Origin of the sequence: Agrobacterium sp. MCAB5 (assembly GCF_052114365.1) — a bacterium.
In the GTDB taxonomy this organism is placed as follows: domain Bacteria; phylum Pseudomonadota; class Alphaproteobacteria; order Rhizobiales; family Rhizobiaceae; genus Agrobacterium; species Agrobacterium tumefaciens.
Window position 1 is genome coordinate 1 of record NZ_JBFREP010000010.1, and the last position, 57671, is coordinate 57671.

Consider the following 57671-nt stretch of genomic DNA (forward strand, 5'->3'; position numbering starts at 1 on the left):
TGTAGCCGCAAAGTTAAAGTGTCCTGTTTCTGCAAAGTTGGAATGTCACACTCCCCGGGTCTGATTGACGTCTGGGAGATTGCAGATGGGATTGATTACGATGAGCGAGCGCGATCTGCAGCGGATCGAGGTTTTGTCGAAAGTCATGGCCGGCCGAATGACGATGGTATCAGCGGCACATGTTCTCGATCTGAGCGAGCGCCAGGTCCGCCGCCTCCTGGACCGAATGCGCACTGACGGTGCAGCCTCGATCCGGCACAAGGCGATCGGTCGACCATCGAACAACCGGATTGCGGATAGCGTTCGGGATTACGCCGTAGCTCTTGTTCGCGAGCGTTATGCGGACTTCGGTCCGACCCTGGCGACCGAGAAGCTTTTCGAACGTGATGGCCTGCATGTATCACGCGAGACGGTTCGTACCTGGATGGTCGATGCCGGCTTATGGCTGTCGCGCAAGCAACGACGAACGTTTCATCAGCCGCGACTGCGACGCGAGGCTTATGGTGAGTTGGTGCAGATCGATGGTTCGGAGCATCGCTGGTTCGAAGACCGTGGGCCAGCATGTTCATTGCTGGTGTTCGTTGACGATGCGACCGGCAAGCTGATGCAGTTGCGCTTTGTGCGTTCAGAAAGTGCCTTCACCTACTTCGAGGCACTGGCGCTTTATCTTGAGCAGCACGGTGCACCGATTGCCTTTTATTCCGACAAGCATTCAGTGTTCCGGGTGGCAAAGAAGGATGCCAAAGGCGGCCAGGGCATGACCCAGTTCGGGCGAGCGCTTTGTGAGCTAAATATCGAGATTCTCTGCGCAAATTCGAGCCAGGCCAAGGGTCGGGTCGAGCGAATGAATCGGACGCTGCAGGACCGTCTGGTCAAGGAACTGCGATTGGCCGGCATCGACAGTATGGAGGCTGGCAATGCGTTCGTACCCGGTTTCATCGATGACTATAATGCACGGTTTGCGGTTTGCCCTGCCCGATCCGATGACCTGCATCGGTCAATGAACCTGGCGCCGGATCGATTGCGAGAGATCCTGTGCAAGCGAGAACAGCGGTATGTCGGATCGCAGCTGACATTTTCCTATGAGCGCCGGCGGATCATGCTGGACGAGAACGACGTCACGCGCGGCCTGGTTGGCAAATATGTCGAGACCTATGCCTACGCCGATGGTCGCCTCGACGTGCGCTGGAAGGGACATTCCCTGCCCTACACGGTGTTCGACAAGGATCAGCGCGTGACGCATGCGGCGATCACCGAGAACAAGCGGCTTGGCGATGTCCTTGCGTATATCAAGGAGCGCCAGGACGAGCAGGAAAAGCCGACGGTGAAGAGCAACAGCGACAAGAACGGCTACACGCCGCGCGCTCGCAAGCCCGGCCGACGGAAGGACTTCATGAACGATGCGAAGGTTATTGCGCGTCGTCACCAGCGATTATCGTTGCCGCCTGCGGCGGAGTGAAAGTCGCTCCGTCAATGCACGCCGATATCGGTTTGCGTGTCAGATTCCAATTGCAAACACGCGGCCCAGAGTGGTGTTTTGTGGAAGGGTCCATCCTGAAAGAGCTTTAACCCTTCTTTCGCCTCATAGAGCACCCCCAGCCAACACAAGCGACGAATGACGCCGTAGCGGATCCCAGATTTCAAGGTCCATGCCTCGATTGTCATCTCGGCGTCCGACAGATGTGCCACGCTTGGGTACAGGATTTTCACGACCTCGTTCAGTGAGCAACCTGACCTCGCCTTGATGTTGAGCAGATTGAGGAACATGCGCCACCAGCGTAGCCGGTCACGCACTTCCTTTTCCGTTTCCGCGTCGTGGACGTAGGAATAGAGATAATCCGTGGCGACCAGATCGAAGAAGGCCTGTGGTCTTGCCAGAAACTCCTTGCCCCGTTTGGTCGGCAACAGCACGTCTTTCTTGCGACGAAGCAGTTTGAGATGACGGATCATGTCGCGCACCACCCAAAGCGGTGGCACGTCGTCTTCATTGAGGACCTTATTGACGCTATAGAGATCGGTGACTGTGTAGTCGGGCCATTCAAAATGGGTGGCAGCCCAGTGCACGAACTTACGGTTCATGGCACCTGTAGCAGTCAGGCCTATGCCTCCTTGCGTCGCGGCATAGGACAGGCTCAAGGTTATACCCCGTATGAGCGGCGACAGAGCGATGACATCGACCTCGCCTGTGAGTTCAATTTGCGGAAGCATCCTCTGACCTTGTCCCCGACCTCATCGATTCACCGAAGAGTATCAACCGTCAACGAAACAATTGCTACTGAGGAAGCTAAAGCCGAATGGGTGTGTTCATCACCCGCCCCCGCCCTCTCCTTGCAACCGGAGAGCCGGGTCGGCCGGGGGCTGATCGGAGGAGCAAGTGTCGCATGTCTAAATGGCCAGGACACGGAAACCGGACATTTCTACTTTGCAAATCGGCGGACATTCCAACTCCTCCGCCACATAGACAGTACCTTTCCGATTTCAGCGCCCTTCGGCGGCGTATCGACAGCGACTTGATTTCAACATAGCAATGACGCCTGATCCAATTTCGAGATAGCTTGTTTAATGCGTGACAGCGACAAAACACTACGGCGGCGTCTCGTCGATGCCCTTCGCCCGCTGGCCGAGCGCGACACGCGCTTGATGCTCGAAAACGAAGATCCACCGTCCATCTCGGCCTTCGTCGCCCGTCACAGGGAAACCATTTCCGAGCTCAGCATGCCCGCAGCCGGCCTCGTCATCGTCATCGAAGGCCGCAAAGAAGTGCTGTGGGGCGCGAAACGCGATATCTACCACGCCGGCGACGCCTTCGTGCTGCCGGCCGGTGCGGAGGTTGATGTTGTCAATGAACCAGATGCCGACACTGGCGTGTATCGCGCCCTCTTCGTCCGCTTCTCTCGCACCCTGGTCATTGAGGCGGCACGCCTTTGGCCGCAACTCACCAAGCGCGACATACCCCTCGGCTCGCCCATCACGATCAGTCCGACGCTCTGCTCGGCAATCATCCATAGTGGCGAGGCGCTGGCGGGTGCGCTCGACCTTTCCCGGCGCGTCGTAGATCACCGTGTTCTCGAGGTTCTGCTTATCCTGGCCGAACAGGGTGCGCTGCCATTGATGCCCAAATATGTCGACCGCTCAGTCACAGAGGCAGTGCGCCTCCTGATCCGCCACCGGCTCGATCACGCGTGGTCAACCGCCGCGGTCGCCGCGTCCCTGTCGATGTCAGAGGCCACCCTGCGGCGGCGACTACGGGACGAAAACCACTCACTACGCGCGCTGCTGCTCACCGAAAGAATGCATGCCGCTTACCTCATACTCTCGGATCGGGATGCCGATGTCGCCGACGCAATAGCCGCTACCGGCTACGCATCGCGTTCACACTTCTCGCGGCACTTCCAGGATTCCTTCGGACAGGCTCCTTCGACCGTTCGCAGGGCACGTAAAAAACCATTAGCCTGACCGCTTCAGGCTCATTGCTGATCAGATCGGGCCCACCCGCACTGGCATCGTTCCCTATGCTCGACTGAAATCAAACAGGCGAGACGAGATGAACAGGAATAAAAGAAGCATATGCGCCGCCATTGTGGCCGCCGCATTTTCGGCGACAGCGCCCATGGCCGCGGACTCCACGCTGTCCGTAAAGATCGAAGGGCTTGACGGTTCTGGCCGGTTTTCAGATTCCGCCGCCTTCTGCCCGCCCGGAAAAGGGGCGAAGGACGTGAGCCCGGGGGTCTCATGGTCGGCAGGCCCAGAGGGCACCAGATCTTATGTGTTACTGATGACCGATCCGGACGTACCACTCGATTTTAGCCTCATCAGTAAACCTGGCACCACGATTCCAGACGACGCGCCGCGGATCAACGTTTTCCACTGGGTTTTGGCCGATATTCCCGCCGGCATCATGTCCATCGGCGAAGGTACGGAAAGCGATGGTCTCGTGCTGGGCGGCAAGCCGGTCGGATTGACACCACACGGACTGCGCGGCGCCAATGTCTATACGAGTTTTCTGGCCAAAACTGATGGCATGGCAGGCACCTATGGTGGTTACGACGGCCCCTGCCCGCCCATAAACGATCAGCGCGTTCACCGCTACATCCTTGAAGTGGTCGCGCTCGACGTTGTGACACTGGGCCTTGCGGGGCCGTTCACTGGCGAAGACGTGGAAAAAGCCATGGCTGGCCACATCCTTGCAAGCGGCAAGGCGACAGCGACATATTCATTGAACCCGAGCCTGATCCCCGCCGCCACGGCGAAGTAGATTACAATCCCAAAAGGTTCAGACACACCATGGCACCGATAAATGTTTCGTCCTTACCCGTCTTCAATCGGGATGCATCCGGCTACGACGCCCTTCGGCGCGGCCTTATTCCCTGTTTCGATACGTTTTACGGGACAGCGCTCGACTTGATCGACGACTGGCGGGACGCCGAGAAACTGCGTGTGCTCGATCTTGGCGCTGGCACTGGCCTTTTCACGGCAATGCTGCTGGCCCGCCACCCCGATGCCCAGATCCACCTCGTCGATGCCTCCGAAAAGATGCTCGAGCAGGCCCGGCAACGCTTCGATGGCAATCCGGCCATTACCTATGCCGTGGCCGACATGTCAGATACCGAACTCGGCGGTCCGTGGGATCTCATCATCTCAGCGCTGGCGATCCATCATCTGGAAGACGCCGCGAAAAAGCATCTCTTCGGTGAAATTCGGAGCGCCTTGTCGGAGGGGGGCCTGTTCGTCAACGCCGAGCAGGTCCTCGGCCATGATTGCGAGGTTGAGGCCCGTTACGCCCGTATCTGGATGCAACAGGTCAGGAGGCTGGGCGTACCCGAAGAGGAAATCACCAAAGCGCTCGAGCGGATGTCCCACGATCGTTGCTCCCCTATCGAGAACCAGTTGCAATGGATGCACGATACGGGATTTTCCGAGGTGGACTGCAGCTTCAAAGCATGGCGTTTCGCGGTGCTTAGTGGCCGGCGTCAGGGCGAGCCGCCAGGCACTACGAACTTTTGAGATAGCAGCAAGACCTGGCATCAGCGGTTTATGAAATCTGCATGGATTCTATAATGGGCCCTTGGCAGTTTACAGTTCCAATGATGACTTATGGTGGGCTCTGCAGTGCAGTTGCATCTTCCAGAGGGTAAAGCGGCACGGAAGGGGCTGTGCCGAGCGCAATTGGCGCTGTCATGATGCATCATCTGAGAAAACGCAGTCACACTCATTGATAACCTGCGCACCATCGGCAACCACCGATCGTCCTCTTCGGCCGAGTGTTGGCAAGGCAGCCAAAGGCCGCCTTGCCAAGGCTTGTCACTTACCGGATCTCATCGCAAGGGCAAATAACCTAGCCTGCCGATCGGCGAACGCGCGCGGGTTGGCTGGTTTGTCCCCGTCAAGGATGCGGGCTTCGTCAAGCAAAAGCCACGCAGCATCCTCGCGAAACGCCTGATCGTCCATTGAAGCAATGTTTTTCACAAGTTCGCTCTGCCCATTGATCTCCAGGATCGGCTTCGACGTAGTTTGCAATCGCCCGGCGCCTTTCAGGAGTTTTTCGAGTTGGCGGTCGGGGCCATAATCCGACGCCACAAGGCAGACCGCACTTTCGGTCAACCGATCAGAAATACGCACGTCAGCGACCTCCTCACCAAGGGCGCTTCGCGCGAAATCGATGAAGGCTCCAACCTCGGGAGAAGCTTGCCGACCAGCCTCATCAGCGCCTCCCTCCCCGGCAACAGTGTTCAGATCGGCAAGACCTTGGGTGACAGATTTAAATGGCTTGCCTTCAAAATCTGGCACATTGGTCGGCCAAAAGTTATCGACACCATCTGTAAGCAGGAGGACTTCGATCCCTTTGGCCCGGAAACCCTCAAGGTGCGGCGACGATTTCAGCTGGTCCAAAGTGGAGCCGCTAATATAGTAGATCGCCGATTGTCCTTCCTTCATCGTGGCCAGGTAGTCAGCCAGGCTGCGTGTCGCCTCGCCCGATGCGGTGCTGCGGAAGCGTGCCAGCTTCAGCAACTGTGAGCGCCGTTCGAAGTCCTCGTAGATGCCTTCCTTGAGAATAGCCCCGAACATATCCCAGAACTTGGCAAAGGTCTCGCCGTCGTGCTCGGCCATCTTCTCCAGCGCGGAAAGGATCCGGCTCGTCACGCCCTTTTTGATGGCCGCGAGGACCGGACTTTCCTGGATCATCTCGCGGGAGATGTTGAGCGGCAGATCCGAAGTATCAACGATGCCACGGACGAAGCGCAGATAGCGCGGTAGCAGTTCGGCATCATCGGTTATGAAGACGCGCTTCACATAGAGCTTCATCCGACCATGTCGGTCCGGATCAAACACATCGAATGGCTGAGAACCGGGTATAAAGGCAAGAGTCGTATATTCGTGTCGGCCCTCAGCGCGGAAATGGACGTTACTCAGCGGCTCGTCGTACTGGCCTGAAACGCTCCGATAGAAATCGACATAATCCTGCTTGGATATTTCGTTCTTCTGCTTGACCCAGAGCGCTGCACCATCGGATACCTGTGAGGGCTCGGCACCCTCCTTCTCGACCAGACGGATAGGTACGGGGACGTGGCCGGACTGGTTTCGAATGATCTCCTCCACCGTCCATTTGCTCGTATATTTCTTTGCATCTTCCAAGAGATGTAACACGACGCGAGTACCGCGTGTCGGTGCTTGTCCCGGATCGACCGCAGCAATGTCATAGCTTCCTTTGCCGTCGGATGACCATTTCCAGGCCTCGTCCTTGCCGGCGCGGCGCGAGATTACTTCGACCCGGTGAGCAACCATGAACGATGAATAGAAGCCGACGCCAAACTGGCCGATCAGTTGCGCTTTTTCTCCAGCTTTGGCCGCCTCAAGCCGATCCATGAATGCTTTTGTCCCCGAGCGCGCGATCGTACCGAGCGCGTCGATCATCTCGTCGCGGTCCATGCCAATGCCGCTGTCTTCGACAACGAGTGTCTGCGCCTCTTCATTGAGCCTCACGAGAATTCCCGGCTGGATCCCATCGGCCGAGAGTTGCGGCTTGGAAATCGACTCATACCGCAGCTTTTCGCAAGCATCCGCCGCGTTCGAGATCAATTCGCGCAGGAATACATCTTTGTCCGAGTAGACCGAATGCACCATCATGTGCAGAAGTCGGCTGACATCGGCTTCGAATACGTGTTGCTCGGGCTGGCGCTCTTGTACGGTCGTCATTGATACCTCCATTGCACATAAATCGCCGGTCAAATGGTTTTTCCAGAGTCATATTTCAAGCGTTATCTAGCGCTTGCGCCAGCGTTCCTGGATCGTCTTTCGACTAGATTGTTTCCGATTTTCAGTTTCCGTGAGCCTTTAAGATTGCGCCAACAACCTCCGCGCAAATAGTGCTGCGAAAAAGATGACATTCTGTAGCTTTTTACCGGTAAGTCAGCAGAGATATAACCGTTACCGACCGAAACTCCGGCGCAATGATGACGGGAGACTCACGCGGTCCATAAATTCCCCCTCAACTTGTGAAGTCTTGACCGCTTCATCGCCCAGCAACTCGATACAAAGTTGTTTGCTGTTGTCCTCGTTGAAATGGCGAACAGCACCGATAACCTCGCCGTCCCGGAGAACGGGTGTCTGCCCCATCCTATCGGTCCACATTGCAGATGCGGTAAAGCTAGATATCGCTGCGCGCAGAGCCGTTGGGCCGCAAATTCGTCTTTAAGCCCTGCCCGGCCATTGTCTGACAGCCTCAGAAATCGAAGCGCGGGAGGCGGCTCCCAGACACTCGATGCCTGACGCATTGCCGACATGTCACCAACCGCGATCTTTCCACCACTGCGAGCCTTAGAAATATCGAAACTGCCGCTTATCCTTCAGCGCCCGCGCCCAGAACGCGCGCGCCCTCCCGATAAGCCCGCTGTTCCGCAGCCATGGAGATTGAAGGCACCATAGCAGGTCAGACCGGTCATTGCGCTGACCTGGCGGCGCGTGGCGGGAATAAAGATCCCCGCCATATGCCGCCCTGATGATCCATCAGAAAACTTTCGTCAATGAAACGGCGAATGTGCGTCCGCGTCCCTTGTAGTCGAACACGGCTTCATTGGCCAAAGCACCATAAAGCGCGTTGGCGCGCGCGCCCCATATGGTTGTGTAATCCTTGTCGAACAGGTTCATCACGCCGAAGCGAAGCGTTGTGTCCTGCGCTTCGAAGCGATAGGCACCCGTTAGATCGAACAGGGTGTAACCATCAATCTTCCGGCTGTCGTCGTCGCTGAGATTGAAGGCATGTTGCCCGGCCAGCTTGATGTTGAAGTTATCTTTCGTCCAGCCAATATAACTGCCGAGCTTGGAAACACTGGCGGTACCGATGCTTTCCTTCTCCCAGTTACCGTCAGACTTGATTTCCGACTTCACCCAGTGACCGGATGCGCCAACATCAAACCCGTAATCCAGTGTCGCGCTGGCGCTGGCCTCCAGACCATAGACACGTCGCTCACGATCAACAACATCAACAGCCAGGGTCGTGCGGTTCAACTCGATGGATCGGTTGGAGAGCGAGTAATATGCCGCGGTCTGGAAGCTGAAGCTATCGTCATTGAAACGATAACCGACTTCAAAAGAGTTGGTCTTGATCGCCTGGAGTGCGGAGTCGGCAACATTGACGCTATCCAGGAGGACGTAACGGCCTCCGACAAGCCTATAGCTCCCGATCCCGTAATATTTTGCCGGGTCAGGAAGCTCGAAACCCTGGCCGAAATTGGCATAGATTTGCTGCGTATCGGTCAGCTCATAGGTCGCGCCGGCGTTAAACAGAGCCGCATCGTAGCTGACTTCCCCGCCGGGAATGGGATCCACAGAGGAGCCGACCCGGTTGAGAACGGCGACCTGCTGTGCCGCGCCGGCGAAGCTCGATACGTCGGTGGTGACATATTGATAACGCACACCACCATTGACCGTCAGCCGGTCCGTCGCCTCATAAGATCCCTGGATGAAACCGGCCAGGGTCGAGACATCGATGTCGGGATAAAGCCCGGTAATGCCGCGTGTCCTGAAGTCCATCGCACCGGTCGTCGCGACTGTCAGGAAATCGAACACGTTCTGTTTGGAACTCAGCGAATCCCGGTCGGCGTCGATGCCATATGTCACCTTAAGCCCGTCCAGCGGCTCCGAGATCATCGCTGCCTTCAGGCTATAGTAATCGGTATCCTGCGAGCTGCCACCGAAATAGACGAAGGGCGAGAAAATCGCACTACCGGGAAACGGGTGGAACCGGATTTCTTCCCGCCGGAAACTGCCCTGCAGAAGCAGTGCCTGCCCCAGGAAATCATTGTCGGTGTAAGTCGCGTTTACCATGGAACGGCGCGTGCGGGGGTCGAAATCCGATCGGTATCCGTCCCGCGTTTCAACCAGGTTGGAATTGCGGATCCCGGCAAGGCCTGCGCCAAGATAAAGCCCGAACGGCGAATCCTGGGCGCTGTCATAAAACTGGCCGGACACCTCAAGGCGCCTGTCGTCATCGATCTGCAAACCGACAGTTCCCATGAAATCGATGCGCTTGTTGAATGCTGTGGAAGTCTGGGTAATATCGGGGGTGAGCATCGTGCCGGAGCCGTCGTAAAAGGCTCCCGTCTGGTTGCCAGCGATGGAGAAACGCGCATCCCAGTTTTCGCTGTTATAGGTCACGGCACCTGCACCGTTGCGGTCAAGGTCACGGGTACGGCCAAAGCCACTGCCAAGGCCCGCCGTCACTTCACCGCGCAAACCGTCCGGCGCATCTTTCCCCTTCTTCGTGATGATGTTGATGACACCACCTGTTGCATTGCCGCCATAGATTGCCGTCGCGCCAGACAGAACCTCGACACGCTCGACATTGAAGGGATCGATTGCATCGAACTGGCGGCTCAGGGAGCGTGCCGAGTTCATCGAAACACCATCGATGAGAATGAGGGCCGTGCGTCCCCGCAGGTTCTGGCCATAGGCTGTGCGCGCACCTTCGCTGGCGGGATCGAAACTTGGAACTCTCTCAGCAAGAATCTGCTGAAGCGACTTGCCTGAACGGGCTTCGGCCTCGATGGCCTGTGCATCAACGACATAAATCGTTCGCGCCGTCCGCGAGATTTGCTGGGGTATACGGTTGCCACTTACAACGATCGGCTCCAGCACCGTAGAACCATTGTCTGACTGCGCGTTCTGAGACGTATCCTGCGCCTGAACGGCGTTGTTGCCGCTCCCGATTGCGACGACGATAGCCACAAGACTAACGCCGACATTCCATTTTCCGATCATGTCGCCCCCAATGCGCAAAAAATATCTTCCAAGTCGTGCCCCGGAAAATACAAGACTGTTTTGATCATGTTTTATGCGCTATGAAACCGCCGGGCTTGGATGGGAACGAACCCGATTTGGATAGATGCGAACATCAACAGCAAAGACAGGTTTGATTTTTCATGGAAGTTGTCCGCCCCCTGAAACTTGGAACCCTCTCGCTACCTGATCCAGAAAGCAGACTGGTCTGCCGCACAATCCTTCTGGACATGTTGGGAGAAGCAACAATCACCGTTGAAGACGGTGATCTGGCGGGCGTCACCGGCCTTGTCTGGAAACACGAAAACCTTTCTCTCGCAACCGTTTACCTGCCCAAAACACCCTTGCGGCTGACAGCTCATGGGATCGGCAGGCCCGATATCGCGATGTTGCGTGCAACTGACGGAACCTTGATTGTCCATCATCGCAAGCACACTTTCGAACTGGAACCCCGTGATGTCATCATCCTTCCTACGGATATGGCATCGGAAATTATTTTGCCGGAAGGCGGGCGCCTCGACTGCGCCCATCTTCCCCATGCCGCCCTCACCCTTGCTCGAAAGTCGATCGACCGGATCTTGTTGCGGCCCTTTTCAGCAGAATGCCTGCCATTGCAGTTGTTGACCCACTATGCAGGATATCTTCTTCAACAGGACCATCAGGACAAAGAGCATGCCACCATGATGGTGGCGCACTTCTACTCCCTGCTTCCCGTTCTCGCCCGATATGGGAACGAGGTTGCGCCTTCGGCAGTTCCGCAAAACCGCATTGAAGCGATCAAGGCGATGGTTGAGGAAAATCTTGCCGACGGTGCGTTTTCGATAGCTGATGTGGCACGCACCGAAGGCATCACACCGCGCGCGATCCAGAAACTTTTCAGTCGGACAGGCACGACCTTTTCGCGCTACGTGCTGGAGCGGCGGCTGGTGCTCGCCAAGAGCCTGATTCTTGCCGAGAACACCGCAACTCCGATCAGCCAGATCGTCTACAGCGTCGGTTTCAACGACCTGTCATATTTCAATCGCACCTTCCGCAGTCGCTACGGAATACGCCCTACAGACCTGCGCCGCATGACGGCGCCTGACGAGGCAAAAAACCTGTGAGGAATTAAGCCGTCTCGTGACACCGCTGGAATGCGTCACTCCGGCCGCTTGTGATCATCGCCGTAGCGACGCGCCTGAACCGCGTCCAATCCTTCCAAGGAACCAGACGGAAAGTCCCATTCCGACAAGCGAAAGAACTGTTGCCGTCGAAAACAGCGCCGAATAACCCATCCGGTCGGCAACCAGGCCGGCTGCGGATGCACCAACCATGTAGACGACCAGTTCGGCACAGGTGAGAATGGTAAAATCCGTTCCTGGCTGATCGTCCGAAGAGTTCTTCATGAAGAATGAATAGATGGCTACCAGCTCCATGTAGCGGATCAGCGTCTGGAATGCCGAGGCCGACATCGCCACCCACATGCCGGGCCAGACGCCGGACGCATTCAGCGTGAAGGCGAGGAAGCACAAGCTTCTGAGGCCACCCAGCAGGACGAGCGTTGTCGTCAGGCCAACCTTGCGGATAATGGAGGCAGCGATACCCACGCCGATCAGGCCCGCAGTTGCCGCCGCTCCGCCAGAGAGGTAACCGATCCAGTCAGCCGGGACCTTGCTGTCAACCAGATAGGTGCCTTCCATCCCGCGCACGAGACCTTCGCTCGCCCGGTATGTCAGCGCAAATCCGAGGATCAGCCAGGCACTCGGACGGCGGAAGAAACCAGCAAGGCTTGCGCGCTTTTTTTCTTTGCCAACCGTGGGCGCTTCCGGCTGCATCGCCAGGGCTGCAAGAAGGGGCAGCAACGACAGCGCGGCTACCAGCAGTATCATCGTGCGCCATCCAGCGACATGAAACACCACCAGTGCCGCCGTCCCGCCAACGATTACGCCCAGCGCTACGGCACCCGCCTGCACGGCATTACCCAGCGAGCGCGTCTTGTCGGTCAGGCATCTTACGGCGTAGCCGTCGGTTGCAATATCCTGGATTGAGGAGACAAGCGTGATCGATATGCAGATTGCAAAAAGGACCGTGGCATCGCTCGGATCCACCAGCGTCATGGAAGCGATACCGGCGCTGACGAGAAGCTGGGTCGGCACAACCCAGCCGCGGCGATGGCCAAGCTTGGGTAACGGAGACCATCGATCCACCAACGGTGCGACCGCAAATTTCAGGATGAGCGGCAGCATCAGCAACGAAAACAGCCCGATAGACGTGCGCGATGCCCCACTCTCGCGCATGATCGGCGGCAGGGCCACCAAAAGCAGATACGTCGGTATCCCCTGAGCGAGGTAAAGACCGCCCAGCACATACATCAACCGCCGCTCGAACGTCGAAGTCGAAACGGTGTCGCTAGGAATCGCGTCGTCGATTTGGGCCATTGCAAGAACCGAATTCATGAGCCCGGAACACCACAGACCCAGGTAAGGTTTTCAGCGCTTCAAACGCCGGTCTGTCCCGGAGCGTAAACAGGAGTATTTTTTAATCGTCTTTATCTCACCGGCAAGCAAATGCTTGGATATGGGCGAACCCGAATAGGACAATTGCGAACAGCCGCTCGATGCGACAGAGCTGAAGCAACAAATGCAGCGGCCGGCTGCCACCCCCCTCGCAAGACTGGTTCAGGGAAATGGAGATGCCAGTTTTGTTGTGAGCGAAGAGGCCGACATATCGAAGCGGCGGTGATACGATAAAAACCGATTGCAGCCCCAGGGATCGATGATATCTCGGCGCGACCACCATTAAATGGACTTAACCGGCACTCCTCCAATGACAGACTTGGCTCTTATGCGCGCGGCCTTTCGGTAGGCCCGGGGCGTGAGTCCCATCTCCATCCGGAAATAGCGATTGAAGTTCGACAGGTTGTTGAAGCCCGCCTCGAAACAGATATCGGTGATCGATATTTCGGTCTCCGCGAGAAGGGTTCTTGCTCGCCAGACGCGGACGGATCGGCTGTAGTCAGAAAAGTTCATGCCGGTTAGGCGCCGAAAGGCACGCGAGAAGGCGGACGGCTCGAAACCAACCATCGCAGCCACTTCATGCATCTGCGCACCAGGATCCGATTGCAGGATCTGGATTGCCTGGTCGATCCGTCGGTGCCTGCGGTCCGACACCTGGTTATAGACCGCTATGAAGTGTTCGCTGGCGAGCAACCTCTTTTCGGTGGCCGCTTCGATTGCCTCCAGTATCTCTAAAAACAGCCCGAGCCCACCACGGTGTCCCACCGCGTGAAGCTCGAGAATCTTCGCTCCAATCAAGAGCGCGTCGGCGCCCAGAACCTCGATCCCCCGTTGGGCCAGAGGCTTCAGCCGGTGGAGCACTTCGAACTCAGGGCATACTGCGCGAATACCGATCAGGGCATCCGCGTCGAATTGCAGGACCATGTCTCGGCCTGGCAAAGCCGGTGCACCGGGTGTGATCCAGTTGTGCGGCAGATTTGTCCCGGTTAGCACCAGATGCCCAGGCCGAAACGGGCCGATATAGTCCCCCACATAAGCAAATCCTGAAGCGTCAGGGATGAAGTGAATCTCCCATTCGGGATGATAGTTCCAGATGCAGATCGGATTGGGATAGTCGTCCCTCCGGATCAGATAGGAAGCGCCTCCGGGTAAGACGATCTGCTCGCGCGTGGCGGTGAAAGTCTCAGAGACTGTTTGAGGAAAGTCTGATGCAATAGGCATTCAATTGCTCATGTTACAGCGCACAAATGTCAATATAATACCAGTTCTGTGACGGAGGCAAACTAGTACGCGCCCGTCGCTTGCGTAAATGTGGGCTGGTCGATGGCAAGGGAGTTGCCATTCAGGGAGGACATCATGACACTCAACGCTCTCCGCGCCGGTTGCGCGGTTATCGCCATATTTGCCGCATCCAGCGCTTTTGCCGCCGCACAATGCACCAGCGACGTGCGTGTCCTGGCGCAGCCGCGCGATGGACTGACCCTTCTCGAGAAATATGTCGATGAGTTCGAAGAGCTCTCCGGCGCAGGCTTCGAGATCAGTTATCTCAACGAGAACGATCGCCGCGCGAAGTCGCAGGCCGACGCCTCGACGGTCGGAAGCTTCAACGTGTATTATGTTGATGAAGCCAATCTGGCGCTTTTTGCCTCGTCTGGCTGGATCGTCCCGCTTGATGGCTTTTATCCATCCGAATACGACTACAAAGACTTTGACGCCGGTATGCGCGCAGCTGCGACCTATGACGGCAAAGAATGGTTTGCACCGGTGCAGGGTGGCGGCGACCTGATGGTCTACCGTACCGACCTCCTGGAAAAGGCAGGCATCGCGCGGCCGAAGACCTGGGACGAATATTTCGCAGCCGTGCAGAAGCTGCATGATCCGGCCAACGGCGTCTACGGCACTGCGCTTCGCGGACAGCGCGGTTCAGGCGCCAACGTCTGGCGCTGGATGCCGTTCTTCAAAGCAAACGGCGGCGAGTGGTTCAAGGACGGCAAGCCGGCCTTCAATTCGGATGCCGCGGTAAAGGCGACAGAGACCTATCTCGAGCTCTTCAAATATTCGGCGCCGGGCACTCAGACCGGCTCTTGGGACGAGTCCACCGGCGCCTTCCGCTCCGGCAAGGTGGCGATCATCATCGAATCCGCACCCCTTGGCGGCATGTCCGTCGACAAGGCACAGAGCCAGGTTGCAGACAAGGTTGCGTTCTCCGTTCCGCCGTCGCCGCTGCCGGGGGCCGGTTACGCCCATGGTTTTGCAATCGCGTCCAAGGCCAACAAGACAGATGAGGAAAAGGCCTGCGCTGGTCTCTTTGTTGCCTGGGCAACATCCAAGGAACAGGAAGCCCGCCGCCTCGCCGCCGGCCAGCCGGGCGAGTTGACGCGCACAAGCACCTATCAGAGCCCGGAATACGCCAAGACCTTTGGCCAGAACCTTGCCGACGCCATGGCGGCGACCGGTCAAAAGACCACAGTCACCTTCTGGCAGGATCCGCGCTGGCAGGAATTGGGCAACCAGTGGGGCATCATGCTGGAAGAGCTGATCACCGGTAGCCGCACTGACATCAAGGCGACGCTGAACGACCTAGAAGCCTTCGCAGCCAAACTCTGACGCCTCCCAAGCCGTCTGACGGGCGCGTCTGATGACGCGCCCCCTTTTCCCAATCCGAGGATCTGCCATGCGCCGAGGCCGCTCGCTGCCTTACGTCTTTCTTGGGCCCAGTTTGGGTATCCTGATCATTCTGGCGCTCGTGCCGACGATCTACGCTATCAATATATCCCTGCAGAACCGGACCCTTTCGGCACCCGATGCAGACTATGTCTGGTTAGCCAATTATCTGGCGCTGTTTTCGGATGCCCGTTTCCTGAACGCGCTCTGGGTATCTTTCAAGTGGGAGGTTATCAGCGTCTCGTTGACCGTGGTGACGGGGGTTGCGCTCGGGATTGCCATGTTCGAGGCAGCGAGCCCCCGTATGCGCAACGTCCTTTGCGTGCTCTTCATCATTCCCGTTCTCCTGCCACGCGTGTGCGCCGCTTTTGTGTGGAAATTCGCCTTTCATCCGCTCTACGGCGCGCTGACCTGGCCGGTCAGGGAGCTCACCGGCATCACGCCCGACATTCTGTCGACGCCGCTCGGCGCCCTGCTTGCTGTTGCTTTCGTCGACGTCTGGCAATGGGGCTTGTTCTTTTCAGTGATCATCTTGAAGCTTCTCGAATCCCTGCCGCCTCAGCCGCTGGAAGCCGCACGCATAGATCGGGCGACCCGCTTCGAAATCCATCGTTTCGTGACCCTGCCGATGCTGAAAGCACCCTTGATCAGTCTGCTGCTGGTCAAGGTGATCGAGAGTCTTCGCTCCTTCGACCTCGTTTACGTCATGACGCGCGGCGGTCCCGGCATCTCAACCGAGACGCTTGACATGTATGCCTATTCCCAAGGCTTCATAGAAGCCGGCAAGATCTCCTATGCGTCCTCCATGGCCGTTATCATGATGGTCCTGACCATCGTCACCTTTACCTTTACCTGGAAGAGGCTGAACCGATGAAGATCTCCACCTTTCTGCTCAGGCTTTTGTTGGTTCTTGCCGCTGCACTTGTCGTGCTGCCACTCCTATGGACCCTGCTAAACGCCTTCAAGACCAATGCCGATCTGCTGGTGTCAACGCCAAAGCTTATCTTCCAGCCTGTCTTCGACAATATGAGTTATGTGCTCAATCGCCGCTCGGTGGCGCGCGCACTTACCAATTCGTTGATCATCTGCTCGAGTGCGGTCGTGCTTGGCGCCGTACTTGGTGTACCGGCGGCCTATGTGATTGCCCGGTTCAAGAACAGGATCACGGCGGAGGCGCAGTTCTTCGTTCTGTCGCTGCGCTTTCTGCCGCCCGTCGCGATCGCTATTCCCATGCTGGTCATCTGGCTCGGTCTTGATCTCTATGACACCCGGCTGTCGCTGATCGTGACCTATCTCATTGTGACAGCGTCGATCACCATCTGGCTTTCCGTGCCGGCTTTCGAGCGTGTCAGCCTTCACGTTGAAGAAGCTGCCCGGGTGGATGGGCTTGGCCCATATGCGACCTTCTTCCGCATCGCCCTGCCGATTGCCCGTTTCCAGGTCTTCGGCGCCATTGCCTTCTCCTTCGTCCTTGTCTGGAACGAGTTCCTGCTTGCCATGATGCTCACGACCTCGAAGGCAAAGACCCTGCCGATCATCGCGTCCGAGATGTCACAGCTCGGCATGAATGTGCCCTGGGGAATTCTGAACGCCGCCGTCGTCCTGTTGTCGCTGCCACCGCTGATCCTGCTCGGAGTGCTTGCCGGTGGCCTCAACGCCGCATTTTCCAAGAAAACTGACCAAGGTTGACTGACCCATGAAAGCACTTGTCCTCGAACATGTCGGCGAACTTTCCCTGCGCGATATCGAAATTCCTCAAGAGTTGGGGCCGGATGACGTTCGCATTCGTATCCATACTGTTGGCGTCTGCGGCAGCGACGTGCACTATTACACCCATGGTCGCATCGGTGACTTCGTCGTGAACGCGCCCATGGTTCTGGGCCACGAGGCGGCTGGAACCGTCACCGAGACCGGCGCCAATGTCACCCATCTGAAGCCCGGCGACCGCGTCTGCATGGAACCGGGCATCCCCGATCCGAAATCGCGTGCGTCGCGGCTCGGCCTCTACAATGTTGATCCTGCGGTGACATTCTGGGCAACGCCGCCAGTGCACGGCGTCTTGTGCCCGGAGACAGTCCATCCGGCAAGTTTCACCTACAAGCTGCCTGACAATGTCTCCTTCGCCGAAGGCGCGATGGTTGAACCATTTGCCGTGGGCATGCAGGCGGCGGCGCGGGCGAAGATCACGCCCGGCGATACGGCGGTTGTTACAGGCTGCGGAACCATCGGCATCATGGTGGCACTGGCCGCCCTTGCCGGCGGCTGCTCGCGAGTGCTGATCTCGGACATTTCCGCAACAAAGCTTAAACTGGCCGAAAGTTATGGCGGCATCACTGGTATCAACCTCAAGGAGGTGGATCTCATTGAGACCGTCAACGACGCGACAGAAGGCTGGGGAGCCGATATCGTCTTTGAATGCTCCGGCGCACCGGCCGCGGTCCGTGATCTCTTCAAGGTCGTGCGCCCGGGCGGAACAGTCGTTATCGTCGGTCTGCCGCCCGAACCCGTCGCGGTAGACCTTGCGGCGGCCTGCTTCCGCGAATGCCGTATTGAAACGGTTTTCCGCTACGCCAACGTGTTTGACCGTGCACTGGCGCTGATCGCCGCAGGCAAGGTCGACCTGAAGCCATTGGTTTCCGGCACCTATGCCTTTGATCAATCGATCAAGGCCTTCGAAAGGGCGGCCGAAGGCCGGCCAGAGGACGTAAAGCTGCAGATCGTCGTGGACGGGGAGACGAAGTGATGGCCACTGTTGAGTGCCGGGGGATCAGGAAAGTCTATGGTTCGCTTGAGGTCATGCGGGATTTTGACCTGAAGATCGACAACCACGAATTCGTCGTCTTTCTCGGCCCGTCAGGCTGCGGAAAATCCACCATGCTGCGGATGATTGCCGGGCTTGAAGAGATTTCAGGCGGTGATCTGCTCATCGGCGGCGAGCGGATGAACGATCGCGATCCGGGTGACCGGGGCATCGCCATGGTGTTCCAGAACTACGCGCTTTACCCCCATATGAGTGTGCGGGACAATATCACTTTCGGTCTCGAGAGGGCCGGAATAGGAAAAGCCGCGATCGATCAGCGCCTGGCGCCTGTGGTCGACGCGCTCGGTCTTGGCGTCTATCTTGCGCGCAAGCCGACGGAACTGTCCGGCGGCCAGCAGCAGCGTGTGGCCATCGCCCGCGCCATGATCAAGACCCCGGAGGTCTTCCTGTTTGACGAACCGCTTTCCAACCTTGATGCCAAGCTGCGCGGAAGCCTGCGGGTCGAGATCGCGCGCCTCCACCGCGACCTGAAAACGACAAGCATATATGTCACTCACGACCAACTCGAAGCCATGACGCTTGCCGACCGTATTGTCCTGATGAAGGACGGCCGTATTGAGCAGATGGGCACGCCCGAAGAAATTTATCAGGCGCCTCGGACAGTGTTTGCTGCCGGCTTCATAGGCACACCGAACATGAATTTCCTTCAGTTGCAGATGACGCAGGAGTGGCTGGGCGACAATTTTGTCAGGTTTACAGCTCCGGCAGGCCTCCGTTCCGGTGAGGTTACCGTTGGAATTCGGCCCGGATCATTTCGCATAAACCAGGATGCTCAAGCCTTTCGCGGCACCGTCGAGCGGAACGAGTTCCACGGTGAGACACGTCTGATCTGCCTGAAAAACGACCGCCACGAGATCAATATTTCTGTTCCTGCAGACATAAGACCCGCCATCGGCGAGGTGCTTGGTGTTGAAGTGGCATCGTCCGACCTACATGTGTTTGATCCCGGCACGGGACTGAGGTTGATTTAGACCCACTCAGGTGGGACCTTCAATCACGTCGCGCAGGGCAACTGGACGCCTAAAATCCGCCTGGCCTTTGGCGGATGGCCTGTGACCGGGGCCGCAAAACGTCCTTCGATCCTGGTAGGTCGGTTACCCTGAAGAGACGGGCAGCGCCAGGCTGATATCAGCCGTAAACACGCAATATGCAGGCTGCTATTTATGACCGAACGGTTGCCATACCGAGCGGCCTTACCAGTGAGGTCGGCAAGCATGGCCTAAACCTCTCGGGCGGTGAAAGACAGCCAATTGCCATGGCAAGAGCCTTCTTCTGGTCCTGCTCTTATTTTCCTTACTGAGGCCAGGCCAGCGTGAAACGACGGAACCGACAGCCCCTGCCGGCGACGTCACTATAACCGCGATCACCCATCGTAGAGCATTAATCACTATGAAGGATGAAGTGATCAACTGAGGCGGCAGAGAGATGAGACCGCAGCAAAAATGCGGGCGGGCATGCACGAAATGGATCGGCGGATGTACTGCCCGCTGTTGATCTATTCACGCCATCAAAAGAGCAAACGAAATATTCAGTTGAACTCTCGTGAGAGTTTCAATCCGGCGGCGCTTGCAATCATCGTCGCTGTCCGTTTCGGACACATCCTGACAACGGATCAGCATCCCCCGATTCAACGGCAGAAATGACCCCGTAATTTTAGCGATCCGGCTGGTCGCTTAAATCTTTCTCATTCGACCAATAAATGGTCAAATCCCACAAATTGCATCGAACCAAAAGCGCGATTCTTGCAGGAAATCGAGATTGGCACGCTGTTTGCTTGTGACTGATTTGACCGTTTTGACTGATTTGACGGTTTATTAAAAATAGAAAAGGGGAACTCGATGGGTTCAGAATTCAGTCGTCGTCGCTTCCTGCAAGGATCCGCGGGCGCAGCCGCCGTCGCTGGCTACATGCAGATCAATCCTGACTTCTTCATCTCGCCGGCCTTCGCACAGGCCGGCAAGACCATGACGTTCCTGTCGGCCGAAAACATCACCGGCAACTGGGACCCGACCGCTCATACGACACTTTCTCAGAAGAATATCGAAGGTTTCGTCATGGGCTTTCTTACCCGCACGCCGATGAAACTCGATGATCCAGGCGCGGTGGTTTACGAACTGGCCACCGACATCAAGCTGCTTGACCCGCACCGGCTACAGATCAAGCTGCGCGAAGGCATCGTCTTCCATGATGGCAAGCCGTTCAAGGCAGAAGACGTCAAGGCAACCTTCGAATACGGCTCCAGGGCAGATCGTCCGGCGCAGTGGTATCCCGGCCCGACCGAGACGCTGACGATCGAAACACCTGACGATTACACCGTCATCGTCGACACATCCAAGGGCGGCTATCCGGCCCATCTCTTCATCTTTCTTGCGTCGTTCCTGCCGATCATGTCGGCCAAGGATGTCGCCGGCGGCCCCGGCGGCCCGCTCTCCCAGCGGCTCAACGGCACCGGTCCTTTTAAATTCGTCGAACAGCGCGGCAACGACACCGTGATGCAGGCCTATGACGGCTACTTCAAGGGCAAGCCGGCCATCCCCGGCATCAACTTCACCTTCACCGGCGATTCCACCACCCGTATGTTGTCGCTGATGAACGGCCAGGCTTCGATCGTTGAACGTCTGGAGCCTGAACAGGTTGACACGATCAAGGACAATCCGGCGATTTTCATCAACAAGGTCGTTTCGGTCGAGAACAAGTATCTGTGGTTCCGCTGCTCGAAACCGCCTTTCGACGATCCGCGTATCCGTCTTGCCGCCTGCCATTCGATCGATCGCGACATGATCATGGAACTGATGGGCTCGGCCGGCCATGCCTCGTCGAACTTCGTCTCGCCGGTCAAATTCGGCTATGTCGATCTGGCGAACTACCCGAAATTCGACCCCGAGAAGGCCCAGGCCCTGCTCGCCGAAGCCGGTTTCCCAAACGGCAAGGGCCTGCCGCCACTGGAATACATCACGTCCGTCGGCTTCTATCCAAAGACCAAGGAATATGGCGAGATGCTGACCGCCATGCTGCAGGAGCAGGGATTTAATGTCAGCCTGACCGTGCTTGAACCTGCGGCCTGGAACGAGCAACTGTATCATCGCCCCGGTGGCGGCCCGGGCCATATGGTCGATTGCGGCTGGTCGACAGCGTCTCCGGAGCCGGATCTGGTCCTGCGCACCCATTTCCATTCCACCTCGCACCGCATCTGCGGAATCGAGGACAAGGAGATCGATGCCAGCCTCGACAAGGAACGTTCGGCACCGACGCTGGAAGAGCGCAAGAAGATCCTTCAGGAAGAGACCATGCCTCTCATCACCGCCAAGATGCCGGCACTCTCGCTGTTCACATCCGTGATGATCCACGCAATGCAGAAGGACTTTGAGGGCATGTACATCTATCCCGACGGGTCGATCGACGCGGCCAAACCTGCTGCCTGACCGTGATCAGCCACACGCCGCGATCAGGCGGCGTGTGGACTTGCCCGTGACTTTTCGAGCGGAGTGACTGAATGTTTGCCGTGAACTTCCTGATGCGACGCCTCATGCAGGGCGCCATCATCATATTCCTTGTGTCCTTGCTGATCTTTACCCTCTTGCGGGTGGTGCCGGGTGACCCGGTACGCCTTATGGCGGGCGGCATGGCGCCCGAAGCACTGATCGAAAAGATCGCAACCGACATGGGCCTTCGCGATCCCATATTGGTGCAATTCGGTCGCTACATGGGCGGTGTGGTTCGTGGCGATCTTGGCCAGTCCTTCGTGCGCCCGGCAAACGGCGCCTCGACCGGTGGCGCGACATTCAACGACTCAACTCGCGGCGAACGAGCAAAGGTCTTCGACCTGATTTTCGATGCACTTCCAATGACGCTTCAACTGGCGGCCGTGACGCTGGTGATTGCACTGATCTTCTCGGCAATCATCGGCATTGCCGGCGGGCTTGCGATCGGCAGATGGCCAGACAAGCTTGCCTTCTACATCTCATCGATATTCATCTCGCTGCCAAATTTCTGGCTTGGCATCGTTCTGGCATTGCTTTTCTCGGTGAAGCTCGGATGGCTTCCTGCCATTGGCTATCAGGGCTTTGCCTACACAATCCTGCCGGCAATCGTGCTGGCGGTCGAATTGTCTCCGGTGCTGATCCGCACGCTGGTCAGTTCCGTATCCAGCCAGATGATGGAGCCCTATGTGGCAGTCGGACGCGTTCGTGGCCTGAGCCGTTCGCGGATCATCTCCAACCATGCCCTGCGCAACGCCTCGGTGCCGCTTCTCAACCTGCTCGGTGTGCAATTCTCCAGCCTGCTCGGCGGGGTCATCATCGTCGAATATATCTTCGATTATCCCGGGCTCGGCCTTCTGACCATCAATGCCGTGCTGCAGCGCGACTTTCCGTTGATCCAGGGTATCGCGATCGTCACGAGCGCCATTTTTGTACTGATCAACATTGTCGTCGATCTCGTCGCAACAACCATCGATCCGAGGCTTGAATACTGATGTCCATCACATCCGCACTCGACACCCCGATCATTTCGAAAATGGCAAGCCGCTCGATTGCGCGCCGCATATTCGATCGCGCCGCATCGACGCCCGGTTTTCGCATTGGCCTTGCGATCTTCCTGCTGCTTGCGATTGCCGCCGCACTTTATCCGGAAATCAGTGGCGTCGACCCGACCAAGATGGATGTGAAGGCCCGCCTTCTGCCGCCACTTTTCTTCGGCGACAACTGGAGCTGGGGCCACCCGCTTGGCACCGATCAGATTGGCCGCGACATGCTGGTGAGGTCGCTTGTCGGCCTGCGTTATTCCTTCCTGATCGGGATTGCATCGGTTGCAGTGACACTCATCATCGGCTGTGCCCTCGGCACGATCGCCGGTTACTTCGGCGGTCGTATCGACATGCTGATCATGCGTCTGACCGATGCGCAGCTATCTATCCCGATGATCATTCTGGCGATCGCCGTTCTTGGCGTGTCGCGCCCGACAATTCCGGCCATCGTCCTAGTGCTTGGTCTCTCAAGCTGGCCGGTCTATGCGCGCATCATGCGCAGCATTGTAATGACGGAAAGGCAGCGGGAATATGTGCGCGCTGCCAAACTTGGGGGCTCGACCGATTTCCGCATTATCGTCAGCCTCCTTCTGCCGCTGCTCCTGCCGCCGGTGATCTTCACCTCGGTGCTTGATGTAGCACGCATGATGATCTTTGAATCGACACTCGGCTTCCTCGGCCTGGGTGTCCAGCCACCGACGCCGACCTTCGGCAATATCATTGCCGATGGCCGAAAGTATCTTCTGAACGCCTGGTGGATCGCTACCATGCCCGGCATTTTCCTCGGCCTCACTTTAACCAGCATCAATCTCATAGGCGCTTCGCTGGAACGGGCCCGCAACACCATTCACGGAGGGTCCGAGTGATGATCAAGCCGCTTCTTGAGCTGAATAACCTCACCGTTAATGCCGGTCGCTCGGACAAGGCGAAGATTATTCTGGACAATATCTCCTTCAGCCTCGCGCCGCGAGAGATCGTCGGTGTGGTCGGGGCCAGCGGAGCCGGAAAGACGGTGCTGTCCAAGGCAGTCGTCAACTGGCTGGAACCGCCGCTTTCCGTGCGTTCCGGCAGCGTCCTCTTCGAAGGCAATGATATTTACGGCATCTCCGAGAACGAGATGCGTACCCTGCGCCGCCGGGTCGCCTATGTCGGCGCCAACCCGATGGGTGCACTCGATCCGACGCTGCCGGTCGGCGTCCAGATCGTCGAGAAGCTGCGTGCGGTCGTTCCAGGAACCTCGCGGAAAGAGGCGGAAAAGCGCACGATCGAGCTTCTGGAGGCCGTCCGCATTCCCTCGGCCCGCAGCCGTTTCAGCGACTACCCTTCGCAGTTTTCCGGCGGCATGATGCAGCGCGCACTGATCGTTGATGCGTTGGTAACGAACCCGGCGCTGCTGATTGCAGATAACGTCACCCAGCCGCTCGATGTTACCGTCGCAGCCCAGGTCATCCGTCTGATGAAGGAACTGACAGATGGTTTCAATACCGCTGTGCTGTTCGTCTCCTCCTCCCTTCCCGTTGCCCGCGAAGCCTGCAACCGGATTTTGGTGATGGAGAAAGGTCGCATCGTCGAGGAACAGGAAACCGAAAGGCTGATCGCCGCCCCTGCATATGCCTATACGAAGGAGCTTGTCGAACAGACGCCGAAGATCTGGATCGAAAAGACCGAGATGCCGCGTCTCAACGACAAACGCGACGTTGTCTTGAGCCTGCGCGATGCCTCACAGGTCTACAGGGTAAAGAAGAAGACCGGCTTCGGTGGCTTCAACCATGTGCGTGCGGTTCGCAACGTCACCTTCGATGTCCGGCGCGGCGACAGTTTCGCGATCGTCGGTGAATCCGGTTGTGGCAAGTCGACGCTGATGCGGCTTCTGAGCAGGCTGGAACTGCCGAGCTCCGGCCAGGTTCTATGCGGTGCCGACGATATCGCCATGCTTGGTGGCAAAGACCTTCTGACCTTCCGCAAGAAGCTGCAAATGGTACTGCAGGATCCGTTCGGCTCCCTGCCGCCACGCACATCGGTCGGGAAGATGCTGGAGGGCCCGCTTCGCACGCACGGATGGAAGGACAGTGCCAAAATTCGTGAGCGGGTGCTCAAGGTCATGGGCGAAGTCGGCCTCTCCGCCGATCTCTACGAGGAATTGCCGATCGGCCTGAGTGCCGGCCAGCGCCAGCGCATCAATGTTGCCCGTGCGCTGGTTCTGGAGCCTGAAATACTGATCATGGACGAAACGCTTTCTGCCCTGGACCAGACAGAACAGTTCAAGCTTCTCGATCTTTTCCAGAAGCTGCAGAAGGAATACGACCTCACTTACATCTTCATCTCCCACGACCTTGCGATGGTCCGCAAGGTCTGCAACCGTGTGGCGGTAATGTATCTCGGCGAGGTCTTCGAACTGGCTGATAACGAGCGGTTGTTCTTCGATCCCGGACATCCTTATACAATGGCGTTGCTCAGCGCGATGCCGACACTTGAAGAACGCCGCTACAAGGCGGAAGACTGCCTTCTGGAAGGTGAACCGCCAAGCCCGATCGATATTCCTCCAGGTTGCAGCTTCAAGTCGCGCTGTCCGCGTGCGATGGAGAGATGCGGCAGCCTGCAGCCCGCGCTTACCGCGCGTGGCAGCCAGGATTTCGCCGCCTGTCATCTCATCCAGCCATTGGCTCTCGATGACGCAACCCGTCAAATGGCTTTAGCCTGACCATGGTTGCGGCGCCACAGACGGGGCCGCAACGATCACTAGAATCCAGGGTGCATTCATGAGTTTCACCGAACATCGCCTCAAGCTTATCCTCGACATGCTGAAGCAAACCCAGCGCGTCAATGTGAGGGAGCTTGCCGATTATCTGCAGGTCAGCCAGGAGTCGATCCGGCGCGACCTCAAGGAACTTGAGATGCGCGGTTATGCCCGCCGCGTCTATGGCGGCGCGGTCCTTGACCAGCAGGAAAGCGATCAGCCGTTTACCGACCGACTGCGTGTCAGCTCACGCGAGAAAGCCAAGATCGGCGAGGCCGCAGCGTCGCTGGTTGAGGACGGCATGAAGGTGTTCATCGATACCGGCACCACAACGATTGCCTGCCTGAAACATATCGAGACGCGCAAGGACTTGACCGTTGTCAGCAATTCGCTGGCGGTCGCAGCCCACTTCTTCAATCTGCCGCAGGCAAGTGTGCGGGTTCTTGGCGGTCGCATGCGCCCAGATTATCAGGCGACATACGGCCATGAGACCGTGGCCGCGCTGAAGGAGCATTTCTTCGATCTCGCGATCATCGCCATCAGCGCCATTCACGCCGAACGCGGGTTCATGGATTTCGGCGAGGACGAGGCGATCCTGCGCCGCGTCGCCAAGGCCCAGGCAAAACGTTCGATCATTGTTGCCGACAGTTCCAAGTTTGGGCGCCTCGGCTCCATCCACACATTCGGCCTCAGCGAAATCGACGCGGTGGTGACCAGCGGCGTCATCGCGCGGGAATTTTCAGATCAATTCAATCAATCCAAAGTGGAAATCATACATGCCTGACGTCTCCTCCTCCCCTGTCCCGATCAATGCCGAGCGGCTCCAGATGCTGATGGAGACCCTCTCCACTTTTGGCGGCGGCCCCGATGGCTCGATGACCCGCCTGACGCTTTCCAGGGAAGACGGAATGGCGCGCGACTGGCTGGGGCACTGGTTTGCCGAAAACGGCTTCGAGCAGGCCGTGGACTCGATCGGCAACCAGTTCGGCAAGATGACCTTGGCGGGCGCAAATGCGCCCGTCGTCATGGTCGGCTCCCATATCGACAGCCAGCCGAACGGCGGCCGGTTCGACGGAGCGCTTGGTGTCATCGCCGCCTGCGAGGCGGTTTTGTCCGTCAGCGAACGTCTCAAGGCGGAAGGCAGGTTGTCCGCCTGCAACTTCCAGATCGTCAACTGGACCAATGAGGAAGGCGCCCGTTTCCAGCCGAGCCTGCTCGGCAGCAGCGTGTTTACCGGCGCCATTGACCTGGAATGGGCGCTGGAACGGGCCGACGGTGATGGCATTACGGTGCGCCAGTCGCTGGACGAGATCGGTTATGCTGGCAAGGAAAAGGTGGAAATTCCCGACGCATTGATCGAGCTGCATATAGAAGGTGACACGACGCTCAGCCGCGCCGGGGAGCGGTTCGGTATCTTCACGCGGTTCTGGGGCGCGACAAAATATCGCCTCGCCTTCCATGGACGCCAGGCACATACCGGCGCAACCCCGATGGCAGATCGCAAGGATGCGCTGCTTGCTGCTGCCTATCTGATCGCCGATCTCAAGCAGATATCGACCGAACACGGGCTGGACCTGCATACGTCGGTTGGCCGCCTGGAAGTCTTCCCCAATTCACCCAATGTCGTGCCGGCCGAAGCCGTGCTGTTCATCGAGCTGCGCTCGGGATCGCCAGACGTCCTGACGGAGGCGGAACGCAAGATGAAGATCAAGATCGAGGAAGCGGCGATGAAAGCCGGCGTCACCGCGGAGGTCCGCTCCATCGACCGCCGCAAGGCGGGAAGGTTCGCACCGGGCCTGGTGACGCTTGCGCAAAGTGCTGCGGCGCATCTCGGCCAGAGCGCCCGTCACCTCGATACGATCGGCGGCCATGATGCCGTTGCCGTTTCCGATGTCTGCCCGGCGGTGGTTCTGGCGGTTCAGAGCCGTGACGGCGTCATCCACCACCCGACCGAGTATACCTCGCCTGAAGACCAGGCCCTTGGCACGCAGATAGTGGCGGACATGCTTTACAAGATCGCCTGCGAAGGTTTGAAAGTTGTCGAACTCAGCGAGGCTGCCGAATGAAGAGATCGGGCTCTCCTCAATCACCGATGGAAGCCCGCGCGGAGAAGGCGCTTTCAGTCTTTTCCGCAGTGATTGGCGACACCCCTTCCTATGCGCCGGCGACGGCAGCTGTCGCATCGCCGTCCTATCATGCCGTCGAATCCTGCGGTTTCGTGGTCGCGCCGACAGACGGGGAGGCACGTTATTTCCTGCGTCTCGGTGCCGATGAGGTAACCGATCTCGTGGATGCCGAGACCGCAAATGCTGCGGCACACCGTTTTCACAGCCTTGGTCTTTCGCCAGAGCCGATTGGTTACGATGCCGGGACGGCCAGCATGCTGTTTGCCCGACTTGGCGACGGCTGGCGAGCGGCAAGGATCGACGATCTGATGAAGCCGCAAACTGTTGCCCGCCTGATCGAGATGCAGACGACGATCGCAGGGAGTGTTTCCACTGGCCGAACATGGTCAGTCTTCGACGGCATCGATCAGCTCTGGGCGATCGTGAGTGCCGATGCCACCAGCCTGCCCGGCGATGTCGAATGGATGCTCTCCTGGATGACGCCGATCCGCGAGGCAGTTTCAGCGGCCGGCGTGGACCTGAAACCGGCCCATGGTGATCCGCAGGCTTCGAATGTCATGCTGGGCCCAGACGGGAAAATGCAGCTCGTGGACTTCGACATGGCTGCCGACATCGACCCCTACTACCAGCTCGGCGTTCAGATGAACGAACTCTACCAGTTCGAAAGCCAGATGAGGCCGTTGTTGGAAATGCACGATGGAGGTTTCAGCGAAAGAAACTTCAACCGCTGCCGTGTCTATGCGGCGGCAGACGACCTCTACTGGGCGTTGCGCAGCCTCGTACTGGAGCTTCGTTCGCCGCCGCGGGGTGTCGAATTCCTGAAATATGCCGGCTGGCGGTTCCTGCGTTGCCGAATGCTGCTCGGCCAGCCGGATTTCGAGGCCAGGCTGAGAGCGCTCTAGGCATACGAGAACGATAACGGGCTAGAAACAATAACGGGAACAAGCCTATGAATGAACTGGGAATGGCACGATCCGATGCCGAACGGGCAGTTGAGGCTGCAATCATCCAGGTACCACCTTGGGAAGGACGGCGGCTGCGCTACAGTCCGGTTTCCGGCGGAATCAGCAACACCAATTTCCGCATCGAGGTCGAAGGTGAAGAGCGTGGCTATTTTCTAAAGATTCCCGGCCGCGGCACCGAGATGTTCATCGATCGCAAGGCCGCCGCTGCCGCCAGCAAGCAGGCGGAAGTGATCGGAATCGGCCCGAAGACATTCGACTATCTCGATCACCTCGACATCGAAATCGCCGAGTTCATCGACGGTCGCCGCGCCTCGACACATAGGGATTTTGCAGACCCGGCGATCCGCAACGAAGCGGTGCGCGTCTATCGGCAGTTTCACGATGCCCCTGCCCTGCCCCTGACAAAAACCGTCTTCGACATGATCGAGGAACATTTCGACCAAGTGCGCCAGCTTGACGGCCACTGGCCGCTCGACCACGACTGGCTCTTGCGCAACTACAGACAGGCGCGCGCCGCGCTTGAGGCATCCGGGCTCGATCTGGTTCCCTGTTTCAACGACCCGATGCCGGGCAATTTCCTGATCGGTGAAGACAAGTCGATCAAGCTGATCGATTTCGAATATGCGTCGAACAATGAGAGGCTCTACGATCTCGCGATCTGGAGTGGCGAGATGTTCTATTCCGAGGCGACCGACTGCGAGATAATCGAGGAGTATTTCGGTCGTTACGACAAGGCGCATCACGCTCGCTTCATCGTCCACAAGGCACTCGCCGACATCAAGTGGAGCACCTGGGCGATGGTACAAAACCGGATATCGACCCTCGATTTCGACTTTTACAAGTACGGAATCTGGAAGCATATGCGCGCCCGCTCGATTATCCACGATCCCCGTTGGCCCCTGTTCCTGAAAGCCCTTTGATGCCCGTCACCGATATCAGCCCGCAAGAAGCTGCGACCTATATCACCTTCGCCGCGGAACTTGCCGACGCCGCGCGTCCGCTGGCGCTCTCCTATTTCCGGACCCCGCTCGACGTTATCTCAAAACTCGACGATAGCCCGGTGACAATCGCCGACCGGGCGATCGAAAAACATCTCCGCGAGATGATCGAGGCGCGCTTTCCCGATCACGGCATCCATGGTGAGGAGTTCGGCGTAAAGGAAGGTAACGCCTTTACATGGGTGCTGGACCCGATCGACGGCACCAAGAGCTTCATCACCGGTTTTCCGCTGTTTGGTACGCTTGTCTCACTGACATTTCAGGAAAAGCCATTCTGTGGTCTGATCGATATTCCAGCCACCGGCGAACGCTGGCAGGGCCGGCCGGGAGAGACACTCTTTGCTGGCAAGCCGGCCCACGCCAGCGGCTGCGAAAACCTCTCCAGCGCCCGTTTTTATACGACTTCGCCGGACATGTTCGTGGACAGCGAAGCTGAAAGCTTCGAGCGTCTCTCCCGCAAAGCCAGGCTGCGGCGTTTCGGTGGAGACTGCTACATCTATGGTCTGATCGCTTCCGGCCATTGCGACATCGCTCTCGAGACGGGACTTCAACCTTACGACTACATGGCTCTCGTGCCCGTTGTGACGGGTGCCGGCGGATGCATTACGGACTGGCGGGGCAATGCGCTTTCGATCCATTCCGACGGACGGGTTCTGGCGTCGGCCACCCCGAGACTTCATGACGAAGCCCTGGCCCTCCTCAACCGGTGACGTGAACAAATGCCCTATACGACGACAATCGAGCAGACTGTCTTCCGCTTTGATGATCTGAAAATGCTGCTGGCGAAAGCAACCCCGGAGCGCTCCGGCGACCAGCTGGCCGGCATTGCGGCGCAAGGCCCGGTCGAGCGCTTGGCAGCCCAGATGGCGCTGGCCGATCTCCCCTTGAAGGCATTTCTCGGCGAGGAGCTCATTTCGTCGGAGGATGACGAGGTTTCCCGACTGATCGCGCAACGGCACGATCCGGCAGCCTTTTCCGCAGTTTCCTCGCTTACTGTCGGTGAATTGCGCGAATGGCTGCTCAAGCCCGAGACGTCGCATGAGCGGCTGGAGGCGGTGACCTTTGGACTGACGCCGGAAATGGTCGCGGCCGTGTCGAAGATCATGCGCCTGCAGGACATGATAGCTGTTTCTGCCAAGCGACGTGTCGTGACGCGATTCCGAAACACGATCGGGCTCGCCGGGCGGCTTTCCACCCGCAACCAGCCCAACCACCCGACCGATGACAGCCGCGGCATCATAGCGTCTGCCATCGACGGGCTGCTGATGGGGTCGGGAGATGCCGTGATTGGCGTCAATCCCGCGACCGATGCGACGGATGACTATATCCGCATCGTTTCCTTGCTCGACGAATTGCGGGAAAAGCTTGCGATCCCGACACAGACCTGTTGCCTTGGCCATGTAACGACGGCGATCCAGGCAATCGAACGGGGTGCGCCGGTCGATCTCGTCTTCCAGTCGGTGGCGGGATCGGAAAAGGCCAATCGCGGCTTCGGCATCGATCTGGCGCTTCTGAAGGAGGCACATGAGGCGGGGCGGTCGCTTGGTCGTGGCATGCCGGGCGCAAACGTCATGTATTTCGAGACTGGGCAGGGCGCGGCGCTTTCGGCCGATGCGCATTTCGGCGTCGACCAGCAGACGATGGAGGCACGTGCCTATGCCGTGGCGCGCGAGTTCGATCCACTGCTCGTCAATACGGTCGTCGGTTTCATCGGGCCGGAATACTTGTTCAACGGCAAGCAGATCATCCGTGCCGGCATCGAGGATCATTTCTGCGGCAAGCTCCTTGGCCTGCCGATGGGCGTCGACGTCTGCTACACCAACCATGCCGATGCTGATCAGGAAGATATGGATACGCTGTTGACGCTCCTCTGCGCAGCCAATGTCAATTTCGTCATCACCGTTCCCGGCGCCGACGATATCATGCTGAACTACCAGTCGCTATCGCATCACGATGCCGTCTATTGCCGCGAGACGCTGAAACGGCCACCCGCACCAGAGTTCGAGAAATGGCTTTTCGAAGTCGGCCTGACCGATCCAGATGGCGCGCTGGTCGGCGAGCCTGTCGCGCTTTCCAATTATGTCCGCAACAGCGCATTGATCGGAGCCTGACATGGAAGAGGTGAGAGAACCCACTGCTGCCGGAAAAAACCTCACTATCAAGGATATGACCGATGCGCGTGTTTCGCTCGGCCGTCATGGCGCGGGTCTTCCGACACGCGCTCAACTTGCCTTCCTTCTCGACCACGCGCGGGCACGCGAAGCGGTCTGGACGAGCGTCGACCGGCCCTCGCTGGCAGACAGGCTCGATCGTCTCGGCCTTCCGGCTGTCAATGTCGATAGCATGGCAAGTGACCGCAGCACCTATGTGCGGCGGCCGGATCTTGGCCGGCGGCTTGCGGCGGAATCCGAAAAACGGCTGAAACATGAGAGAACGATCAATGGCTATGATGTCGCAATTATCGTCGCGGATGGCCTGTCGTCCCACGCGATCGATCTCAATGCCGTGCCGTTGATCGAGGCGCTTGTTCCGAAGCTCGCTATCCTGAACCTGACCGCTGCACCAGTTGTGCTGGCGAGCCAGGCGCGCGTCGCGCTCGGCGATCCTGCCGGTGAGGCATTAGGTGCAAAACTGACGATCGTGCTTGTCGGCGAACGTCCGGGACTTTCAGCTGCCGACAGCCTCGGTGCTTACATCACTTACGGTCCCAAGTCGGGAAACCTGGATTCCCGCCGAAATTGTGTCTCCAATATCAGGGATGGTGGTCTGCCGGTCTGCGAAGCTGCCGAGATCATTGCGACGCTGACCAGGGATATGATGAGGACCCGCGTCAGTGGCGTGGCGCTCAAGGCTGCCATGGTGGAGTTTCTCGAAAGACATGACAATTCGCTTCCAGCTAAAGACCTACTGACAATTTGAAGTCTTCGCGGTGCGAAGCCTTCGGGACGTGGCCCATCTGCTTTGGAAGGATTGCGGCCTGTCGTCGAAAGTCCAGTCGACTGCCTTTTGTTGAGTGCGGAGACAACAGTCCCTGCACTCAACATCATCGTTCGCAAGCTGCCGTGCTAGCCGGCAGAGAACTTCTGGACGGCGGTTACGTCGAAATAGTCCCGCCATTCGACAATCTTGTCGCCTTCGAGCTCGAAAATTCCCATGATCATCACGCGCCCGATTTCACTGCCGTCGGCGCGCTCGAACCGGTCAAGCCTTTCGGTGAGAACGCGGGATCCATCGGCGGCAATCGCGAGCATATCGATATGGACTGTCGATATTCCCAGCGATGTTTCCAGTCCGTCGATCATCGCAATGGCCTCGTCGGCGCCCGTCGTGACTGACACGCCTTCATTGACCCAGCGCGTGGCGGGTGTGAACCAGCGGCGCACGGCTGGCCTTCCGCCGTCTTCAACGAACGTGGCGCAAAAAGCCGAAACGGTTTCGATTGGGGTGGGCATGGCAGTTTCTCCTGGGCCATCAGAAGCCCCGTTGGCCTCTGTCTTGCCGCGATAGTAGGATTTCGACCCCAATGCCACGATGCCGAAACTTCCGGCACTCTTGCCTGATCTTCCGGAATACTTGATAGAACTGGGCAATCGACTTAGGGTGACTCCATGAGCGAACTCGACAAAATACGCGCCATCGCCATGCGCCATGCTGGCCGTCCCAGTCTTAAATTGCCGCGACTGTTTGCGTATACTCTCGACCATACGACCGAGGTCGATCCGCTGATCTACGATCCTGCGGCGTCCCTGGTGATCCAGGGTACGCAGCGCATGTTTATCGGCGATAAGATGTTTGAATACGGACCCGGCCAAAGCATGATCGTCGCAGCCGAGATTGCCGCCTTGGGCCAAGTTTGCGAAGCGTCGCCAGACAGACCGTTTGTCGCAATCGGTTTATATCTGGACCCGCCTATGCTGTCCGACCTCGTCCTTGAGATGGCGGCGATGCCGGAGTTGCCGATGGAATCGGGATACGGCGTCAGCACCGCGAGTGCGTCGCTTCTCGGTGCTTGGGGGAGATTGGTAGAACTGCTCGATCGCCCATCCGAAATCCCGGTCATGGCTCAGTCTCTGGAGCATGAGCTTATGTTTCGGCTACTGATGGGGCCGCATGGCGGCCTGCTGCGTCAGATTGCCGGGGCTGACTCGCGTCTGATGCACATCCGAAAGGCAATGGCCTGGATACGCGACCACTACGCCGAACGTCTCGATTTCAAGGCGGTCGCGGCACTTGCCGGCATGAGTGTATCCGTGTTTTACGATCGCTTCAAAGCCGTCGCCGCCGTCAGCCCGCTTCAGTATCAGAAATATATCCGGCTCCACGAGGCCCGCCGACGCATGATCGCGAACCAGGCAGGTGCAGCCGAAGTTGCGTTCGCCGTCGGCTATGAGAGCGCCTCGCAGTTCAGCCGTGAGTACAAGCGCCTCTTCGGAGCGCCCCCGGGTCAAAACACCAAGCGAGCAAAGGCTGGCCTGGGGGGCATCAATCCGCCAAAAGCACCCGGTGCGCGGCCAGAGGTTGCTTGAACCGCTGACCGTAGTCCTGACTGACCGCTGCAACGACACTCGCTCGTAGAGCCAAAGCCTCGCGCCATCGCGTGACGCGCGGGAGACCCTGAGATATCGTTTGCGTTATGGCTGGGTCGATGAAACCGAAGTACCGGAAAAGAGGCGCGAACACCGATCGACCATCTCGAAGATCGCGATGCCAGCGGCATGAGCCGCGCAGGCCTGCATCGCCATTTTCTGGCGATAACAGCGTTCAGTCCTAGTCAGTACCACAAGCATCTCAGATTGCAGGAGGCCCGACTAGCAGCCGGCCATAGCGCCTCGCGATTCACGACTGGAATGCAGGCGCTTTGCCCAGTTGCCAGAGTCAACTCTGTTACAGTCGAAACTACGGCGTTGCCGTCCACGGAAAGCGGACGTATCAGTCGGCATAGATGATGGAAATGTAGCACCACCGGGAACATGCTGTTGGGACGCCAAGAACATGGCAACCAGCTCGCTCTCGATCTTAAATGCCTGATCGGGTGCAATCGTCGGGCACCGCAGCTAACGAAACGTTTGCTCAAGGCGTTAGCCTTATGTGCATATAAAGACAAAAACAGCGGGCTTTCACAGGCGACGGCTCGATGGAACAATGGACGAGCCCATATCTCGGGTGTAAGCTCACAACACACTACACGCATGCGATGAATCTCGAGGGGGACGGGAGGCGGCTATGCAGACGACGGTGTCCACGGCTTCAACTGCAGCACGAGACCCTCCGGGAATAGAGGAAGTCCGGTCGCAACTCGAACGCATCGTCGCGAGCGCGGAGTTTCCCGGCTTGGGGCGAAGTGCCGCATTTCTGCGATATGTTGTCGAGGAAGCCATCGCCGGGCGGGCCGCCCGCATCAAGGGTTACTCCATCGCAATTGAGGTATTCGGCCGCAATGAAAGCTTCACGCAGGAAGATCCGGTCGTGCGGATCGAGGCCGCGCGTCTAAGGCGTTCGCTAGAACGTTATTATCTGGTGGAAGGTCACAAGGACCCGGTCAGGATCGACATACCGAAGGGCGGATATGCCCCGGTGTTCTCATTGAATACTGCGGTCGTTTCCAAGAAGGTCGATAATGGGTCCGTTCCGGCATCACAGCTATCGCCGATGGTCCGATGGTGGAGCGTGAGGCGGCTTTCACTTACTTGCCTTGCCCTGCTTACGGCTGCGTCTGCCTATCAATTCTCAGGTCACTCAAGATTGGCGCCAACAGAAGAGTTAGCCGAAAGCACGGCTCCCGACAGACCCGCCCTAATTGTGGCTCCTTTCGCCAATTTGGGCGATGGACCAAACGCCCAGTTATACAGCCTCGGGCTTACGGAGGAGCTTCTGACTGCCCTGCCCCGCTTCAAGGAGATCAAGGTCTTTGGTCGCGAGACGTCCAAAGCGCTGCCGTCGGACGTCGATGTATCCAAAGTTAGGGAAGAGCTTGGGGCCCGTTATCTTCTGACCGGGGGTGTGCGCACTGCTGGAAACAGCCTGCGCGTGACAGCCCGTCTTCTGGACACCGACGATGGCGAAATAGTCTGGTCCCGGGATTATGACAACGATCTCGGATCGAAAGACCTGTTTTCCATACAGGCGGACGTGGCCAGAAGAGTCGCCACCGCCATTGCGCAGCCATATGGTGTGATGGCACAGGCCGACACCGCAAATCCTCCACCGCAGGATCTTGGTGCATACGAATGCAGCCTGCGCTTTTACGCATATCGTAGCGAGCTCAGCCCCGAAGAGCATGCACACGTTCGCGAATGCCTGGAAACATCCGTTGCGCGGTATCCGACCTTTTCCACTGCCTGGGCGATGCTATCAATCATCTATCTCGATGAAGACCGCTTCAAATTCAATAGGGGCCAAGGTCCAGAAACACCATTGCAGCGGGCGCTTCGCGCGGCGCGGCGGTCGACCCAGCTTGATGCGAGCAACACGCGAGGGCTTCAGGCATTGATGATGGCCCTGTTTTTCAACCGGGAGCTTACCGAGGCGATGCGAGTAGGCGAATTGGCCCTCGCTACCAACCCCAACGACACCGAGTTGATGGGCGAGTTCGGCACCAGACTAGCCCTTGGCGGCCAGTGGCAACGGGGAGCCAACCTGCTTGATCAGGCTATCGCACTCAATCCAGGCGGCAGCGGCTATTATAACGGCACACGCGCTCTTGCAGCCTACATGCTCCACGACAATTCAACCGCCGTCCGCGAGATCACCAAGGCTGATATGCAAAAATTTCCACTGTTTCATGCGGTTGCGGCGGTCATATACGCAGATGCCGGAATGATGGATCAAGCCCGGCACGAGGCAGAGATTTTCGTTCGAATGCGCCCGGACTTCCTGCCAAACGTCGTTGAAGAACTGGCGATGCGGAACGTACAGCCAGGTGATCGTGACCGACTGGTAGAGGGACTTCGCAAAGCCGGAATGCTGCCTCCCAAGGTTAAAGAACCCGCTGCGATAACCATCAGTGCTTCGGATTTGCAGCCGCGCTAGCGCAGAGGCTTAATACGCTGAAAATCGAAATGCCGCCCGCTGCGACGTACCAAACGGGCAGGTAGGAAAGGTGACGCCAATATCTCTTTCCTTCAGGCCTTTTTCGAACGCCCACATCTTACGCGGATACTTCCAGATCCACGCACCGCTGTAGAAATCAGACGAGCTGCGTTTTCATGGGTTTATCCTTCTCAGGTGCGGCCTTCTGGGCCACAGAATGGTGGCGAGCAACAGAGTGTAGGTCAAAGCTAACGCGATATAGACAATGCGGGTGGCGAAGCTTTCCGCAGCACTGCCAGGCAGGGGCGACACACCGAGCCCGAACAGGATAAGGAAAATCGTCAGTGCACCGGCAAACATCGGCGCCTCCCTGGTACGAGCTGCTGCCCGACCTCCCAGAAAGAGGGCAACGACAAGGACAATCAGAAAGATCGAGAACAGGTTGGGGCGAAGCGTGAGGATCGCATAAGCTAAAGATGCGAGGACGCCGCCGAATAGATTGACCATTATAAGCCCAACAGCTGCCCGCGTGCTTGCGGCGACGTCGAGCTGGCCGAGTAAGGATGCAACGGTGATCGGAATGACCGCCGCGGCCGTCAGATTGTCGCTCGTCAGGCAGATCACGACAGATGCCAGCAGGATCAGCGTATTGGCCAATGCTCTCAGCAGAGCCGGCGGCTGGTCGAAGGATGGCGCGGCACTTCCGTCCAGAAATACCGGTTCGGGAAAGATCGCATGGGCGAGCCACATCAAAAGCGTGCCCGACAACACGCCACCAACAAGAATCGAGAGGATGGAATTGGCCAACTCATCGTTCAAAATACCGAGCAGCGGAACGATGATCGCGACCACCAACACCAGAAAGACCGCAGGCCCGCCCTTTCCCGACGCCTGTAAGGCAAAACACAGGAAATAGGTTAGCCCCAGAAGCAGGAGAAAGGGAACAGGACGATTGCCGAGGCTGCTGGTCAAGATCATCATCGCCATTCCCGCGACCAGAATGACGAGCGCCGCGCCAAGTGTCTTGGCAAGCGGCATCGGTCGAGAGCTTCCCAGCAGAAATTGCGCGGCGAAAAGCGGCCCGAGGAACGGAACAAAGGCCCCCCAATACACCGCCAGCACAAAGCCGATCGAAACCGCAAGAGCGACCCGCAATCCCTTTCGTTTCTGCTGGGCGGCGGTGCTGTCAGTTGACATAGGTGAGCACCGACATGATACGGATCCAGAGTGATCCCCAAGCATTGGTGACCGGATTGTTACCGGTATAGATGATGACGGTCGCCTGCGAACCGTAGCGCACGCCGCCCTTGGGTCTTTGAGCTTCATCGATATTGAGACGGACCGGAAACCGCTGCGCTTCCTTGACCCAGCCGCTGTCACTGCGCATGGTTGGCAACCCGGTGCTCGGATCCGTGCTCCCTTGCGAGACACCGAAGCCGACGCTTTCTACCGTGGCAGGGAACAGTCGGCCTGGAAGGGCATCAAAAAGGATTTCCGCCCTGTTGCCGACGACGACATTTTCGAGGCTGTTCTCCTTGAACGCGGCATTGATCCAGATGGTGCCCACATCGATAAAGGTCATGGCCGGTTGGCCGGCTGGCAAGACCTTGCCACTGGTGAGCTGAAGGTTTGTCACGACCCCGGACGAAGGCGCCCGCACTGTGGTATGCATCAGGTCCAGCCTGGCCTTCTCCAATCCCGCAAGAGCTGCGCGCAGTTGCGGATTGTCGTTTCCGGAAGGGCCGAGCTGCTCGCGGGCCTTGGTGAGATCAGCCTGCGCACCGGAAACCGAGGCCTCTGCCTGATCGAAGGCAGATTTGGCAGCGTCGAAACGGGCTTTTGAAAACACGCCGTTTTTGAGGAGTTCGGAGGCCCTGGCATATTGGTCGCGAAGGTTGTCCCTGTCGGCACGGATCTGGACAAGCTTTGCTTGGGCGGCATCCACCGCAGCGGTCGATGCGCCGATTGACTGGCCGACACTGGCCAGACCGGCCTCCGCCTCGTTCACGGCGAGTTGGTAGCGCTGGGGATCAATTCGGAACAGGATCTGGTCGGCCTCCACCCGCGTATTGTCGTTAACGCCCACTTCCACGACGCGACCTGTGACTTCAGGCGCTATACCAACGACATACGCCTGGACCTGCGCTTGAGATGTTGATGGTGTCCGCCGCTCCATGAAGATTGACAGCACGAACAGGACCAGCGCCAGACAAACGACAGCGAAAGCGATCCTCCGCAGGGGATTGCGGGGTGGCGGGGTAGTTACAGGCTCGTGTGATATCTCGGAAGCCACGATCTCGTTCCTTCGAAGTTAACTGCCCATCCGGCGGAATTACACCGGGCGCGGACCAGGTGAGCGATGAAGAGAGACAACGGTGGCTCGGGCGAGAGCATCTTCAATCTCTCTGCCAAGGGCCGCCAACAATTCCCTGTATTCGGCCACACGGTCATCTCGGACTGGATCGGAAGAAGCCGCCTCCCATCTTGCCAACTCCGTCTGGGCTTCGGCAAAATCCTGGCAGATTTCACAGAATATGACGTCCCGCGACGCAAGCTCGTTGATGGCCTGAACTCTTGTGGGAAACCGCAGCCTGACCGCAGCCACACTTTCATCCATTGTCCTCTCCCACCGTCACAGCGTCACGGCGACGCCGAATGTCTCGATGGCATATTCTTTGATGAAGCGCGGCTCGTGCAGTATGTTACCGTAATATACGCTGGTGCGGTCAGCTTACCGGGGTCGGATTGCAGCACCGTCAAGGCCTCGCATGTTTTACCACGCTAGCGAGCGGGCGAGAAAGACGACGGTTACGGGGCCGCGTGTGATTGTCTCTGGCAACTTCCACACTTTCACGCATTCAGATGACGGCATCGTCCGCCGGATGCCCGTAACATACCCGATGTTACGGGAAAACAGCCCGTCATTCGCATAGGTTTTTTGTGCGCCGACGTGGCGAGGACAAAGCTGTGACAAATGGCGGCGGGCGATCTGGTGAACGGCAACGATACAAGGGACCTCCGTAACGGACGCTTTCCATATCGAATGGGAAGGCTCCCTTTTTGTGTGATGTTCGCAGCTCTCGTTGGTTGCGGCGGCCACGCGAAAAACGTTCTTGTCCCTGTTGCCGATAGCGCCCCCACATCCACCAAGGTGGACATGCTGATCACAACAACGCGTAGTCGCTCCGCGAACAAAGGCGAGATGTTTACGGGTGAACGCGCAAGGGATGCGGCCTTCGCGGAGATCACCGTGTCCATCCCTCCGGGAAATGTCCGCAAGATTGGTAATGTTGCCTGGCCGAAAAGGATTCCTCCCAATCCAGCCACTGATTTTGCGACGTTAAAGGCACAGGAAATCAGCCGCGACGATGCCCGGAAATGGCTGAGCGCTTCCGTCAGAAAGAGCCGTGACGGCAGCGTGCTGGTCTTCATTCACGGCTTCAACAATCGATTTGAAGACTCGGTCTATCGCTTTGCCCAAATCGTCCAGGATTCCGGCGTAGCGAGCGCTCCCGTACTGGTCACCTGGCCGTCGCGCGGAAGCCTACTTGCGTACGGCTACGACCGCGAGAGCACCAACTATACGCGCAATGCCCTGGAGTTGCTTTTTCAATATCTGGCCAGGGATAAGCAGGTGAAGGAAGTTTCGATCCTTGCTCATTCCATGGGTAACTGGCTCGCGCTCGAGGCGCTTCGTCAAATGGCCATTCGCAATGGAAGCCTTCCGGCCAAGTTCAAGAATGTGATGCTCGCATCTCCCGACGTCGACGTCGACGTCTTCCGGCAACAGATCGCCGACATGGGCAAAAAGCATCCGAAATTCACTTTATTTGTCTCCCGGGATGATCGGGCATTGGCCGTGTCCCGCCGAGTGTGGGGCAACGTCGCGAGGCTTGGCGCTATCGACCCTGAGCAGCCTCCCTACAAGAGTGAATTGGCCGAAAGCCAGATCTCGGTAATCGACCTCACCATGATCAAAACCGGGGACAGCCTCAACCACGGGAAGTTCGCGGAGTCGCCAGAGATCGTCCGGCTGATTGGAGCCCGGATTTCTGATGGACAGACTTTGACGGACAGCAAGATTGGCCTTGGAGATACGATCCTTGCAGCAACAACCGGCACGGCAGCGGCAGTGGGCAGTACCGCAGGGCTGATCCTTGCCGCTCCGGTTGCCGTCGTCGATGCCGACACCAGAGACAATTATGCCGGGGGCGTTCAGTCCCTTCTTGGTTCAGGTGGCACGACACGGAAATCATCGCACTGCAACACACCGAACACTTCGACTGAAGCATGTCATCACTAGCGGGTCGAGCGTCCTTCGGAAGGGCGCCGAGGTACCACAACAGGGACAGACAATGGTAATGCGCCTGAAATTTTTGCTGATGAAAATATCTCGCACGTCTATTGCGGCGATGCTCATCCTTTTCGTTGGCATCTCAGCCGTAGCAGCGCAAATGCCTGACGCGCCCGCTCCGGCGGAACAACCACCCAATGTCCAGCACTTCATCACCCTAATGTCGGATCCCGATGTTCAGAAATGGTTGCAGCACGTCGCTCGTGGAGCGAATCCTGAAGCGCCGCCTTCGACCAGCGCAGAGGCGGGTCCCTCGTTTGCCGCATCGACAATGCGTTTCCGCGCCCATGCCGCCGCAATGGTCGACGCTGCACATTCTTTTCCGTCCGAAGCAATGCGTGGCGCCGCTTTACTTGAGCAGGACATCAAGACGATTGGCGGGACCCGGCCTATCGTGCTGGTGGTCGCGTTTGTTGTCGCCGGACTTGCCGCTCAATGGGTATTTTGGTGGATCAGTGCTGGCTGGCGGTCATGGATGGCGGAAGCCTCGTTCACGACCGTTTGGCACAGGATTATTGCCATAACCGCCCGGCTGCTCTGGGCGGCTTTTTACGTGCTGTCGTTCGGGCTGGGCAGCATCGGTTTCTTCCTGCTTTTTGAGTGGCCACCGATCGTCAGGGAAATCGTCGTCGGCTTCCTGTTCGCTGTCGTCATTTACCGCCTCGCCAGCGCAGTACTGGATGTGTTTTTGGCGCCACGCTCGAACGAGAGAGGCCATTTCCGCGTGGTTCCGATCTCTGACGAGACGGCAGGTCACTGGGCAAAACGACTGAGCTATCTCGTGGGTTGGTACGCCTTTGGCTGGGTGACCATTCGGCTTCTCGGTACGCTTGGCCTATCGATCCCGGCGCGGCAGCTCGCGGCCTACTTCCTGGGTTTCATTCTTCTCGGCATTGCTATCGAGGCCATATGGCGACGCCCGCCTCATTCCTCCACGTTACAGGGCAGCCGGATTGGATTGAATGGTCGCAACTGGCTTTGGACTGCCTATTTAACCGGTATCTGGTTGCTCTGGGTGGCGGGCGCGACGACGCTTTTCTGGATTATGGTCGTCTGCGCCGCATTGCCAGGCGCGATCGTTCTTACCAAAGCATCGATAAACAACATTCTGCGCCGCTCCGGCGCTGAAGAGGATGGTCATAAACGTGTCACAGTGGTTTCGGTTGTCGTCGAGCGTGGGATAAGGGCAGCCCTGATCGTTGCAGCCATCCTCTTCCTCGCCGATGTCATGGACGTTCGACTGACCGAGATGACGATGCAGGATTCACCCGCGCTACGGCTCTTACGTGGAGTGCTAAGCGCCGGCATCATTCTCCTCGTCGTCGATCTGGCATGGAATGTCGTTAAAGTGCTGATCGATCGGAAAATGGGAGACACGGAAGCCGCGCTTGAGATTGGAAGCGAGCGGGAGCGGCGGCGTACCCGTTTGAGAACTCTTCTACCGATCCTGCGCAACTTCGTCATGATCCTTTTTGCAGCGATTGCGATCATGATGGCCCTGTCTTCACTCGGAATCGAGATCGGACCATTGATCGCCGGTGCTGGCGTCGTAGGCGTCGCCATTGGCTTTGGTGCGCAGACCGTCGTCAAGGACATCATCAGCGGCATGTTCTATCTACTCGACGATGCATTCCGGATTGGTGAATACATTCAGAGCGGCAGTTACAAAGGAACCGTCGAGGCGTTCAGTCTCCGCTCGGTCAAGCTTAGGCACCACAGGGGCCCGATATTCATCGTCCCATTCAGTGAACTGGGTGCCGTCCAGAACATGAGCCGCGACTGGTCAGTGGTCAAATTCCTGCTGTCCGTGTCCTACGAATCCGACGTCGCCCAGGTCAAGGCAATCACCAAAGCCGTGGGCAAAGCCCTGTACGATGACCCCGAATTCCAGCCGTTCATTATTGAGAATCTCAAAATGAAAGGCGTCGAAGAGATCACAGACATTGGAATAAAATTGAGCTTTGGGATGACGTTGAAACCTACCCAACTGCAATCGGCCATCCGTCGCAGAGCTTATGCAATGCTGCGGGAAGCATTCAACGCCCAAGGCATCAAGATCGCCGTTCCGACCGTGCAAGTCGCAGGCGGAAAGGAAGAGGGTCTTGCTGCCGCTGCCCAACAGGCGCTGGCAAAACACAACGCCGTGACCGTGCCCGGGCCAGCTTGATCACGAAGTGAACCAGGCGAAACGCCATCAAAGATCACAAGGAGGATATGAAATGAAAACCTCAAAAATCGTATCACACCTACTCAGCCTGATCGCCGTGCTGATGCTGATCAGCATACCGGTTCTTTTACCCTCGACCGCTGAAGCCCGTCGTGGGGCTGCAGCCTGCGGCCCCCGAGGCTGCGGTGTGGCGGCGTGCGGACCGCGCGGTTGCGCTGCTGCCGGACGTCGTCATGCACCCGCATATCGCCCTGCCCATCGGCCTGCGGCCCCGGCCTACCGGCCAGCGCGGCGCGGCGTTGTCGTTGTTGCTCCCCGCCGCTACTGGCGGCCGGGCGCCGCGATAGCTGCAGGCGCAGCCATTGGCGTCGTCACCGGTGCAGCAGCTGTCGCACTGGCTGGTACACCGCCGCAGCCCGGCCAGTGCTGGTATTACACGTCTCCGGCCAAAACGACCGGCTTCTGGGACGTTTGCCCGCACTGAAACTGCTTGGCTGGGACAATCATGCTGCTCGCGCACGCGCAGATCATCAACGAAGGGGATCTTCCATGGACTTCAACACCATCGACGCCACGCTTGTCGGAAAGCTTCTTCTTTTGCTTTTGATCGGCATGGGTCCAAAAATTGCCCTCGTGCCGTTTCTTGAGAAAACCCATAGTTTCGACACCGCGACCAAAGTGCGCATCGGCCGCCAGATGGTACTGACAGCACTCGTCACAGCACTGATCCTCTTTGCGACCGGCGCGCTTCTGATGCGACTTCTCCACATAACCGGCGGCGCCGTCGCTGTGGCAGGTGGCATCATCCTTGCGCTCATAGCGATCAAGATGGCATCCGGACCGACGGAAAAGCCGCATGACGAGCTTGCCGATCCGATCGATCCGGACAAACTCGCAGTGTTCCCGCTTGCGGTTCCCTATTTGCTCAACCCCGTCGGCATAACCGTCATAATCCTGGCGTCTGGCGAAGTTGTCTCAGTCGCCAGCGCGGTAGTTGTCGCTGTTCTGATCCTGATTGTCGCTGCTTTCGACTATGTCGTTTTTACCAATACCGACAAGCTGTCCAAACACATGAAGCCAGCGAGCATGGTCGTCTCAGAGGTCGTGTTCGGGATTTTGCTGACCGCTGTCGCAGTCCAGCTGATTGTCAGTGGGCTAGGGCGTCTAGGGATCATTGCGCCGGCGGTGGGCCATTGACCCATAGGGCGCAGCCTCTCCAGGCGGCTCGAAGGGAATGCGCATGATGACTGATCGAAGGAAAAATGCTCTCGCTTACGGATCACTCATCGTGCTCCAGTCCCTGGCGGTCGCATTCCTGCTCCGGGTTATCTTCCCGATCTTTTACGCCGTCGTCACCCATCTTGGCGAACGCCAACAAGTGCCCGTGTCGACATTGCTCACAATCCTTGCGGTTGCGCTGCTTTTACAGGCAAGCTACTGGACAAGAATGCGTTGGGTCGAGGTCCGCGCACCGTTCCACTCCATATTCGTATCTCACCTCTTATCGTTTGCCGCACGCCTGGCCTTCCTGTTCGGAGGCGTCCTGTTCTCAACGATCTTCTTTCGACACTTGCCGGAATCCAACACGCTGCCTCCGCTTGGTCACACGGTTCTGCAGGGGGCTTTGATCCTGTTGGTACTGTTCAGTTTTTTTTGCTACTCCGTCGAACTTGAACGCCTTGCGAAGGCGATCGAAGATCCAGCTGAGACATAAATTGCCTCCGGTTACAGCTCAGCAATGTGATGTTGGCCGCCGCTGTCGAAGCCGACTTGGCGGTGGAACCGATGTCCATATCGCGTTCCATCCAGGCTACCGAATAGCGCCGCGCGGATGAAGGGTAGTTAGACATCGCTCGGTGGAGCAAAGAGGGTGTGTGCGTATTCTCGATGCTCAGGCGAACACGCGGAAGAATTTTGATCCCATGATTTTAGATTTGCGAGTGTTTTCAGCTCTCCTCTATGTTGCCACGGGACACGGAAACTGACATCATCGTTTTGCAGGCTTCAACGGGCCGCTGATATTCCATGAGCAGGGTAGCTCTCGACCGGAAACGGGCGGGAGCTTTTTTATTTTTTGGTGGGCGATGATGCATTCAGAAAGCTGGCGGGTCGGTGTGCTGTTCTCCGAGACGGGTGTGACCGGAGCCGTCGAAAAAACCCAGAGGTTCGCGACCTTGCTGGCGATTGACGAAATCAATGCGGCTGGCGGCGTCCTTGGCCGGATGATCGAGCCTGTCGCCTATGACCCTAAATCGACGCCCAATCTCTATAAGGAACTTGCGGTCAAGCTTTGCGACGAGGATCGGGTCCGGGTCGTTTTCGGTTGCCATATGTCTAGCACCCGCAAAGCCGTACTGCCCGTCATCGAAGCTCGAGATGCCCTGCTATTCTATCCGACACTGTATGAGGGGTTTGAATACTCTCGGCACTGCATCTACACCGGGGCCGCACCCAACCAAAACTCCGTGCAGCTGGTCGACTTCCTCACCAAGCATTATGGAAAGCGGGTTTTCCTTGTGGGTTCGAACTACGTCTACCCTTACGAATCCAACCGGACGATCAGCGATCTCTTTCTTCAGCTGGGCGGTCAGGTGCTGGACGAAATATATGTTCCTCTCAACCTAAAACCCGAAGATGTCGCCAAAATCATCCGGCATATTCGCGCGGCACGGCCGGATGTCATCTATTCGACAATCGTCGGCGACGGTATCATTCCCTTCTACACGGCGTTCAAAGAGGCGGGTTTTGATTCAGCGACGATGCCAATCGCCAGTCAGTCGACAAGCGAGGCCGACGTGATCCGGATGCGGCCGGAAGTGGCCGAGGGGCATATCACCGCGGCCCCGTTTTTCGCCTCCCTGGATACGCCTCGCGCGCGTGCCTTCGTCTTGGCTTACCAACAGCGATACGGCCAGCAGATGCTGCCGACCGCGCCGGCCGAAGCGGCCTATTTCCAGGTCTATCTCTATGCGGGAGCTTTGCAGCGGGCCGGTGGCGACGGGCTGGAGCAGCTTCTTCCAGCCCTTTACGAGGTCGAGTACGACGCTCCGCAGGGCGCTGTGAAGATAGACCGGCTGACGAACCACACCCATCTGTGGCCAAGGGTTGCAAAAGTAAATGCGCAAGGCAGCTATGACATCGTCCATGACCCGTCGCTGCGCGTGGCGCCAGATCCCTTCATGCGAGAATATCGCCCGGATCTGACGCAGCCGTTCCCACATCGTGTTCAGGTCTGAGAAGGAGCGACGATGTCTTTCGCCCTTCTCAGAGATTTGCGGGACCTCAAGGTTCTGGTGATTCATCCCCGGACATCCGAAGGAGAGTTTCTCGTTGATCACCTGCGCCGTATCGGTTGTACGGTCAGTTGCCTCTGGCCGGTCCCTGCCGAGTTGCCACACGGCACGGATGTCGTCTTTCTTGCCATGGAAGACGAGGCGCGACCGGAAATCGAACGCCTGCTGAAGTGCCTCCCCAATCCCGCTCCGACCATGCTCGCCATCGTCGGTTACGAAAATCCCTCCACATTGCAGATCGTTCTGGAAAGCGGCGCGCTTGCCATTGTCGAGAGACCGATCAAACCGTTCGGCCTGCTGACAAATCTCGCCATAGCGCGCAGTCTCTGGCTTGAGCGCCAAAGGCTCGTCAAGGAAGCCCGTAAATATAAGCGCAAGGTCTTGGGAGACCAGAAGCTTGCCCGGGCAAAGGCCATTCTCATGGCCAATCGCGGCACGAGCGAGAATGAGGCGTATCGTGAAATGCGCGAGCAAGCGATGGCTCGGCGGGTCCCAATCGATGAAATCGCCAATTCGATTATCAACGCCGAACAGCTCTTGCGCCCTTCCCAAAAACATGATTAGTTTTTGATGTGTTCCAGATGAACACCTCCGGCACATCCCTTCGTTTCGCGAAGCCATGTGCCGCTGTTGCACGCGGCGCAGCCGTGATGCGATGATGGCAAGGGTGCCCGCAGGCTGTGAAAAGCCTCGCGGGTTTTTTGTTATCTGCTGACAGTGAAGTCGGCCTTCCAGTATTTTTTCGGCATGAAAGCCTCGCCGTAGAGCGGGGGCAGTGCCGTCGCGTGCGCCAATCAAAAAAAGGGGAACCAAGATGGTGTTCAACAGACGTGACTTTCTGAAAACCGCAGCCACAGCTTCCGCCGCACTCGCCCTGCCGGCGCTGGGCGGCCGGGCCTTTGCAGCCGATGCTATCAAGGTCGGTGCGCTCTACTCCCAGACGGGCGGGCTTTCTGTCGCCGAGAAGCTTCTCGCCAACGGTGTCATGATGGCCGTGGCCGAAATCAACGCAGCCGGCGGCGTTCTTGGCCGCCAGGTGGAAGTCGTCGTCGAAGACGGCGCTTCCGATCCGAAGACCTTCAGCGAAAAAGCATCGAAACTGATCCTCAAGGACAAGATTTCCACCATCTTCGGCTGCCACACCTCTGCCAGCCGCAAGGCCGTGCTGCCGATCTTCGAACGGCGCGGCGCGATGCTGTTCTACCAGACGCACTATGAGGGCTTTGAGTGCTCGCGCAACGTCGTCTATTCCGGCGCCGTTCCAAACCAGCAGCTCTCCAACTACATTCCCTGGATTGTCGAGAAACTGGGCAAGAAGAAGTTCTTCATCGTTGGCTCCAACTATGTCTATCCGCGCGAGATGGCCAAGGTTTCCAAGAAACTGATCGAGGCGGCGGGCGCAGAATGGGTGGCGGACGAATATCTGGAACTTGGACACTCCGAATGGGCTGTCATGGTCAGCAAGATCAAGGAATCGGGCGCCGACGTGGTTCTTTCCAACGTGGTTGGCGACTCGATCATCGCCTTCTACCGCGAGTTCAAGAACCAGGGCCTCTCGCAGGAGGTTATCCCGATCTGCGCGACAGTGACCTCCGAAATCGAGATCGCCGCCATGGGCGCCGAATATGCGGCGGGCAGCTACACGTCATTTCCATATTTTATGTCGATCGAAACGCCGGCCAACAAGAGCTTCATCGAACGCTTCAGGACCTTCGTCAACGATCCGAAGGCAGTGACATACCATTCGCTCGAGGCCGCCTATTTCCAGGTATTCCTGTGGAAGCAGGCAGTGGAGAAATCCGGCGATCTGTCCGCCGATGCTATCCGGGCCGGCATTCGTGGCCAGACCTATGACGCGCCCGGCGGCAAGGTGACCACCGACCCCGACAACCTGCATTGCTGGCTGACGCCGCGTATCGGCCAATGGCAGCCGGATGGACAAAGCAAGGTCGTCAACGCCTACCCGTCACCGATCAAGCCGCTGCCCTATTCGGCCTATGGCGAGACGGAAAGCAATCTTTTCTGCACCAGCAACGGTCTCGACGCAGCAAAGCTCAAGGGCTGACCCCTCTTTCCGCGTCCTCCCGCCAGCCATGCCTGGCGGGACCATGTCTCGGCAAGGCGGATCTGCGTTTTTTCCTCTGCTCGGTGCCAACCCGATTTCGGGGCAGGCAAGGAGCAGGACAAAGTCTGGTCCGCCCTTCTCACGAACGGTGGCGTTATGCTCGACATTCTCTTTATCGGCCTCAGTCTCGGCTCAATCCTTCTTCTGGTGGCACTCGGTCTTGCCATCACCTACGGCGCCATGGGCGTCATCAACATGGCCCACGGCGAAATGGTCATGATCGGTGCCTACGTCGCCGTCCTCTCGGGCATCTGGCTGAAAACAGGCCTTCTGTTCGCAATTCCCCTAGCTTTTGTCGTGACCGCCCTGCTCGGCCTGGTCATCGAGCGGGTGGTGGTGCGCAGGCTTTACGGCCGCCTGCTCGACACGCTTCTTGCCACCTGGGGCATTGCCATCCTTTTGCAGCAGGCCGTAAGGCTCGAATTCGGCCTCAGCTTTTTCGGCATTCATATCGAGGGGCTGGGAGCCGGACTGCAAAACGTCGCCGTGCCTTCGTATCTGCAGGGCACCTTCAGGTTCGCCGGCGCCGACATCAACGCGTATCGCACCTTCATCATCGCGGTGACGGCCACGTTGACGCTGGCGACATGGTTCATTCTCTACCGGACGACAGCGGGCATGCAGGTGCGCGCCATCATCCGTAATCCAAAAATGGCTGCCGCTTGCGGCATCGATGTGAAACGCATCAATGCCCTGACTTTCGCCTTCGGTTCCGGCCTTGCGGGCGTCGCCGGCGTAATGATGTCCGGCTTCAAGACCGTTTTCCCCGACATGGGCACGACGATGGTCGTTGACGGTTTCATGGTCGTGGTGACCGGCGGGGTCGGCAGCCTTTTCGGCACGGCTCTGTCGTCAGGGCTTCTGGGCGAAATCAATGCGCTGGTGGCGATTGGAACGAACGACATTCTGGCGCGCGCCGTCGTCTTCGGGGTCGTCATCCTCGTCATTCTCGTCAAGCCCAGCGGGCTATTCTCGTTCAAGGGGCGCTAACATGAGCATCGAACGAAAATTCCAGATCGCCGCCTATGTGCTTTTCATCGCGGTGATTTTTGCAGCGCCGGTTTTCGGTGACGAATTCTGGCTGAACCGCATTTCGAAATATCTGGTCTACGGCATGCTCGGCGTCGCCATTGCGCTCACATGGGGATATGCCGGCATTCTCAATCTCGGCCAAGGGCTGTTTTTTGGCCTGGGCGCCTACATGCTCGCCATGTCGCTGAAACTGTCGAGCCTGACCAGTCTGCAACAGGGCTCCGACAGGCCGGTTCCGGATTTCATGCTGTGGAATGCCGAGCCCGGCGCGCCGACGGAACTTTGCTGTATCAACAAGGGCTCCTTCCTCTGGCTTCCGTTTCAGAGCCAGTCCGTAGGTCTCGTGCTTGGCATCGTGCTTCCCGTCGTGATCGCCGGGGCACTCGGCATGCTGGTTTTCCGCAAGCGCATTTCCGGTGTCTTTGTCTCGATCATCACCCTGGCGCTTGTTCTGCTTGTGCGTCTCGTCATGGTCGATGCGCAACCGGTGACGAACGGCTTCAACGGCCTGACCGATCTTGGCTGGCTGACGATCGGCGGCATCGAATTCGACCCCTACAGCCGGGCAACCTATTATCTGTGCGCCGCATGCCTGTCCCTGACGCTCATCGGCGCGCGTCTCATCGTGGAGACCCGTGCAGGTATGATCCTACAGGCGATCCGCGACGATCAGCTTCGCGCCCGCTATCTTGGCTTCGACGTCTCGCTTTACCAGGTATTCTTCTTTGTCATTTCTGCAGGCATCGCCGGCGTTGCCGGCATGCTCTATGTGGTCGTCGCGGAGTTCGCCTCGCCGACCTTCATGGACCTGTCTTTCTCGGTGACGATGGTCGTCTGGGCTGCCGTCGGCGGCCGCTCCTCCCTGCTCGGCGCCTGCATCGGCGCGATCCTGATCAACATGATCGAGGCCGAGGTCAGCGAGACCGAAGCGCTGGTCGAGGCCTGGAAAGCGATCATCGGCCTCATCTTCGTCCTTGTCGTCCTGTTCATGCCGCGGGGCCTTGGCGGCGTCGCGCACGATGTGCTGCGGCAGTTTATCCGTCGTGTCAAACCAGGCCCGGCATCCTCATCGTTACAGCAACAAAGCGAGGCATTGTAATATGAGTGCAATCGCATTGACCATCGACGGTCTCAGCGTCGATTTTGGCGGATTCAGAGCCGTCAACAATGTCAGCATTACCGTTCGCGATGGCGAGTTGCGTGTGTTGCTCGGCGCAAATGGCGCCGGAAAGACAACTTTGATGGACCTGGTCAGCGGCAAGACCCGCAGCACAAAAGGCAGGGTCTTCGTCTACGACACAGACATCACCAACTGGCCGGAACACAAGATCGCCCGCGCCGGGATCGGTCGAAAATTCCAGATCCCCAGCGTTTTTCGCGATCTCACCGTGCGGCAGAATCTGGAGGTCGCCAATTGCCGCAATCCATCGGTGTTTGCCAATCTCCGGTTTGGATTTTCGCGCGCCGAAGCCAAACGCGTCGATGAGGTACTCGCCCTCACCGGCCTCGAAGCGGAGGAGAATGTGACTGCGGCTTATCTCAGTCATGGCCAGACGCAATGGCTGGAACTGGGCATGCTCATCGTCCAGGATCCCAAGGTTGTTCTGCTGGACGAGCCGACGGCGGGCATGACCCAGGCCGAAACCCGCAAGACGGCCCAGATCATCAAAAATCTCAAAGGCCGCCACACCATCCTCGTCGTCGAGCACGACATGGGGTTCGTCCGTGAAATCGCCGAACGCATCACCGTTCTGCATCTGGGAGAGGTGCTCGCCGAAGGAAGCGTCGGGGATATCGAGAGCAATCCGAAGGTCCGCGAGGCCTATCTCGGTTCGAAAGGAATATCCTGATGCTGACATTGAAAAACGTACACAGCTACTACGGCCGCAGCCATATCCTGCACGGCGTCACGCTTGATATCCCGGCGGGAAAGGTAACCAGCATTCTTGGCCGCAACGGTACCGGCAAGACGACCCTGTTGAAAACCCTGATGGCGCTGACCGACCGTATGACGGGCGAGATGCATCTGCAGGGGAAAGACATAGGCTCATCTTCGACGCATATGAGGGCACGGGCCGGGATCGCCTACGTCCCCCAGGGCCGGGAGATCATTCCCGATTTCACCATCCGCGAGAACATCCTGATGGGCGCCTTTGCGCGCACCGATCGCAAACGCGAAATTCCGGCACTGGTGCCGGAGCTTTTTCCATATCTGATGGCCAACCTCGATCGGCCCGGCGGTGTGCTTTCGGGCGGCCAGCAACAGCAGCTCGCCATCGCCCGCGCACTGGCCGCGGATCCGAAGGTACTGCTTCTCGATGAACCCAATGAAGGCATCCAGCCCTCGATCGTCGAGGAGATTGAAAAGATCATCATCCGGCTCAATCGCGAGATCGGCATGACGATCATCCTCGTCGAGCAGAACGTTGCATTTGCGCGGCATGCCTCTCACCACTTCGCCATGCTGGAGAAGGGAGGTGTGGTCGCGGCCGGCGCCATCGACGCGCTCTCCGACGCGCTGGTTCATAGGCATATGGCTGTTTGAAAAGACGCATCCTTTCATAAGACAATGGGAACAATCATGACACCGACACAAAGCTACACCGCCGCCGCTATCCAGTTCGAACCGACCATGTTCGAAAAGGCGCGCAATATCAGCCGGCTGAGCGCCCTTTGCGAGGAAGCGGCGCAGGCCGGCGCCCGCCTGATCGTCACCCCCGAAATGGGGACGACAGGCTATTGCTGGTTCGACAGGGCCGAGGTGAAGCCCTTCGTCGAGGCGATCCCCGGACCGACAACCGATGTTTTCCAGGCGATTGCCCGCAAACACCGCTGCTATATCGTCGTCGGCATGCCGGAAGTCGATCCGGCGAGCGATCTCTATTACAATACGGCAGTTCTGATCGGTCCGGATGGCATCGTTGGTCGGCACCGCAAGTCGCATCCCTATATCGCCGAGCCAAAATGGGCCGCAAATGGCGACATCGTGCACGAGGTCTTCGAAACGGAGATCGGACGTATTTCAATGCTGGTGTGCATGGATCTGCACTTCTTCGAGACGGCGCGGCTGGAGGCTCTGGCCGGTGCCGACATCATATGCCACATCTCCAACTGGCTGCAGGAGCGCGCGCCCGCTCCCTACTGGATCAACCGCGCCTTCGAAAATGCCTGCTATGTCATTGAAAGTAATCGGTGGGGTCTGGAAAGAACCGTGCAGTTTTCCGGGGGAAGTTGCCTGATCGAGCCCGACGGAACGGTTGCCGCATCCATCGACACAGGCGACGGAATTGCCTATGGCAAGGTCGATCTTGCCCGTGCCCGTCGCCGCGAGGTCTTAAGCGAACCGGTCTTCAAGACGCGCCGGCCCGAGCTCTACATGAACATGATGACCAACAGTTTCACCTGGAACCCTGGCGATTACTTCCGCCTCTATGGCTATCAGCCAATCCCGCGCGGACGCAGATCGCGTGCAGCCGTTGCCCAGTTCGCGCCAACCTCCGTCATTGCAGACAATATTGCCCACATAACAAGGCTCGCAAACGAGGCTAAGGCGACAACGGCGCCGGACATTCTGGTGTTCCCGGAATTGTCGCTGACCGGACTTGAGGCCCCGCAAACGCGGGCGGAGCCGCTGTCTGGTCCAACCGTATCCGCCTTCGTTCGTCTGGCCATGAAGCTCGGCTTTTATATCGTCGCCGGATTTGCCGAAGCGGACGAAGACAGGATCTATAACAGCGTGGTCCTTGCAGGGCCCGAGGGGCTGGTGGGCAGCTATCGCAAGACGCATCTGGGCGTCGCCGACAGTTGGGCAACGGCCGGCGACGAATGGAAAATCTACGACCTTGCCATTGGCCGGGTGGGCCTGGCGATTGGCCACGACGCGCTTTATCCGGAAGCCATCCGTTCGCTTTCACTCATGGGATGCGATCTTGTTGCCTGCCCTTCGGCGATCGCCGGCACCTTCACCGGTAGCCATGGCGGTACGAAAATCCCGCACAACTATCCGATCCCAAAGGGCGCCGATCCCTACCACTGGCATGCGCTTCGCGTTCGCGGCGGCGAAAACAACGTCTATTTCGCCTTCGCCAATGTGCTGGTCCAGGAAAAGGGTTATTTGGGCAAGAGTGCGGTATTCGGGCCGGATTCCTTTGCTTTTCCACGTCAGGAATCGGCGATCCTGGATGAGGAGGGTATTGCCGCTGCGGCTGTCGATACCACCAATCTCGACACGCCATATCCGACGAACATCGTCCGGCGAAAAGACCTTGTCGTCATGCGTCAGCCGCATCACTATCAGCCTCTCGTCAAATGGCATCAGTAAAAGTCGGCACAATGTTGACATTCACGTTCACGCCCGTCCCGCAGATAATTGCGGGACGGGCTGCAGCGCAAGGCTTTCAAAGCTCAAGTCCAAGCTCGGAGCGCGTGTCCTGGTGATTTCCGACGGTGGGGTCGTCAAGGCGGGACTTGATCAGCCGCCCCTCGCCAGCCTCGCTCAGACTGGCGCTGGAACATCAATTTTCACTGGCGTCATCGCCGATCCGCCGGAAGCCGGCAAGTGGCTGAAGCGCAGTCCCTCGTTCCGCTCGAAACCCAGAAGTTGCGCCAATGACGTTCCCAGGTTGACCAACAGGGCAAAGATGCGGTTGCAGCAATTAGTATAACTCAAAAAACCTGCGGAGACCGTTGGCCTCCGTAAGCCATTTTGTCAGTTGTCGCCCGTGCACAATGCCGGTCAGGCTCCGTATGGCACCCAAATGTTCTTCACCTGGATCGCCCTGCGCAGATAATCACGACCCTGCGCTTCGGTGCGATTTAGCCAATCGGGCTGACGGCCATTATTGACCCAGGTGGCCTTCAGGTTGCCTGCAGAAGCCCGCTCGACCATCGTGCTTCCCTCCGTCGAGCCGAAATACCAGACAGCCGCAACGTCATCATGCTCGGCGAGTGTCTTTGCAAGCAGATCGCTTTCGCCGGTCACAATGTTGATGACCCCGCCGGGCATATCCGACGTGTCCAGCACCTGGTAGAAATCACCGGCAATCAATGGATGGCGAGACGACGGGACCACCACAACGCGATTGCCCATGGCGATTGCAGGTAGAACCAGCGACACCAACGACAGGAGGGGTGCCTCATCGGGGCAAACGATCCCGACGATGCCCCAGGGCTCGTTCATGGCAAGCGTGACGTGACGTGACTTGGTGGAGTGCACGGCGCCATCGAACTTGTCTGCCTGGGCGGCATAATAGGAAATACGGCGCAGAGATGCGTCGACTTCGTCCTTTGCCTTCTTTTCGCTGACACCGGTGCTATCGATGATGCGGGCGACAAATTCGTCACGCCGTGCATCAAGGTTCTCTGCAAGATAATAGAGCACTTGAGCACGGTTATGGGCGGTTGCGGAACTCCAGCTGCCTGCCTTGGACGCTGCTTCCACAGCATTGCGGATGTCCTTGCGGCTGCCTATTCCGGCCATGCCAATCACGGTGTTGCCCTTGCCGGTCACCGAATAACTGTAGCCACCGTCGGGGCGGGCTTGTTTGCCGCCGATGTAGTTCTTCATGGTTCGATCAAGGCCATCGATCGCCATCTTGCTGTCAGCGTTCGGCAATGCAGATGGCGTGAAGGCTTCAGCGGGCTTTGTGACCGGCAGGCTCTTTTCCCAGTCTGCCACCAGATATTCGTAAAGCCCCTCGCGCGCACCTTCGCGACCGAAGCCACTTTCGCGGTAGCCGCCAAAACCTGCACCGGCATCGAGCATGTTGGTGCAGTTGATCCAGACCACACCTGCCTTGACGCGGGCGGCCAGATCAAGCGCGACATTGATGTTTTCCGACCAGATGGAGGCGGCAAGGCCGTAACGGGTATTGTTGGCCAGCGAAACGGCTTCATCCGGCGTGCGGAAGGTGGTCGCCGCAGCGATCGGGCCAAAGATTTCCACCTGGCAAACCGTCGATGCCTGATCGACTTCGGTGAAGAAGCCGGGAGCGACGAAATTGCCGGTGGCCGGCAACGGGTTGGAACTCTGCCAGAGTTCACCGCCCTCTTCCACGCCCTTGCGTACCAGATCCGTGATGCGTTTCACCTGCGTGGCCGAAACAATCGCGCCGACATCGGTCGACTTGTCGAGCGGATCGCCGACCCGCAGGGTTTCCAACCGCTTTTTCAGCCGTGCATAAAATTTATCGGCAATACCTTCCTGCACCAGCAGGCGGGAACCGGCGCAGCAGACTTCGCCCTGATTGAACCAGATCGCGTCAACAACACCTTCAACCGCCGCATCGAGATCTGCATCCTCGAAAACGATGAATGGTGACTTGCCGCCCAGTTCCAGCGACAGCTTTTTGCCCGAACCGGCAATCTGCTCGCGAATAACGCGACCGACCTTGGTCGAGCCGGTGAAGGCAACCTTGTCGACGCCGTCGTGGCCGCAGATTGCAGCGCCTGTCGAGCCATCGCCCTGCACGATGTTGACGACACCCGCGGGAAGGCCGACCTCGTGGCAGATTTCCGCAAAGGCGACAGCGGTCAGCGGTGTCAGGTCTGCAGGCTTAAGTACCACGGTATTGCCGGCAGCAAGCGCCGGCGCAATCTTCCAGGCCAACATCAGCAGAGGGAAATTCCACGGAATCACCTGACCGCAAACACCGACCGGCGAGAAACCACGGAACTCGTCTTCCACCATTTCGGCCCATCCGGCGTGATGGTAAAAATGGCGGGCGACGAGTGGGATGTCGATATCGCGTGTTTCGCGAACCGGCTTGCCGTTATCCATCGTTTCCAGAACGGACAGGAAGCGCTCGCGCTTCTGTACATGTCGGGCAATGGCATAGAGGTAACGAGCGCGCTCGTGACCCGACAGCTTCGACCATTTTGCGAAGGCCGTGCGGGCGGCCTTGACCGCCTGATCGACGTCTTCCTCATTGCCGCGAATGATTTCCGCCAGCTTATCCCCGTTTGCGGGGTTTGACACGGAAATGGTCTCGCGGCCCTCCGGAGAAACGAACCGGCCGTTGATATAATGTCCAAACGAGCGTCCATGCGCGTCGAGCCACTGTTTCACATCACCATTGGCTTCGGGGGAAGGTCCATATTCCATGGTTTCCAAAATGTCCTTGATGGGTCGCATTTTTTCAGTCCTTATGCGGCAGCGTGATGGTGAGCGCTGGAATAGCGACCGGTTACGAAATGTTCGAGCTGGCGCTCGATATCGCCAAGCATCGAGCTGGCGCCGATGCGGAACAGGTCCGGTTCCAACCAGCGATTGCCCAGCTCCTCCTTCATCAGCGTCAGCCATGACAACGCGTCCTTCGCTGTCTTCAACCCGCCTGCAGGCTTGAAGCCGACCATCTGGCCAGTCAGTTCGCCGTAGTCGCGCAGCGCACGCACCATGGTCAGACTGACCGGCAGAGTGGCGTTGACTTCTTCTTTGCCGGTCGAGGTCTTGATGAAGTCCGAACCCGCCTGCATCGCCACCATCGAGGCGCGATAGACATTGGTAAGCGTATTGAGATCACCCGTCGCCAGGATAGCCTTCATATGGGCGTCGCCACAGGCTTCACGCATCGCGGCGATCTCATCATAAAGTGCTGGCCAGTTCTGCGTCAGAACGAACTCGCGAGTAATGACGATATCGATTTCCTTAGCGCCCTGCTCGACGGCATAGCGGATTTCTGCCAGCCGCTGCGGTAGCGGAGTTAGGCCGGAGGGAAAGCCTGTCGCCACCGATGCGACCGGAATAGTCGTGCCTTCCAGTGCCTTGACGGCATGGGGCACCATGGTCGGATAGACGCAGACGGCACCGGTTGTGATACCGGCGTCAGCAAGGCCGAGTGCCTCAAGAATGTCGTCCCGAACCGGGCGTCGCGCTTTCGCACACAAGCGGCGCACACGACCGGGCGTGTCGTCGCCGGACAGAGTTGTCAGATCGATGCAGGTAATGGCCTTGATCTGCCAGGCAACCTGATATTCCTTCTTGACCGAGCGCCGGGTGGTGATTGTTGCTGCCCGCCGTTCAGAGGCACTGCGATTGACCGATACATCTTCAAACCATTCCGGTTTG

46 protein-coding genes and 1 pseudogene (1 of these 47 running past the window's edge) are annotated in these 57671 nt (G+C 58.2%); 36 read left to right on the forward strand and 11 right to left on the reverse strand.

Annotation, left to right across the window (positions count from 1 at the left end; genetic code table 11):
- Nucleotides 1-85 precede the first annotated feature (85 nt).
- Nucleotides 86-1459, forward strand: a complete 1374-nt coding sequence (locus AB4Z23_RS20150) for an ISNCY family transposase (protein WP_111788832.1) — start codon at nucleotides 86-88, stop codon at nucleotides 1457-1459.
- A gap of 11 nt (nucleotides 1460-1470) precedes the next feature.
- Here the strand turns inward: AB4Z23_RS20150 and AB4Z23_RS20155 are convergent, their stop codons facing one another.
- The gene (locus AB4Z23_RS20155; protein ID WP_111788831.1) at nucleotides 1471-2208 is read right to left on the reverse strand and encodes a hypothetical protein; all 738 of its coding nucleotides are present in this window, start codon (nucleotides 2206-2208) and stop codon (nucleotides 1471-1473) included.
- A 354-nt stretch (nucleotides 2209-2562) separates the two neighbouring features.
- Between AB4Z23_RS20155 and AB4Z23_RS20160 the strand changes: the two genes are divergently transcribed.
- The 3 genes from AB4Z23_RS20160 (at nucleotide 2563) to AB4Z23_RS20170 (ending at nucleotide 5004) form a co-directional block, all read left to right on the forward strand.
- Nucleotides 2563-3456 carry a helix-turn-helix domain-containing protein gene (locus tag AB4Z23_RS20160; RefSeq protein ID WP_441360680.1) on the forward strand — a complete coding sequence of 298 codons (894 nt, stop codon included), beginning with the start codon at nucleotides 2563-2565 and terminating at the stop codon, nucleotides 3454-3456.
- A 154-nt stretch (nucleotides 3457-3610) separates the two neighbouring features.
- Complete coding sequence (locus AB4Z23_RS20165) at nucleotides 3611-4255, forward strand: YbhB/YbcL family Raf kinase inhibitor-like protein (RefSeq protein WP_441360744.1); 645 nt, start codon at nucleotides 3611-3613, stop codon at nucleotides 4253-4255.
- Between the two features lie 29 nt (nucleotides 4256-4284).
- Nucleotides 4285-5004, forward strand: coding sequence for a class I SAM-dependent methyltransferase (locus tag AB4Z23_RS20170; protein WP_065687662.1), 720 nt, complete (start codon nucleotides 4285-4287; stop codon nucleotides 5002-5004).
- Between the two features lie 297 nt (nucleotides 5005-5301).
- On the opposite strand, the gene htpG is transcribed toward AB4Z23_RS20170, so the two are convergent.
- From htpG to AB4Z23_RS20185, 3 genes and pseudogenes are all read right to left on the reverse strand, one after another.
- On the reverse strand, nucleotides 5302-7194 hold the full coding sequence (gene htpG, locus AB4Z23_RS20175) for a molecular chaperone HtpG (protein ID WP_080850744.1): 1893 nt from the start codon (nucleotides 7192-7194) through the stop codon (nucleotides 5302-5304).
- Nucleotides 7195-7431: 237 nt separating this feature from the next.
- Nucleotides 7432-7587 (reverse strand): annotated as a pseudogene (locus tag AB4Z23_RS20180) (DUF4172 domain-containing protein); the annotation flags it as partial.
- Nucleotides 7588-8004: 417 nt separating this feature from the next.
- Nucleotides 8005-10257, reverse strand: a complete 2253-nt coding sequence (locus AB4Z23_RS20185; RefSeq protein ID WP_441360681.1) for a TonB-dependent receptor — start codon at nucleotides 10255-10257, stop codon at nucleotides 8005-8007.
- Nucleotides 10258-10418: 161 nt separating this feature from the next.
- Between AB4Z23_RS20185 and AB4Z23_RS20190 the strand changes: the two genes are divergently transcribed.
- Complete coding sequence (locus AB4Z23_RS20190) at nucleotides 10419-11378, forward strand: helix-turn-helix transcriptional regulator (protein WP_173998653.1); 960 nt, start codon at nucleotides 10419-10421, stop codon at nucleotides 11376-11378.
- A 54-nt stretch (nucleotides 11379-11432) separates the two neighbouring features.
- Here AB4Z23_RS20190 and AB4Z23_RS20195 read toward each other — a convergent pair whose 3' ends face one another.
- Together AB4Z23_RS20195 and AB4Z23_RS20200 are read right to left on the reverse strand one after the other, a co-directional pair.
- Nucleotides 11433-12692 carry a RhtX/FptX family siderophore transporter gene (locus AB4Z23_RS20195; protein WP_441360682.1) on the reverse strand — a complete coding sequence of 420 codons (1260 nt, stop codon included), beginning with the start codon at nucleotides 12690-12692 and terminating at the stop codon, nucleotides 11433-11435.
- A gap of 360 nt (nucleotides 12693-13052) precedes the next feature.
- Nucleotides 13053-13991, reverse strand: coding sequence for an AraC family transcriptional regulator (locus AB4Z23_RS20200; protein ID WP_013637579.1), 939 nt, complete (start codon nucleotides 13989-13991; stop codon nucleotides 13053-13055).
- Nucleotides 13992-14126: 135 nt separating this feature from the next.
- Between AB4Z23_RS20200 and AB4Z23_RS20205 the strand changes: the two genes are divergently transcribed.
- The 16 genes from AB4Z23_RS20205 to eutC all read left to right on the forward strand — a co-directional run bounded on the left by AB4Z23_RS20205 (nucleotide 14127) and on the right by eutC (nucleotide 32525).
- Nucleotides 14127-15377 carry an ABC transporter substrate-binding protein gene (locus AB4Z23_RS20205; protein WP_441360683.1) on the forward strand — a complete coding sequence of 417 codons (1251 nt, stop codon included), beginning with the start codon at nucleotides 14127-14129 and terminating at the stop codon, nucleotides 15375-15377.
- A 67-nt stretch (nucleotides 15378-15444) separates the two neighbouring features.
- A complete protein-coding gene (locus AB4Z23_RS20210) occupies nucleotides 15445-16308 on the forward strand; it encodes a carbohydrate ABC transporter permease (RefSeq protein ID WP_441360684.1) in 864 nt (287 codons plus the stop codon).
- Nucleotides 16305-17123: a carbohydrate ABC transporter permease gene (locus AB4Z23_RS20215; protein ID WP_003516943.1), complete on the forward strand. Its 819-nt coding sequence runs from the start codon at nucleotides 16305-16307 to the stop codon at nucleotides 17121-17123. The genes AB4Z23_RS20210 and AB4Z23_RS20215 overlap by 4 nt, the downstream gene beginning before the upstream one ends.
- A 7-nt stretch (nucleotides 17124-17130) precedes the next feature.
- Entirely contained in the window at nucleotides 17131-18177 is a 1047-nt protein-coding gene (locus AB4Z23_RS20220) for an NAD(P)-dependent alcohol dehydrogenase (RefSeq protein ID WP_112949062.1), read from the forward strand.
- The gene (locus tag AB4Z23_RS20225; RefSeq protein ID WP_441360685.1) at nucleotides 18177-19226 is read left to right on the forward strand and encodes an ABC transporter ATP-binding protein; all 1050 of its coding nucleotides are present in this window, start codon (nucleotides 18177-18179) and stop codon (nucleotides 19224-19226) included. Before AB4Z23_RS20220 ends, AB4Z23_RS20225 begins: the two co-directional genes overlap by 1 nt.
- Before the next feature lie 867 nt (nucleotides 19227-20093).
- A complete protein-coding gene (locus AB4Z23_RS20230; RefSeq protein ID WP_025591696.1) occupies nucleotides 20094-21677 on the forward strand; it encodes an ABC transporter substrate-binding protein in 1584 nt (527 codons plus the stop codon).
- Nucleotides 21678-21748: 71 nt separating this feature from the next.
- Nucleotides 21749-22729 (forward strand): ABC transporter permease, encoded by a 981-nt coding sequence (locus AB4Z23_RS20235; protein WP_013637573.1) that lies wholly within the window; start codon nucleotides 21749-21751, stop codon nucleotides 22727-22729.
- Nucleotides 22729-23646 carry an ABC transporter permease gene (locus tag AB4Z23_RS20240; protein WP_003516951.1) on the forward strand — a complete coding sequence of 306 codons (918 nt, stop codon included), beginning with the start codon at nucleotides 22729-22731 and terminating at the stop codon, nucleotides 23644-23646. Before AB4Z23_RS20235 ends, AB4Z23_RS20240 begins: the two co-directional genes overlap by 1 nt.
- Complete coding sequence (locus tag AB4Z23_RS20245) at nucleotides 23646-25481, forward strand: dipeptide ABC transporter ATP-binding protein (RefSeq protein ID WP_441360686.1); 1836 nt, start codon at nucleotides 23646-23648, stop codon at nucleotides 25479-25481. Before AB4Z23_RS20240 ends, AB4Z23_RS20245 begins: the two co-directional genes overlap by 1 nt.
- Nucleotides 25482-25539: 58 nt before the next feature.
- Nucleotides 25540-26301, forward strand: coding sequence for a DeoR/GlpR family DNA-binding transcription regulator (locus AB4Z23_RS20250; protein WP_013637571.1), 762 nt, complete (start codon nucleotides 25540-25542; stop codon nucleotides 26299-26301).
- A complete protein-coding gene (locus AB4Z23_RS20255) occupies nucleotides 26294-27583 on the forward strand; it encodes a Zn-dependent hydrolase (protein ID WP_441360687.1) in 1290 nt (429 codons plus the stop codon). The genes AB4Z23_RS20250 and AB4Z23_RS20255 overlap by 8 nt, the downstream gene beginning before the upstream one ends.
- Nucleotides 27580-28545 carry a phosphotransferase gene (locus AB4Z23_RS20260; protein ID WP_035200785.1) on the forward strand — a complete coding sequence of 322 codons (966 nt, stop codon included), beginning with the start codon at nucleotides 27580-27582 and terminating at the stop codon, nucleotides 28543-28545. The genes AB4Z23_RS20255 and AB4Z23_RS20260 overlap by 4 nt, the downstream gene beginning before the upstream one ends.
- Nucleotides 28546-28592: 47 nt before the next feature.
- Nucleotides 28593-29528, forward strand: a complete 936-nt coding sequence (locus AB4Z23_RS20265; RefSeq protein WP_003516958.1) for a choline/ethanolamine kinase family protein — start codon at nucleotides 28593-28595, stop codon at nucleotides 29526-29528.
- Nucleotides 29528-30316, forward strand: a complete 789-nt coding sequence (gene hisN, locus AB4Z23_RS20270; protein WP_003516959.1) for a histidinol-phosphatase — start codon at nucleotides 29528-29530, stop codon at nucleotides 30314-30316. Before AB4Z23_RS20265 ends, hisN begins: the two co-directional genes overlap by 1 nt.
- Nucleotides 30317-30325: 9 nt before the next feature.
- Nucleotides 30326-31717 carry an ethanolamine ammonia-lyase subunit EutB gene (locus tag AB4Z23_RS20275; RefSeq protein ID WP_441360688.1) on the forward strand — a complete coding sequence of 464 codons (1392 nt, stop codon included), beginning with the start codon at nucleotides 30326-30328 and terminating at the stop codon, nucleotides 31715-31717.
- A 1-nt stretch (nucleotide 31718) separates the two neighbouring features.
- Nucleotides 31719-32525 carry an ethanolamine ammonia-lyase subunit EutC gene (eutC, locus tag AB4Z23_RS20280; RefSeq protein WP_441360689.1) on the forward strand — a complete coding sequence of 269 codons (807 nt, stop codon included), beginning with the start codon at nucleotides 31719-31721 and terminating at the stop codon, nucleotides 32523-32525.
- Between the two features lie 146 nt (nucleotides 32526-32671).
- On the opposite strand, the gene AB4Z23_RS20285 is transcribed toward eutC, so the two are convergent.
- Complete coding sequence (locus AB4Z23_RS20285; protein WP_025591684.1) at nucleotides 32672-33058, reverse strand: limonene-1,2-epoxide hydrolase; 387 nt, start codon at nucleotides 33056-33058, stop codon at nucleotides 32672-32674.
- A 156-nt stretch (nucleotides 33059-33214) separates the two neighbouring features.
- Here AB4Z23_RS20285 and AB4Z23_RS20290 point away from each other — a divergent pair, with 156 nt between their 5' ends.
- Both AB4Z23_RS20290 and AB4Z23_RS20295 read left to right on the forward strand, forming a co-directional pair.
- Entirely contained in the window at nucleotides 33215-34132 is a 918-nt protein-coding gene (locus tag AB4Z23_RS20290) for an AraC family transcriptional regulator N-terminal domain-containing protein (RefSeq protein WP_441360690.1), read from the forward strand.
- Nucleotides 34133-34829: 697 nt separating this feature from the next.
- Nucleotides 34830-36635, forward strand: coding sequence for an adenylate cyclase (locus AB4Z23_RS20295; RefSeq protein WP_441360691.1), 1806 nt, complete (start codon nucleotides 34830-34832; stop codon nucleotides 36633-36635).
- A 174-nt stretch (nucleotides 36636-36809) separates the two neighbouring features.
- On the opposite strand, the gene AB4Z23_RS20300 is transcribed toward AB4Z23_RS20295, so the two are convergent.
- Complete coding sequence (locus tag AB4Z23_RS20300) at nucleotides 36810-37832, reverse strand: DUF2955 domain-containing protein (RefSeq protein ID WP_113292225.1); 1023 nt, start codon at nucleotides 37830-37832, stop codon at nucleotides 36810-36812.
- Entirely contained in the window at nucleotides 37822-38928 is a 1107-nt protein-coding gene (locus AB4Z23_RS20305; RefSeq protein WP_035252442.1) for an HlyD family secretion protein, read from the reverse strand. Before AB4Z23_RS20305 ends, AB4Z23_RS20300 begins: the two co-directional genes overlap by 11 nt.
- A gap of 750 nt (nucleotides 38929-39678) precedes the next feature.
- Here AB4Z23_RS20305 and AB4Z23_RS20310 point away from each other — a divergent pair.
- The 13 genes from AB4Z23_RS20310 to AB4Z23_RS20370 all read left to right on the forward strand — a co-directional run bounded on the left by AB4Z23_RS20310 (nucleotide 39679) and on the right by AB4Z23_RS20370 (nucleotide 53927).
- Entirely contained in the window at nucleotides 39679-40938 is a 1260-nt protein-coding gene (locus AB4Z23_RS20310) for an alpha/beta hydrolase (protein WP_441360745.1), read from the forward strand.
- 52 nt (nucleotides 40939-40990) lie between these two features.
- A complete protein-coding gene (locus tag AB4Z23_RS20315) occupies nucleotides 40991-43156 on the forward strand; it encodes a mechanosensitive ion channel family protein (protein ID WP_112949072.1) in 2166 nt (721 codons plus the stop codon).
- Between the two features lie 52 nt (nucleotides 43157-43208).
- The gene (locus AB4Z23_RS20320; protein ID WP_013637556.1) at nucleotides 43209-43640 is read left to right on the forward strand and encodes a hypothetical protein; all 432 of its coding nucleotides are present in this window, start codon (nucleotides 43209-43211) and stop codon (nucleotides 43638-43640) included.
- Nucleotides 43641-43705: 65 nt separating this feature from the next.
- Nucleotides 43706-44353 carry a MarC family protein gene (locus tag AB4Z23_RS20325; RefSeq protein ID WP_003516981.1) on the forward strand — a complete coding sequence of 216 codons (648 nt, stop codon included), beginning with the start codon at nucleotides 43706-43708 and terminating at the stop codon, nucleotides 44351-44353.
- A gap of 37 nt (nucleotides 44354-44390) precedes the next feature.
- Nucleotides 44391-44870 carry a hypothetical protein gene (locus AB4Z23_RS20330; protein ID WP_236742473.1) on the forward strand — a complete coding sequence of 160 codons (480 nt, stop codon included), beginning with the start codon at nucleotides 44391-44393 and terminating at the stop codon, nucleotides 44868-44870.
- A 370-nt stretch (nucleotides 44871-45240) separates the two neighbouring features.
- On the forward strand, nucleotides 45241-46392 hold the full coding sequence (locus AB4Z23_RS20335) for a transporter substrate-binding domain-containing protein (RefSeq protein WP_013637554.1): 1152 nt from the start codon (nucleotides 45241-45243) through the stop codon (nucleotides 46390-46392).
- Nucleotides 46393-46404: 12 nt separating this feature from the next.
- Complete coding sequence (locus AB4Z23_RS20340) at nucleotides 46405-47013, forward strand: ANTAR domain-containing response regulator (RefSeq protein ID WP_003516987.1); 609 nt, start codon at nucleotides 46405-46407, stop codon at nucleotides 47011-47013.
- Nucleotides 47014-47263: 250 nt separating this feature from the next.
- The gene (locus AB4Z23_RS20345) at nucleotides 47264-48514 is read left to right on the forward strand and encodes a transporter substrate-binding domain-containing protein (RefSeq protein WP_013637553.1); all 1251 of its coding nucleotides are present in this window, start codon (nucleotides 47264-47266) and stop codon (nucleotides 48512-48514) included.
- 156 nt (nucleotides 48515-48670) lie between these two features.
- Nucleotides 48671-49564: an urea ABC transporter permease subunit UrtB gene (gene urtB / locus AB4Z23_RS20350; protein WP_013637552.1), complete on the forward strand. Its 894-nt coding sequence runs from the start codon at nucleotides 48671-48673 to the stop codon at nucleotides 49562-49564.
- Nucleotide 49565: 1 nt separating this feature from the next.
- Nucleotides 49566-50705, forward strand: a complete 1140-nt coding sequence (urtC, locus tag AB4Z23_RS20355) for an urea ABC transporter permease subunit UrtC (protein WP_013637551.1) — start codon at nucleotides 49566-49568, stop codon at nucleotides 50703-50705.
- 1 nt (nucleotide 50706) lies between these two features.
- Complete coding sequence (gene urtD, locus AB4Z23_RS20360) at nucleotides 50707-51456, forward strand: urea ABC transporter ATP-binding protein UrtD (RefSeq protein ID WP_065687647.1); 750 nt, start codon at nucleotides 50707-50709, stop codon at nucleotides 51454-51456.
- Nucleotides 51456-52151 (forward strand): urea ABC transporter ATP-binding subunit UrtE, encoded by a 696-nt coding sequence (gene urtE, locus AB4Z23_RS20365; protein WP_003516996.1) that lies wholly within the window; start codon nucleotides 51456-51458, stop codon nucleotides 52149-52151. Before urtD ends, urtE begins: the two co-directional genes overlap by 1 nt.
- 24 nt (nucleotides 52152-52175) lie before the next feature.
- A complete protein-coding gene (locus AB4Z23_RS20370) occupies nucleotides 52176-53927 on the forward strand; it encodes a nitrilase-related carbon-nitrogen hydrolase (protein WP_162706807.1) in 1752 nt (583 codons plus the stop codon).
- A 414-nt stretch (nucleotides 53928-54341) separates the two neighbouring features.
- On the opposite strand, the gene AB4Z23_RS20375 is transcribed toward AB4Z23_RS20370, so the two are convergent.
- A complete protein-coding gene (locus AB4Z23_RS20375; RefSeq protein WP_065660543.1) occupies nucleotides 54342-56738 on the reverse strand; it encodes an aldehyde dehydrogenase family protein in 2397 nt (798 codons plus the stop codon).
- Between the two features lie 11 nt (nucleotides 56739-56749).
- Nucleotides 56750-57671, reverse strand: partial view of a deoxyribose-phosphate aldolase gene (gene deoC, locus AB4Z23_RS20380; RefSeq protein ID WP_113473768.1) — the 3' portion only. The gene runs 38 nt beyond the window's last position; the window shows 922 of its 960 coding nt (coding positions 39-960); the start codon falls outside the window, past its right edge; the stop codon is at nucleotides 56750-56752.

What these genes read in the sequence shown, in the direction of transcription:
- AB4Z23_RS20150 (WP_111788832.1), top strand. Translation starts at nt 86, where the DNA reads ATGGGATTGATTACGATGAGCGAGCGCGATCTGCAGCGGATCGAGGTT.
- AB4Z23_RS20155 (WP_111788831.1), bottom strand. Translation starts at nt 2,208, where the DNA reads ATGCTTCCGCAAATTGAACTCACAGGCGAGGTCGATGTCATCGCTCTG.
- AB4Z23_RS20160 (WP_441360680.1), top strand. Translation starts at nt 2,563, where the DNA reads ATGCGTGACAGCGACAAAACACTACGGCGGCGTCTCGTCGATGCCCTT.
- AB4Z23_RS20165 (WP_441360744.1), top strand. Translation starts at nt 3,611, where the DNA reads ATGGCCGCGGACTCCACGCTGTCCGTAAAGATCGAAGGGCTTGACGGT.
- AB4Z23_RS20170 (WP_065687662.1), top strand. Translation starts at nt 4,285, where the DNA reads ATGGCACCGATAAATGTTTCGTCCTTACCCGTCTTCAATCGGGATGCA.
- htpG (WP_080850744.1), bottom strand. Translation starts at nt 7,194, where the DNA reads ATGACGACCGTACAAGAGCGCCAGCCCGAGCAACACGTATTCGAAGCC.
- AB4Z23_RS20185 (WP_441360681.1), bottom strand. Translation starts at nt 10,257, where the DNA reads ATGATCGGAAAATGGAATGTCGGCGTTAGTCTTGTGGCTATCGTCGTC.
- AB4Z23_RS20190 (WP_173998653.1), top strand. Translation starts at nt 10,419, where the DNA reads ATGGAAGTTGTCCGCCCCCTGAAACTTGGAACCCTCTCGCTACCTGAT.
- AB4Z23_RS20195 (WP_441360682.1), bottom strand. Translation starts at nt 12,692, where the DNA reads ATGGCCCAAATCGACGACGCGATTCCTAGCGACACCGTTTCGACTTCG.
- AB4Z23_RS20200 (WP_013637579.1), bottom strand. Translation starts at nt 13,991, where the DNA reads ATGCCTATTGCATCAGACTTTCCTCAAACAGTCTCTGAGACTTTCACC.
- AB4Z23_RS20205 (WP_441360683.1), top strand. Translation starts at nt 14,127, where the DNA reads ATGACACTCAACGCTCTCCGCGCCGGTTGCGCGGTTATCGCCATATTT.
- AB4Z23_RS20210 (WP_441360684.1), top strand. Translation starts at nt 15,445, where the DNA reads ATGCGCCGAGGCCGCTCGCTGCCTTACGTCTTTCTTGGGCCCAGTTTG.
- AB4Z23_RS20215 (WP_003516943.1), top strand. Translation starts at nt 16,305, where the DNA reads ATGAAGATCTCCACCTTTCTGCTCAGGCTTTTGTTGGTTCTTGCCGCT.
- AB4Z23_RS20220 (WP_112949062.1), top strand. Translation starts at nt 17,131, where the DNA reads ATGAAAGCACTTGTCCTCGAACATGTCGGCGAACTTTCCCTGCGCGAT.
- AB4Z23_RS20225 (WP_441360685.1), top strand. Translation starts at nt 18,177, where the DNA reads ATGGCCACTGTTGAGTGCCGGGGGATCAGGAAAGTCTATGGTTCGCTT.
- AB4Z23_RS20230 (WP_025591696.1), top strand. Translation starts at nt 20,094, where the DNA reads ATGGGTTCAGAATTCAGTCGTCGTCGCTTCCTGCAAGGATCCGCGGGC.
- AB4Z23_RS20235 (WP_013637573.1), top strand. Translation starts at nt 21,749, where the DNA reads ATGTTTGCCGTGAACTTCCTGATGCGACGCCTCATGCAGGGCGCCATC.
- AB4Z23_RS20240 (WP_003516951.1), top strand. Translation starts at nt 22,729, where the DNA reads ATGTCCATCACATCCGCACTCGACACCCCGATCATTTCGAAAATGGCA.
- AB4Z23_RS20245 (WP_441360686.1), top strand. Translation starts at nt 23,646, where the DNA reads ATGATCAAGCCGCTTCTTGAGCTGAATAACCTCACCGTTAATGCCGGT.
- AB4Z23_RS20250 (WP_013637571.1), top strand. Translation starts at nt 25,540, where the DNA reads ATGAGTTTCACCGAACATCGCCTCAAGCTTATCCTCGACATGCTGAAG.
- AB4Z23_RS20255 (WP_441360687.1), top strand. Translation starts at nt 26,294, where the DNA reads ATGCCTGACGTCTCCTCCTCCCCTGTCCCGATCAATGCCGAGCGGCTC.
- AB4Z23_RS20260 (WP_035200785.1), top strand. Translation starts at nt 27,580, where the DNA reads ATGAAGAGATCGGGCTCTCCTCAATCACCGATGGAAGCCCGCGCGGAG.
- AB4Z23_RS20265 (WP_003516958.1), top strand. Translation starts at nt 28,593, where the DNA reads ATGAATGAACTGGGAATGGCACGATCCGATGCCGAACGGGCAGTTGAG.
- hisN (WP_003516959.1), top strand. Translation starts at nt 29,528, where the DNA reads ATGCCCGTCACCGATATCAGCCCGCAAGAAGCTGCGACCTATATCACC.
- AB4Z23_RS20275 (WP_441360688.1), top strand. Translation starts at nt 30,326, where the DNA reads ATGCCCTATACGACGACAATCGAGCAGACTGTCTTCCGCTTTGATGAT.
- eutC (WP_441360689.1), top strand. Translation starts at nt 31,719, where the DNA reads ATGGAAGAGGTGAGAGAACCCACTGCTGCCGGAAAAAACCTCACTATC.
- AB4Z23_RS20285 (WP_025591684.1), bottom strand. Translation starts at nt 33,058, where the DNA reads ATGCCCACCCCAATCGAAACCGTTTCGGCTTTTTGCGCCACGTTCGTT.
- AB4Z23_RS20290 (WP_441360690.1), top strand. Translation starts at nt 33,215, where the DNA reads ATGAGCGAACTCGACAAAATACGCGCCATCGCCATGCGCCATGCTGGC.
- AB4Z23_RS20295 (WP_441360691.1), top strand. Translation starts at nt 34,830, where the DNA reads ATGCAGACGACGGTGTCCACGGCTTCAACTGCAGCACGAGACCCTCCG.
- AB4Z23_RS20300 (WP_113292225.1), bottom strand. Translation starts at nt 37,832, where the DNA reads ATGTCAACTGACAGCACCGCCGCCCAGCAGAAACGAAAGGGATTGCGG.
- AB4Z23_RS20310 (WP_441360745.1), top strand. Translation starts at nt 39,679, where the DNA reads ATGGGAAGGCTCCCTTTTTGTGTGATGTTCGCAGCTCTCGTTGGTTGC.
- AB4Z23_RS20315 (WP_112949072.1), top strand. Translation starts at nt 40,991, where the DNA reads ATGGTAATGCGCCTGAAATTTTTGCTGATGAAAATATCTCGCACGTCT.
- AB4Z23_RS20320 (WP_013637556.1), top strand. Translation starts at nt 43,209, where the DNA reads ATGAAAACCTCAAAAATCGTATCACACCTACTCAGCCTGATCGCCGTG.
- AB4Z23_RS20325 (WP_003516981.1), top strand. Translation starts at nt 43,706, where the DNA reads ATGGACTTCAACACCATCGACGCCACGCTTGTCGGAAAGCTTCTTCTT.
- AB4Z23_RS20330 (WP_236742473.1), top strand. Translation starts at nt 44,391, where the DNA reads ATGCGCATGATGACTGATCGAAGGAAAAATGCTCTCGCTTACGGATCA.
- AB4Z23_RS20335 (WP_013637554.1), top strand. Translation starts at nt 45,241, where the DNA reads ATGATGCATTCAGAAAGCTGGCGGGTCGGTGTGCTGTTCTCCGAGACG.
- AB4Z23_RS20340 (WP_003516987.1), top strand. Translation starts at nt 46,405, where the DNA reads ATGTCTTTCGCCCTTCTCAGAGATTTGCGGGACCTCAAGGTTCTGGTG.
- AB4Z23_RS20345 (WP_013637553.1), top strand. Translation starts at nt 47,264, where the DNA reads ATGGTGTTCAACAGACGTGACTTTCTGAAAACCGCAGCCACAGCTTCC.
- urtB (WP_013637552.1), top strand. Translation starts at nt 48,671, where the DNA reads ATGCTCGACATTCTCTTTATCGGCCTCAGTCTCGGCTCAATCCTTCTT.
- urtC (WP_013637551.1), top strand. Translation starts at nt 49,566, where the DNA reads ATGAGCATCGAACGAAAATTCCAGATCGCCGCCTATGTGCTTTTCATC.
- urtD (WP_065687647.1), top strand. Translation starts at nt 50,707, where the DNA reads ATGAGTGCAATCGCATTGACCATCGACGGTCTCAGCGTCGATTTTGGC.
- urtE (WP_003516996.1), top strand. Translation starts at nt 51,456, where the DNA reads ATGCTGACATTGAAAAACGTACACAGCTACTACGGCCGCAGCCATATC.
- AB4Z23_RS20370 (WP_162706807.1), top strand. Translation starts at nt 52,176, where the DNA reads ATGGGAACAATCATGACACCGACACAAAGCTACACCGCCGCCGCTATC.
- AB4Z23_RS20375 (WP_065660543.1), bottom strand. Translation starts at nt 56,738, where the DNA reads ATGCGACCCATCAAGGACATTTTGGAAACCATGGAATATGGACCTTCC.